We start from the raw sequence: 51842 nt of genomic DNA, 5'->3' as shown, positions 1-51842 counted from the left end.
GCAGCATCAGCAGACCGTTGGGGTCAGCCTTCATGACAAAGCTGTCAGTGTTCTGTTCCGCCAGAAGCTTGAACAGGTCGGCAATGTCGCGGGGCCGAAGTGCCAGCGTGACCATCGGCTGCTCTTCTGCCTCACAGGCTACTTTCCGCGGGTTTCGAGCTGCGCCTGATTTCGTCGGTCGCATTGGCCCGGACTCGCGAAGCGCTTCACAATGGCTGGGACAAGAACGATTCCAAGGATGCCCAGGTCATCCTGCACATGCTGCGGATCGGTGCGACCCAGCGCTACGTTGATCCGCTGGCCGCCGGTATCAACGATTTGCAGGAGATGTCGAAGACCCATGAAGCCATTTCGAAGGCCAAGACCCAGACCTGGCACCGGATCCTCACGCACTATCTGCCGCTGTATTTTCCGGAGATCGAGCGCTTCGCCGGCAACAGTCGGTCTGATTGGTTCCTGGCTTTGCTTGAGCGCTTCCCCACACCCGGCAGCATAATCGCTGTTGGCCGGGAAGGTTTTACCAGTGAAGCCTGGACGTTGGTCGGCCGGAAGGTATCCAAGGCTCGGTTGATCAACGATATTTACGAGACTGCCTGCACATCCATAGCGCTGCCAGTCGACGAGGATTCCGTCGCGATCACGATGTTCCGTATGGTGATCGCACAGGCCCGAAGCCTGATCCAGCAGCGCAATGAGATTGAGCAAACCGCCCATGCAATGCTCAGCGAGAACCGCGATTACCAGCTGCTGCGCATGATCCCGGGGATCGGGCCGATCAATGCTCTGACGATCTTGGCCGAAGCTGGCGATCTGCGGCGTTTCAACCATCATCGCCAGTTTCTCAAGTTTTGCGGGCTCGATCTCGCCACCTGCCAGTCCGGGACATTCCGTGGGCGGACGAAGCTGTCAAAGTATGGCAATGCTCGGCTGCGACGGACTTTCTGGATGGCAACCCAGGTCGCCATCCGACAACGCGACAACAGCTTTCGCGATAAGCTCGGGCGCTATGTCGCCGGGCATCCCAACGACCCCGATCGACGCCGCAAGGCAATGACCGCACTCACCGCCAAGATGGCGCGCGTCGCACACGCCGTCATCAAGACGGGAACCGAGTACCGCCCGTTTCTCGAACGGGCGGACACCAGATGGAAGGACCCCTCTCTGTGGAGCCGTGAGGGCGCAACTGCGACCCTGTAGATAATGTTCGGGCCTTCCATCTGGCATCCGCATCTCATCTTAAGGACGGTGAGGACCACGCCCAGACCGGTCGATGGATCCTGTGTTTGCTATGGCCGAGAGCGCATTCCTTGACGATGGAAGCCATCTGGATCACAAAGACATCAGCGCCGATCACACTCGGCGCAACGAGACCTGCTGGCCATCTCCCGCTGCTGCTTCACCACATAGGACGTTGTCCATCGGCACATAGCGTTCGTCGGCACCGATCATCAGCACTTTCCAGCGTTTGCCCGTGTAGGGATGCGGATAGTCCGCGCCAGCGAGATCGGATTTGGGCGCGGTGAACTGGCTCAGCGAATAGGGCGAAGGAAAGAATGCATTGTCCTCGGCCGGATCAGGGGTCGGGCACTTGTCGTCAACAAGAGCTGGCATGGGGCACTCCACAAGAGGTTACGCGCCCGCTTGTTCGCACTTGGACCGCGCATGACAAGGAGGGAAATCCCTCAATGTCATAATGTTCCTGCGTCAGAGGATGGTTTCCGGTTCAATGGCCGGGGAAGTCCATCAGGGCACTGACAGCCACATCCAGCGCACGAAGCCGGTTCGCGCCGCCGAGATCCGGCAGGTCGATCACGAACAGGGCATGGTCCACCAGTGCGCCGGCACTCCGCAGCAACTTCACCGCAGCCGTCGCCGTGCCGCCCGTGGCGATCAGGTCGTCGATGATAACCACCCGCTGTGCCGACCCGATCGCGGTCGGGTCGACTTCCAGCGTATCGGTTCCGTATTCCAGTGCATAGTCGATCGACAGCACTGGCACCGGCAACTTGCCCGGCTTGCGGATCGGCAGGAACGGCAAGGCGAGCCGCGCGGCGACGGCCGCGCCAAAGATGAAACCGCGCGCCTCCATTCCGGCAATGGCCTCGGCCCGAGCGGCGGTGGCCTGCGTTGCCAGCAGTTCGATCGTGGCGGCAAATCCCGCGCCATCCGCAATCAGGGTGGTGATGTCGCGAAACAGGATGCCCGGCTTGGGAAAGTCCGGAACGGTCCGGATCAGCGCTTTCAGGTCTTCAGCGGTCATGCGGTTGCCTTGCTGCCAAAGAGAAACGCCCCCTGCACCGGGGTGCAAGGGGCGTGCTCATGTCCACCATCCGGCGGGACCAGGACTTAGTGGCCCTTCTTGTCCGCCCAGACGTTGCGATATGCCATGTAGGCCAGCACGGTCGTGAAGAGCAGGAAGCCCATCCACCACAGGCCGGTCTGACGGCGCTTTTCCAGTTCCGGTTCAGCAGTCCAGACGAGGAACGCCGAAACGTCCTTCGACATCTGGTCCACGGTCGCCTTGGTGCCGTCGCTGTACGTCACCTGGCCTTCGCTGGTGATCGGCGCCGGCATCGACAGGTTCAGGTTCGGGAAGAACCGGTTGTAATACAGGCCATCGGGCGTCTTGGCATCGGGGAACGCCTTGATCAGCTCGGCCGGCTGCTCGGAATAACCGGTCAGCAGCGAGTGGATATAGGCTGCCCCGCCGTGACGGGCCTTGGTGATCAGCGAGAGATCAGGCGGAACGCCCTTGCCGGCATAGGTCACGTGCGGGAACTTGTCCGAGGGCATGCCCGGTCGGTCCTTGAACTCGCCGGTCAGCGGGTCCTGCGCGTTGATCGTGTAGCTGGCGGCAATCGCCTTCACTTCGGCTTCGCTGTAGCCCAGCGCCGACAGGTCGCGGAACGCCACGTGCTTCAGCGAGTGGCATGCGGCGCAGACTTCCTTGTAAACCTGGAAGCCGCGCTGCAGCTGCTGCTTGTCGTACTTGCCGAAAATGCCGTCGCTGGCGAGCGAGAGCTTTTCCGGGTGTTCATAGAACGTGGCTTCGACGGTCTTGGCCGGGGGTTCCGTCACGAAGCTGTAGGCCCCGGTCCCGAAGGCCAGCAGCAACGCAAGCGAGAAGAACGCGCCGACGAGGATGGAGAAGATGCGGATCATGGGTCTCTCTTGTCCCTCGCTGGAGTTCAGGCCTTGGCGCCGAGCGCCGCCTGCCCGTCATGGCCGAGCACGCTTTCCGTGATCGAGAAGGGCAGCGGATCGGGCCGTTCGATCGAGGAAACGATCGGCACAATCACGAAGAAGTGGAGGAAGTAGTACAGCGAGGCGATCTGGCTGATCATCACGAACGGCTCTTCCGCCGGCGCACCGCCGCAGTAGGCCAGGATCGCGACGTCGAGCACGAGCACCCAGAAGAACTTCCGGTAAAGCGGACGATACTTGGCCGAGCGCACCGGCGACTTGTCGAGCCAGGGGAGGAAGAACCACACCAGGATCGCGCTGAACATGGCGAGCACGCCCATCAGCTTGGCCGGAACGATCAGGAAGTCGACCGTGAAGGCGCGCAGGATCGCGTAGAACGGCCAGAAGTACCATTCCGGAACGATGTGCGCCGGGGTCTGCATCGGGTTCGCCGGAATGTAGTTGTCCGGGTGACCCAGGGCGTTCGGCATGAAGAACACGAACGCGCTGTAGATCAGCATGAACAGGCCGACCGTCCAGCCGTCCTTCGCCGTGTAATACGGGTGGAACGGCACGGTGTCGCTCTTGCTCTTCACTTCGACGCCCGTCGGGTTGGTCGAGCCGTTGATGTGCAGCGCCCAGATGTGGAGGATCACCACGCCCAGGATTACGAACGGCAGCAGGAAGTGCAGCGAGAAGAAGCGGTTGAGCGCGGCGTTGTCGGGCGCGAAACCGCCCAGCAGCCATTCGCGCAGCGGATCGCCGACCAACGGGATCGCGCTGAACAGACCGGTGATCACCTGCGCGCCCCAGAAGCTCATCTGGCCCCACGGCAGCACGTAGCCCATGAAGGCGGTCGCCATCATGAGCAGGAAGATCACGACGCCTAGCAGCCACACCATTTCGCGCGGCGCCTTGTAGGAACCGTAATAGAAGCCGCGGAAGATGTGGGCATAGACCACCACGAAGAACGCCGAAGCGCCGTTGGCATGGCCATAACGCAGCATCCAGCCCCAGTTGACGTCGCGCATGATGTGCTCGGTCGAGTCGAAGGCAACCAGCGTGTTGGGCGCATAATGCATGGCCAGCACGACACCGGTGATGATCTGGATCATCAGGCACAGCCCGGCAAGGAAGCCGAAGTTGTACATGTAGTTGAGGTTGCGCGGAACCTCGTACCCGCCGCCGACCGCGTTGTAGACGAGGCGCGGGAGGGGAAGCTTTTCATCCATCCACTGCATCAGCGGATGGCTCGGCTTGTATTCGTTTGCCCAGGGGAAGCTCATGATGGTCTACCTCAGCCGATCTTCACGACGGTGTCGGACAGGAATTCGTATTCCGGAACCTGCAGGTTCAGCGGCGCGGGGCCCTTGCGGATGCGGGCGGCAACGTCATAGTGCGAGCCGTGGCACGGGCAGAAATACCCGCCGAATTCGCCCTTCACCTCGCCCTCGGCAACGCCCGACGGCACGCAGCCCAGGTGGGTGCAGACGCCCATCGTGATCAGCCAGTTCTCATGGCCTTCCTGGGTGCGTTCGGCCAGCGTCTGGGGATCGCGCAGCGAAGCCACGTCAACCTTGTCCGCTTCGGCGATTTCAGCCGGGGTCAGGTTGCGGATGAAGACCGGCTGCTTGCGGAAGATCGCCTTGATCGCCTGGCCCGGCTCGATCGCGCTGAGATCGACTTCGGTCGAGCTGAGCGCCAGCACGTCTTCCGAGGCCGACATCTGGCTGATCAGCGGGTAAAGCGTGGCGAGACCGCCGACACCGGCCGCGCTAACCGCAGCGATATTGATGAAATCGCGCCGACGGACCCCTTCCTCTGCAGCGAGGGTCGGAGTGTCGATGCCAGCATCTTCTGCCATGGTCGAACGTATCCTGCTTCTGCTGGTTTTCCCGGCAGCGCCCCTTGCGCAACTGGAAAACCATCCCAAATCCAACGCCTGGGGAGGCTTCGCGTACTTTCGAAACCGGCCCCCTGCATCAACCGCTTGCCCACGGCGCAACACCGCTCGAACTAACGATTTGGCGCGCCTGATAGACGCAAGGGTGGCATATGCCAACAGCCATTTTTACAAGATTCGTTGCGCCGCGCTCACGCCGCTCAGGGCAGGCCGATCAGCGATATCTGGCGGCCGTAGTTCGGCTCGGCCCGATGGGTTGCCCGGCGGAAGGAATAGAAGCCCGCAGCGTCGGGATAGGTATCCAGCCCCAGCCGTTCGACCTTGGCACAACCGGCCGATTCCAGCCGCGCCGCAACATAGCCTTCCAGATCGAACTGCCAGTGCCCCGCCCGTCCCGGCGCAAAGAACCGCACGATTCCATCGGCTTTGGCCGCGAAGCGCTGATAAAAGCCGTCATCCACCTCGTAACTGGCCTGCGCGATGCAGGGACCGACCGCCGCCACGATCCGGTCGCGGCGCGCGCCCAGCACCTCCATCGCGGCGATCGTGGAATCGGTCACACCGCCAACGGCGCCCTTCCACCCGGCATGGGCCGCGCCCACGACTCCCGCAACGCGATCGGCCAGCAGCACCGGGGCGCAATCCGCCGTCACGATGCCCAGCACCAGTCCGGGCCGGTCGGTCACCAGGGCATCGGCGTGCGGACGATCCGCATTGGGCCACGGCGCGACCACCGGGACACATGCGGCTGAGTGCACCTGATACACCGTCGCCAGGCGCGCGCCGGGCAGCACCGCTTCGACGGCCAGAGCCCGGTTCTGCTGGACTGCTCCGTCCGCATCCCCAGCCCCCAGGCCCACGTTCAGCCCAGCCACCAATCCCGTCGAAACGCCGCCCCGGCGCCCCAGGAAGCCATGCGGGATGCCCGCAAGCGCATCCGCGCGATGGACTGCGACCGGTTCAGCCAAGGCTTTTGCTCACTTGTTCGAACGTATCGCGCGACAGGCTGGGCGCGGCGAGAATCCGCTCCAGCTCGGCCCGCATCAGCGAGGCGCGGCGCGGCTCAATCCGCTTCCACCGGCCCAGCGGTGCGACGAACCGGGCAGCCGTCTGCGCGTTAAGCGGGTCGAGCGCCAGGATCAGGTCTGCGATCATGCGGTAGCCCGCCCCGCTGGCGGCATGAAACGCCTGCGGGTTCACCGCCATCGCCATGTAGAGCGCGCGGACCCGGTTGGGGTTGTGCAGCGTGAAATCGGCGTGCTGCGCCAGTGCCGCGACGTGATCGAGCGCTTGCGGGTGAAGCGACCCGGCCTGGAGCGAAAACCACTTGTCGATCACCAGCGCATTGCCGGCAAAGCGCTGGTGGAACGCGGCCAGCTTGTCATCCCGCAGCGGGGTTTGCAGGCCGCACAGCACCATCAGCGCGCCCTGCCGGTCGGTCATGTTATCGGCGCTGTCGAACTGCGCGGCGGCGAGCGTGGCCGCCTCATCCGGCGCGCCTGCGGCCAGATAGACCAGCGCCTGCGTCTTCAGCTTGCGCGCGCCGCGTGCCTCGGCCGACAGGCTGTAGGGCACCGCGCTGGCGCGGGCGTGCAATTCGCGCAGCTGGGCCTTCAGGCTCGCACCAAGGTAGGCCTTGAGCGATTCGCGCTCGGCATGGATTGTGCCGGGGTCGGCCACCAGCAGTTGCTCGGCCAGATAGGCTTCGCCCGGCAGGATCATCAGTTCACCGCGCATCAGGTCGTCCAGCGCGGGATCGGCAATGATCGCGGACAGCGCGCCGCGAATCGCCGCGCGGCCAGATTCGCGCGCTGCTGCGTCCAGCTCCCCGCCGACCGCCGCGACGAGGTGCTGGACGACCAGCTGCTGCATCGCCTCGTACCGGGCGAAGGAATCGTCATCGTGCGCGGCCAGGAACACCAGATCCTCGGCACTGGTATCCGCATCGATCGCCACTGGGGCAGAAAAGCCGCGATTGATCGACAGCACCGGGCGGCTGGCGAAACCGGGAAAGCGCAAGGTGGCTTCCGATTCGGTCAGCGTGACCAGTTGTTCGCCATCGTGCTGCCCGGTCTGCCGGTTGAACAGCGCGAGGCGCAGCGGGATGACCATCGGCTGCTTCTCGCTCTGGCCCGGTGTGGCGGGCACCTGCTGCGACAGGGTCAGCGTCGCGACGTCGCCACTGTGGTCCAGCCGCGCGGTGACCTTGGGCGTGCCGGCCTGCGAATACCAGCGGCGGAACTGGGTCAGGTCCAGTCCGGCCCCGTCCTCGATCGCGGTGATGAAGTCCTCGCACGTCGCGGCCTGGCCATCGTGGCGGTCGAAATAGAGGTCGGTGCCCTGCCGGAACCGCTCCGGTCCAGCCATGGTCCGCATCATCCGGATCACTTCCGCACCCTTGTTATAGACCGTGGCGGTGTAGAAGTTGGAGATTTCCTGGAACGCATCGGGGCGGATCGGGTGCGCCAGCGGGCCGGAATCCTCAGGGAACTGGGCCGAGCGCAGCACCCGTACATCCTCGATCCGCTTGACCGCTGCAGAGCCCATGTCGGCGCTGAACAGCTGGTCGCGCAGCACGGTGAAGCCTTCCTTCAGGCTCAGCTGGAACCAGTCGCGGCAGGTCACGCGGTTGCCCGACCAGTTGTGGAAGTATTCGTGGGCGACCACGCCCTCGATCCCGTCATAGTCCATGTCGGTCGCGGTATCAGGATCGGCCAGGATATAGCGGGTGTTGAAGACGTTCAGGCCCTTGTTCTCCATCGCCCCCATGTTGAAGTCCGACACGGCGACGATGTTGAACAAGTCTAGGTCGTATTCGCGGCCGAACACGTACTCGTCCCACTTCATCGAATCCTTGAGCGCCTGCATCGCGTGGTGGGTGCGGTCCTGATCGCCGTCGCGGACCCAGATGTTGAGCGCCACCTGGCGGCCGCTGGAGGTGACAAACGTGTCCGAATTGGCGACCAACTGCCCCGCGACGAGCGCAAACAGGTAACTGGGCTTGGGCCAGGGATCGTGCCATTCGGCCCAGTGGGTACCATCCTCGCCATCGCCTTGCGCAATGCAGTTGCCGTTGGACAGGAGGATCGGGAACGCCTGCTTCGGCCCGCTCATCCGCACGCGGTAGACCGACAGGACATCGGGCCGGTCGGGGAAGAAGGTGATCCGGCGGAAGCCCTCGGCCTCGCACTGGGTGCAGAGCATCCCGTTCGAGGCATAGAGCCCCATCAGCTGGCTGTTCGCCGCCGGGTTGATCGTGGTCGTGATGGTCACACGGTGCGCGGTGCCGGGCAGGTCAACCAGCAGGTCCGCGCCCTCCATCCGCCAGCCGCTGACCGGCTGGCCATCGACCAGCACCGCCTGCGCGGTCAGCCCGTCGCCGTGCAGGCGCAGGGTGGCAGAGCCGCTGCCGGCGGGGTTGCGCCGGACATCGAGCATCGCCGTCACCTGGGTCGATTCGAGGCCCAGTTCGAACGCCAGCGCGACTTCCGGCACCAGCCATTCGGGCGGGCGATAGTCTTCGCGGCGGATGATCGGCGGCGGGGCGGCGGGGGAAACGGTGATGTCCATGGCGCTGTTACTAGGCCGGGGAGTTGGTGTTTGCCAGATGGGGCGCTATCGAAAGCACCATGAAACGCCTGTTTATCTTTGGTCTTGGCTACACCGCCAGCCGCATTGCCGCTGCCCTGACGCGGCAGGGCTGGGAAGTGATCTCGACCGGGCGCGACGGGACGCTGGCGTTTGACGATTCCGGCGCGGTGCGGCTGGCGCTGGCCGATACGGGGCACGTGCTGTCGTCCGTCCCGCCGGGGGCCGATGGCGATCCGGTGCTGGATACCTATGGCGATGCGCTGGGCGGCAAATGGCTGGGTTACCTGTCCTCGACCGGGGTCTACGGCGACACGCGGGGCGCCTGGGTGGACGAAACGGCACCGACCGGCACGGGCCGCCGCACCGCGCGGGCTGGCGCCGATGCCCGCTGGCTGGCGCTGGGCGCGCGGGTGCTGCGCCTGCCCGGAATCTATGGTCCGGGCCGCAGCGCGCTCGACCGGGTGCGCGAAGGGCGGGCCCACCGGATCGACCTGCCCGATCAGGTGTTCAGCCGGGTGCACGTGGATGACATCGTCTCTGGCACGCTGGCCGCGCTGGAGGGAGCGGCAGGGGCCTACAACCTGGCCGACGATGAACCATGCAGCCAGAACACGGTGATCGAACATGCCTGCCGCCTGCTGGGCATCGCCCCCCCGCCGCTGCAGACGATGGACGAGGCCGCGCTCAGCCCGATGGCGCGGGCCTTCTATGCCGAGAACCGCCGGGTCGCGAACGGCAAGGCCCGGCGCGAGCTGGGCTGGGCCCCGCGCTTTCCGACCTACCGCGAAGGGCTGGCCGACTGTCTGTTATCGGACCGGCTACTTGCGCCCCGATAGCGCGATGAGCAGGCCGATCATGGCCAGCACGGCACCCCCGCTCGCCAGCAGCGTCCACTGATAGCCTTCAAAAAAGGTCGACAGCGCCATCGCCACCACTGGCACCGCCACGCTGTTATAGGCCGCCTTGCCCGGCCCCCAATCGCGGATCAGCGCGAAGTAGAGCGGGAAGGTCACGACCGAACCGACAATCGCCAGATAGGCCAGCCCGGCCAGCTGGCGCGGGCTGGCGTCGAATACCGGCGGGCCGGCGACAACCCACGCGAATACCCCGTCGGCGATGGTTCCGAACACCATCGCCCAGCCGATCAGCACCACCACGCTCTGCCGCCGGGCGCGCTCGGTCGCCTGCATGACATTGGCAATGGAAGCGCTGAGGATTGCCCCGCAAGTGAGGACGATCCCGGTCAGCACCGCCGCCCCGCCCGCCGGGGCGGCGCGGTATTCGTGAAGCAGCAGCAACGCGATCCCGACCAACGCCACCGCCGACCCGGCAATGAACCGCCCGCTGACTTCGGCCTTCACGAACACCCGCGCGAGCAGGGCATTGGGCACCATCAGCAGCGCGAACAGCACCGCGACAAGGCCGGAGGTGATGAAATGCTCGGCCTGATAGACGAACTGGAAATTGGCGAAGAACTGGAACAGCCCCATCGGCGCCGCCAGCAGCATCCCCTCGCGCGAGAGCAGCAGCCGTTCGCGCCGCACCAGTGCCAGCGCGAACATCCCCAGCGCGGCCAGTGCAAAGCGCCAGGTCACCGCCCAGGCGGGCGGGACAGCGCTGATCTGGTCCTTGATCACCAGCCAGGTCGAACCCCAGATGAGCGTGATCAGGATGAACGCCGCAATCGCGCGGGCCTGCGATGTCTGAGGAGCAGCGCTCACAGGCTGGCAATCGCGCGGGCCAGCGCCGCGACGTGCGCGGGATCGCTGTTCCAGGCGGTGACCAGCCGCGCGGCGCCATCGCCCCAGTCATAGAAGGAAAAGCCCTGCGCCCGCAGCGCCGCGCGCTCCGCCTCGCTCACGGTCAGGAAAATCTCGTTCGCCTGCACCGGATGGAGCAGGCGGTCGCCCGCCACGCTGGCGATTTCCTGCGCGGCGGCATTGGCGGCGCGGGCATTTTCCAGCCACAGGTCCCCCTCCAGAATCGCCAGCAGCTGCGCGGCAAGGAACCGGCCCTTCGATTGCAGATGCCCGGCGCGCTTACGGCGATAGCGGGCGACATCGGCCAGCGATTCGTCAAAGAACACCAGCCCTTCCGCGCTCATCCCGCCGTTCTTGACGCAGCCAAAGCTGAGCGCGGCCGCGCCCGCGCAGGCTTCCCACGGCGTGCAGCCAAGGAACGCGACGGCATTGGCGAATCGTGCGCCATCCACATGCACCGGCAGACCGCGCCCGGCGGCAAAGGCGGCAATCCCGGCCATTTCCGCGGGCGTGTAGACCCGGCCATATTCGCTGGCCTGGGTGATCGAAACCGCGTGCGGCTGGACGCGGTGCACGTCGGGGCGAATCGGATCGAGCACGGCGGCAATGCTGGCCGGAGTCAGCTTCGCACCCTCGCCATCGGCCAGCAGCAGCTTTGCGCCGTGGGTATAGAACCCCGGCGCGCCGCCTTCGTCCATTTCGATATGCGCCTCGCGGTGGCAGACCACACCGCCGTGCGGGGGCACCAGCGTGGCCAACGCCAGACAGTTCGCCGCCGTCCCCGTCGCCACCCACAGCACTGCGCAGGGGCGGCCGAACAGCGCGCCGAACGCATCGTCCAGCTGCTGGCTGAGCGCATCGTTGTCATAAGGCGGGGCGGGCGCGTCGGCGGCTTGCAGCGCGGCCCAGATGCGCGGATGGACCGCAGCGGCATTGTCTGACAGGAATTGCATGGCATGGTGCATTGATCCGGGCCACCCGGCCCGTCAAGCCGCAGGACCGGGACATGGACGAAGTCACTATCACCCGCCACGACACCGCCACCGGCGGCGAATACCGCGCCCACGTGGCCGGCAGCAACGCGATCGGGCGGCTGACCTGGGTCGGTCAGGGCGATGTGCGCGTGGCCGACCACACCATCGTCCCGCCCGAGATCGGCGGACGCGGGATCGCGGCGCGGCTGGTGGAGGCGCTGGTGGCCGATGCGCGGGCACAGGGTTTCCGGATCGACCCCGAATGCAGCTACATCGCCGCCGCGTTCAAGCGGCATCCGGACTGGGCCGACCTCAGATCACGGTGAATTCCGGTTCACCGTTTCCGCTCAGCACACTTCGCGACGCGGCGTTCACCAGCCTTGCTTATCGGCGGTTCACCGCAACCAACGCGGCGAGAGGGACGCGCCATGCGCTATATCATCTATTCGCTGGTCATGGTGCTGCTGGCCAGCCTGTGGCTGAACCACACGGCCGACGGCCGCGACTTCAAGCAGCGCCTGTGGGAGCCCGCACCGGGCGCGCCGCGCGTCCACCGCTGAGCGGCGAATCCCGTCATTGACCGTGGGGGAAGTGGAATGGTGCTGCTGGGGAGGATTGAACTCCCGACCTCAGCCTTACCAAGGATGCGCTCTACCACTGAGCTACAGCAGCACACCATTCCAATCGCGCCGAACAGCAGGGCCGTCCGGGGCAGGGGCGCGCTATTGGCCCCGGCTCCCCGGTTTGTCAACCTCGCAGTTGCGGGCGCACTTGAGCCGGACGCGGTTTGACGGCAGGAACCCGGCATGACTGCCAATCCGCCCCCGCCTTCCCGCGAAGAACGCCTGGCCGCCAAGCTGCGCGAGAACCTGCGCCGCCGCAAGGCGCAGGCCAGACAACTGGAACAGGGCGAGCTGGGGCAGGTTGAACCGGGGACTGTTCCTGACCCTGCATTTCCCCCAATCCCCGGCCTTTCCAAAGGGAGCCCGAGCAGCTAGGGGCCGCTCTATCGGAAAATCAGCTTGGAGTTAGCCCTTGCCGCGCCTGATCCTGGTCCGTCACGGACAGAGCCAGTGGAACCTGGAAAACCGCTTCACCGGCTGGTGGGATGTCGACCTAACCGCCAAGGGTGAGGAAGAAGCCCGCGCCGCCGGTGCGCTGCTCAAGGCCAAGGGCATGCTGCCCACCGTGGCCTTCACCAGCTTCCAGACCCGCGCGATTCGCACCCTGCACTTCGCGCTGGAAGCGGCGGGCCGCCTGTGGATCCCGGAAACCAAGGACTGGCGCCTGAACGAGCGGCACTATGGCGGCCTGACCGGGCTCGACAAGGCCGAGACGGCGGCCAAGCATGGCGACGAACAGGTCAAGATCTGGCGCCGCAGCTTTGACACCCCGCCGCCAGTGCTGGAAGCCGGTTCCGAATTCGATCTCGGCCGGGACGAGCGCTATGCCGGGATCGCGATCCCGTCGACCGAAAGCCTGAAGGACACCATCGCGCGCGTCCTGCCCTATTACGAATCGGCCATCGTCCCCGCGCTGAAGGCGGGCGAGACGGTGCTGGTCGCCGCGCACGGCAATTCGCTGCGCGCGCTGGTGAAGCATCTGTCGGGGATTTCGGATGACGAGATCACCGGCCTCGAAATCCCCACCGGCCAGCCGATCGTCTATGAGCTGGACGACAACCTGTCCGCGCTGGAGCGCTATTACCTGTCGGAGCGGTAAGCATGGCCAATCCCCCCGTCGCGATCATCATGGGCAGCCAGTCTGACTGGCCGACGATGATTCGCGCCGCCGAAGCGCTCGACAAGCTGGGCGTCGCCTATGACGCGCGGATCGTGTCGGCCCACCGCACACCGGACCGGCTGGTCGAATTCGCCAAGGGCGCGGCGGCCGAAGGCTTCAAGGTGGTGATCGCGGGCGCGGGCGGTGCGGCGCACTTGCCGGGGATGGTCGCCAGCATGACCCACCTGCCGGTGCTGGGCGTGCCGGTGCAATCGCGCGCGCTGTCCGGGCAGGACAGCCTGCTGTCGATCGTGCAGATGCCGGCCGGCATTCCGGTCGGCACATTGGCGATTGGCGAGGCCGGGGCCACCAATGCGGGGCTGCTCGCTGCCGCGATCCTGGCCACCAACGATCCGGCATTGGCGCAGCGCCTGCAGGACCTGCGCGCCGCGCAGACCGCCAGCGTGGCCGAGCGCCCGGCCTGAGGGACGAACGGACAGCCATGATCCCTCCCGGCGAAACCATCGGCATCCTGGGCGGCGGCCAGCTGGGCCGGATGCTGGCCATGGCCGCCGCGCAGCTGGGCTATCGCTGCCACGTCTTCGCCCCGGAAAAGGACAGCATTGCCGCCGAAGTCTGCGCCGCGTTCACCCGCGCGGACTGGACCGATAGCGCGGCGATGGCCGCCTTCGCCGCCGATTGCGCGGTGGTGACCTATGAGTTCGAGAACGTCCCCGTCGCCCCGCTGAAGGCGCTGGGCGCGGCGGTGCTGCTGCCCAACGCCCGCGCGCTGGAAGTGGCGCAGGACCGGCTGAACGAAAAGCGCTTCGTCACCGATCTGGGCGGGGCGGTCGCCCCGTTCAAGGCGGTCGATACTCCAGAGGATCTGGCCGAGGCCCTGGTGGAAATCGGCTCGCCCGGCATCCTCAAGACCCGGCGCGATGGCTATGACGGCAAGGGCCAGTGGCGGATCATGACCGACCACGATGCCGACGGCATCGCGCTGCCCGGCCAGCCGCTGGTCTATGAAGGGTTCGTCCACTTCAGCGCCGAATTCAGCGTGATCCTGTGCCGCGGCCACGATGGCCGGGTGGTGTTCTGGGACAGCGCCGAAAACGTCCACGAACACGGCATCCTCGCCCGTTCCTCGCTGCCCGCCAGCGCCGCCGTGCTGGAACAGGTGCCCGCGGCGCGGGAACTCGCCGCCAAGGTCGCCCATGCACTGGGCTATGTCGGGGTGCTGACGCTGGAATTCTTTGCCACCGCCGACGGCCCGGTGGTCAACGAAATGGCCCCGCGCGTCCACAATTCGGGCCACTGGACCATCGAAGGCGCGCTGACCAGCCAGTTCGAGAACCACATCCGCGCCATCTGCGGGTTGCCGCTGGGCGACACGCGCCTGGCCGCGCGCACGGTGGAAATGCGCAACATCATCGGCGATGCGGCGGAAGACTGGGACAAGCTGCTGTCCGATCCGGCCAACCACCTGCACCTCTACGGCAAGGCCGCCGCCCGGCCGGGGCGCAAGATGGGCCACGTCACGCGGCTGGGGCTGGACCCGGCGTGAACCGGTCAGAGGTGTTCCTCGTCGTCGCGGTCGCCGACAATGGCGTGATCGGCAAGGACGGGGGCATGCCCTGGCACATCTCCGCCGATTTCCGCCGCGTCAAATCGCTGACGATGGGCAAGCCGCTGGTGATGGGGCGCAAGACGTTCGAATCGCTGCCGGGAATTCTGCCCGGCCGCCGCCACATCGTCATCACCCGCGATTCCGGCTGGCAGGCCGACGGGGCCGAACGCGCCGGATCGCTGGAACAGGCGCTGAAACTGGCCAACGCGCCGCACATCGTGATTTTCGGCGGGGCGGAAATCTATGCCGCCGCGCTGCCGCTGGCCGACCGGATAGAGTGGACCGAAGTCCACGCCGCGCCAGAGGGTGATACCCGCTTCCCCGCGTTCGACCGGTCGGAGTGGACCGAGACCTTCCGTGAGAGTCATCCGGCAGAAGGGCGCAACCCGGCCTTTGATTTCGTCACGCTGGTGCGTAAACCATCCCCAAAACAGGAGGGATGATGCGCAAACGGTTCTGGATGCCGCTGGCCGTGCTGGGCCTGGGGGCGATCGGCTTTTTCGGCTTTGGCCCCGGCTATCTCGAGCGGAGCATGAACAAGCTCGACGGGCTGCCGCTGCGCCCGGTCGGCGCTGAGGCGGCGGCGCTGCACAAGACGCTCCAGATCGTCGACCTGCATTCCGACACCCTGCTGTGGCAGCGCAGCCTGCTGGACCGCGCGGATCGCGGGCATGAGGACTTGCCCCGGTTGCAGGACGGCAACGTCGCGCTCCAGCTGTTCTCGTCCACCACCAAGAGCCCCAAGGGCCAGAACTACGACGCGAACGGCGCTGACACCGACAACATCACCGCCCTGACCATCGCCCAGCTGCAACCGCCGCGCACCTGGACGTCGCTGCTCGAACGGTCGCTGTGGCATGGGCAGAAGCTGGACCGCGCGGTGGGCGAAGCAGGCGGCAAGCTTGCCAAGATTGCCGCGCCCGGCGAGCTTGACGCGCTGATCGCGGCGCGTGGCAAGCCGGGGGGTCCGGTTGGCGCAATGCTGACGGTCGAGGGTCTGCACAACCTGGAAGGCAAGGCGGAGAACCTCGACAAGCTCTACGCCGCCGGCTTCCGCATGGCCGGGCTGACCCATTTCTTCGACAACGAACTCGCCGGATCGATGCACGGCCTGAAAAAGGGCGGGCTGACCCCGTTCGGGCGGCAGATCGTCACCGCGATGGAAGCCAAGGGCATGATCGTCGACATCGCCCATTGCAGCCCGGCCTGCGTCGCCGATGTGCTGGCGATGGCGCGCCGCCCGGTGGTGTCCAGCCACGGCGGGGTGCAGGCCACCTGCAAGGTCAACCGGAACCTCTCTGACGAGCAGATTCGCGGGGTCGCCCGCACCGGCGGGATCATCGGCGTGGGATACTGGGACGCGGCGGTCTGCGATACCGATCCGCGCTCCATCGCCCGCGCGATGAAGCATATCCGCGATCTGGTGGGCATCCAGCACGTCGCGCTGGGCAGCGACTATGACGGGGCGACGACCGTGCGGTTCGACACCAGCCAGCTGGCGCAGCTGACCCAGGCCCTGCTGGACGAAGGATTCACCCCCGACGAAATCCGCGCGGCGATGGGCGGCAACGCCCTGCGCGTGCTGCGGGCCGGGATCGTGCCACTTGGCACTGGAGCAACGCAGACCCCATGACCATTCCCTTGCTCGACGCCCGCCAGCCGGTGCCGGAAAGCCTGCGCGGCGCAGTGATCGCGCTGGGCAATTTCGACGGGTTCCATCGCGGCCATCAGGCCGTGGCGGGCGCCGCGATCGAATGGGCGCGCGCCGAAGGCCGCCCCGCGATCATCGCCACGTTCGATCCGCACCCGGTGCGCTTCTTCGCGCCCGATGCCGCCCCGTTCCGCCTGACCACGCTGGACCAACGGCAGGAACTGTTCGAGGCCGCCGGCGCCGACGCGATGCTGGTGTTCCACTTCGATTCCGAACTGGCCGGGACCACCGCACAGGAATTCGTGGTCGATCTGCTGGTCGGCCGGCTGGGTGCGGCAGGGGTCGTTACCGGCACCGACTTCACCTTTGGCAAGGCGCGCGGCGGCAACATCACGGTGCTGGCCGAGCTTGGCTCCACCTGCGGCCTTGCCACCCGCGCGGTCGGCCCGGTGGCGGATTCGGGCGAGGTCGTATCCTCCACCCGCATCCGCGAGGCGCTGCAAGCCGGGGACTGCGCCGCCGCCACCCACTTGCTGACGCGCCCCTTCGCGATCCGGGGCGTGGTCCAGCATGGCGACAAGGTGGGCCGCACCATCGGCTATCCCACCGCCAACCTGCCGCTCGGCAACTATCTGCGCCCGCGCTATGGAATCTATGCGGTCACCGCCGTGCTGCCCGGCGGCAAGGTGCTGCACGGCGCGGCCAACTTGGGCATCCGCCCCAGCTTCGACCCGCCCAAGGAACTGCTGGAGCCGCACTTCTTCGACTTTTCGGGCGACCTCTATGGCCAGGAAATCGAAGTCGCGTTCCATCACTTCCTGCGGCCAGAGGCCAAGTTCGATTCGCTGGACGCGCTGACCGCGCAGATGGAAGCGGACTGCAACCGGGCGCGGGATCTGCTGGCGGGGTGATTGCACCCCACCGGCGTACCGGCTAACCCCTTGCCGATGCGCCGGAACCTGAAACGCATCGCCCTGATCCTCGCCCTTGCGTTTCTGGCGCTGACCTTCGTCAACGCCAGCTGGATCGCGCCCACCCCGCGCGGCTATCCCAAGCTGATCGCGCACCGGGGGGCCTATCAGCTCTACAGCACGGCCGGGATGACCCGCGATAGCTGCACCGCGACGAAGATCTATCCGCCGACCCATCCCTATCTGGAAAACACCCTTGGCGGCATGGCCGAGGCCCGCCGCCTGGGCGCGCAGATGATCGAGGTGGACATTGCCCCCACCGCCGATGGCAAGCTGGCCGTGTTCCACGACTGGACGCTGGATTGCCGCACCAACGGCACCGGCGAAGTGCGCAAGGCGACGATGGCGCAGCTGAAAGCGCTCGACGCCGGGCATGGCTACACCGCCGACGGCGGCAAGACCTTCCCGTTTCGCGGCAAGGGCGTGGGCCTGATCCCCGAATTGTCCGAAGTGCTGGCTGCCTTCCCCGACAAGGCGCTGCTGTTCAACTTCAAGAGCAAGGACGCGGCCGAGGCCGACCTGCTGCTGGCCGCGCTGAAGGCGGCGGGGCGCGATTCGGTGAAGCTGGGCGACGGGTTCTATGGCAGCGTGGAGGACGGCCCGGTTGCACGGATGCGCGACCTGCTGCCGCAAGGCTGGGTGTTCAGCAAGGACAGCGTCAAGGCCTGCACCAAGGCCTATGCCCTGCAGGGCTGGCTGGGCCTGACTCCGGACGCGTGCCGGGGCGGCACGCTGATGATCCCGCTCAACTACCAGTTCGCCTATGCCGGGTGGCCGGGTCGCCTGATCCAGCGGATGGAAGCCGTCGGCGCGCGGGTGATCGTGATCGGCCCGCAGGACGATGCCGACCGCCCGATGGGGCTGGACCTGCCGGAACAGCTGGGCGAGGTGCCGGCCAGCTTCAACGGCTATGTCTGGGTGGACGATATCTACACCGTCGGCCCGGCGCTGCGCCCGGCTTACAACAAGCGCAATCCGGTGGCCGAGGCGGAACTGGCGGCAGAGCTGGAGCGGCGGCGGCAGATGCGGGATTGATCGGGTTCCAGCGAACCAGAAATTGCGCAATCGCCCGCCTGCCGCTAAGGCCCGCCGGTTATGACCGAACAGCGCGACTATCGAGCCACTGTCTTCCTCCCGAAGACCGATTTCCCGATGAAGGCCGGACTCCCCCAGAAGGAGCCGGGCATCCTCAAGGGCTGGCTGGATCAGGACCTCTATCGCAAGCTGCGCGAGGCCCGCGCGGGCCGTGAAAAGTTCATCCTTCACGATGGCCCGCCCTATGCCAACGGCGATATGCACATCGGCCACGCGCTGAACCATATCCTCAAGGACATGGTGGTGCGCACCCAGAACCTGCTGGGCAAGGACGCGCCCTATGTGCCCGGCTGGGACTGCCACGGTCTGCCGATCGAATGGAAGGTCGAGGAGCAATACCGCAAGAAGAAGCTCAACAAGGATGAGGTTCCGGCGGAGGAATTCCGCGCCGAATGCCGCGCCTATGCCCAGAACTGGGTCAACGTGCAGCGTGAACAGCTCAAGCGCCTGGGCATCAATGGCGATTGGGACAATCCCTATCTGACGATGGACCCGCAGGCCGAAGGCACCATCGTGGCCGAACTGCTGAAGTTCGCCGCCAGCGGCCAGCTCTATCGCGGGTCGAAGCCGGTGATGTGGTCCCCGGTCGAAAAGACCGCGCTGGCCGAGGCAGAAGTTGAGTACGAGGACATCACCTCCACGCAGATCGACGTGGCGTTTGAATTAGTCGATTGTCCAGTCGAAGAGCTTGACGGCGCTTCCCTAGTTATCTGGACAACAACGCCATGGACGATTCCGACCAACCAAGCCATCGCTTACAACACTCAGGAATTTTATCAGCTTTGGGAAATTGAGGATCAAGCCGGAAGGCTGAAGCGCGTAATAGTCGGAAAGGCTTTGGCTGAATCCACTCTCGAACGCCTGAAACCGGCATCAGCACAGTTGCTGCGCGACGTTGAGGGCTGGATGCTTGACGGTCTGCATGTTCGACACCCCATGCATCATTTAGGTGGCTTTTTTGCGCGCAAGCGGCCTGTGCTTGACGCCGGTTTTGTCACTATGGATTCAGGCACCGGCCTTGTCCACATGGCCCCCGACCACGGCGAGGACGACTTTGCGCTGTGCAAGGCGCATGGGCTGGAGCCGGTTTTCGCGGTCGAAGGCGATGGCAAGTACCGTGCCGACTGGGGCTGGCTGGGCGGCGAAGGCAGTGTCATCAATCCCAAGTTCAACGCCCCCGACGGCCCGATCTGCACCGCGCTGCGCGAAGCGGGCGGCTTGCTGGCGGCATCGGCGGACTACAAGCACAGCTATCCGCATTCCTGGCGCTCGAAAGCCAAGGTGATCTATCGCTGCACGCCGCAGTGGTTCGTGCCGATGGACCGCGCCGGCGAGGGCGGCACCCTGCGCGAAACGGCGATGCAGGCGATTGCCGACACCCGCTTCGTCCCGGAAAAGGGCCGCAACCGCATCGGCTCGATGGTTGAAGGGCGGCCGGACTGGGTGCTCTCGCGCCAGCGCGCGTGGGGCGTGCCGATCACGCTGTTCGTGGATCGCAAGACCGGCCAGTACCTCAATGACCCCGCCGTCAACGCGCGGATCGTCGCGGCGGTGATGGCCGGCGGCGTCGATGCCTGGTCCGATGCCCGCGCGCAGGAATACCTCGGCGCGGACTATGCGGCGGACGATTACGAGCGCGTCACCGACATTCTGGACGTGTGGTTCGATTCCGGCTCCACCCACGCCTTCGTGCTGGAAAGCGGGCGCTGGCCTGACCTGACCCGCCCGGAAGGCTACACCGGCCCGCTGGCCGACATGTACCTGGAAGGCAGCGACCAGCATCGCGGCTGGTTCCAGTCGAGCCTGCTGGAAAGCTGCGCCACGCGCGGCCATGCGCCCTACAAAACGGTGCTGACCCACGGCTTCACGATGGACGCCAAGGGCATGAAGATGTCCAAATCGCTCGGCAACACCATCGACCCGCTGAAGGTCATGGAAACCTATGGCGCGGACATCATCCGGCTCTGGGCGCTGTCGGTCGACTTTACCGAGGATCACCGCATCGGCGATGAAATCCTGAAGGGCGTGGCCGACCAGTACCGCAAGCTGCGCAATACCTTCCGCTACCTGCTGGGCGCGCTCGACGGCTTTACCGAGGCCGAGCGGGTGGACGTGGCCGCGATGCCGGAACTGGAGCGTTATGTGCTGGCGCTGCTGGGCCAGCTGGATGCCACGCTGAAGCAGGCGGTCGCGGACTATGACTTCAACACCTACGTCCGGGCGCTGACCGATTTCTGCAACGAGGACCTTTCGGCCTTCTTCTTCGATATCCGCAAGGACAGCCTCTATTGCGATGCCGCCACCGATCCCAAGCGGATGGCCTATCGCACAGTGCTGGACACCCTGTTCCACGCCCTGATCCGCTATGCCGCGCCGGTGATCGTGTTCACCGCGGAGGAAGTGTGGGGCAGCCGCTATCCGGGCGAAGGCAGCGTCCACCTGCTGGAATGGCCGGTGGTGCCTGCCAGCACCGTCGATCTGGACCGCTGGGCGGATCTGCGCAGCCTGCGCGTGTCGGTGAACGAGACGATCGAGCCGCTGCGCCGTGAAAAGGTGCTGGGATCAGGCCTTGAAGCCGAAGTCACCGTGCCTGCCGATGCGCCTGACGCCGATCTGGCCGAACTGTTCATCACCGCGTCAGTAACGCGCGGGCAAGGGGATAGCGTGACCGTGAATCGCACCACCCATCACAAATGCGGCCGCTGCTGGCGCCATCTGCCCGAAGTGGCGGAAGACGGCGCGCTGTGCGGCCGCTGCGACAGCGTGGTTGCGGCATGAGCCAGCCCGGCACCATGGCCGTTTGGCGCAACCGCCTGATCGGGCTGCTGCTGGCGGGCGTGATCTTTGTCGTCGATCAGTGGATCAAGGCGCAGGTGCTCTACACGATCAAGCTGCCGCAAGTCGGCTCGATCGAGATCGTGTCGTTCTTCAACCTGACTTATGCCGAAAACTACGGCATTTCGCTGGGGATGCTGACCGCGACGTCGATGGAAATGCGCTGGCTGCTGATCGCGCTGACATCCGGCATCGCGCTGGTCGTGTTTATCTGGATGCTGCGTGAAAAGCTGCTGGGCGAAACCGCGGCCCTGGGGCTGGTCCTTGGCGGAGCGCTGGGCAACATCCTCGACCGGATGAACAACGGCTTTGTGGTCGATTATGCCGACCTGCACTTTGGCGACTTCCGTCCCTTCCTGATCTTCAATCTGGCCGATGCGGCGATCTCCATCGGCGTCCTGATAATCCTTGCCCGTTCCTTCCTTTCGCGCGAAAAGCACGACGAACCGGCGAGCCTTGATGAACCGGCGCAGGCCGCCACGGAGAGCTGATACAAATGCGCAAGATTCCCGCCCTTTTCGCCCTGACCGGCATGGCCACCATGCTGGCCGGCTGCGGCAGCTCCGGCCTGTTCAATCGTGACCGTCCGGACGAATTCGCCGTGCAGCGCCAGGCGCCGCTGGTGATCCCGCCCGATTTCGCGCTGACCCCGCCCGCTCCCGGCGCGCCCCGTCCGTCGGACCGCACCACCGCCACCCAGGCGCAGGAGGCCCTGTTTGGCGGCCCTGCACCGCGCAGCGAAGTGGAACGGGCCGCAGGCAACCGCGCCGGCACCGCCGCCGCCAGCATCCGCTCCACCGTGGGCGATCCGGCGACCAACACCGTGGCCAAGGGCGACGTCACCCGCGACATCATCGCCGCGCCGCAGGGCGACGGACGTGAAGCGCAGGCGGTGATCGGCGGCTGATCCGCCGGTTCCGGTTCCAGATAAAAGGCGCCAGATAAAAAAGGCTCGCCGCAAGGCGCGGCCTTTTTTGTGGGCCACGCCCCGCGATCAGTCGGTAATTGCCTCGTCCGGCGCGGCCACGGGGCTGACCAGCAGCTTGTCGATCTTGCGCCCGTCCATATCGACCACTTCAAAGCGCCAGTCCTGCGCGGTGAAATGTTCGCCCTCCACCGGCAGGCGCTTCAACACCGACAGGACATAGCCCGCCGCCGTCGCGTAATCGCGGTCGTCGGGCAGGTCGATATCCAGCCGGTCGGCCAGCGCATCGGCTGGCAGCGCACCCGCCACCAGCAGCGAGCCGTCCTCGCGCTCCACGATCATCGGCGCGTCGCCATCGTCCTGATGGCTGACGAAGTTCCCGACGATGGCCGACAGCAGGTCCGCCGGGGTTACCACCCCTTCGAGGTTGCCGTATTCGTCGTGGACCAGCGCCATCGACACGTCCGACTGCTGCAGGATGCGCAAGGCATCCATCGCATCGAGCTGGTCCGGCAGGATTTCCGCCTTCTTCATCAGGCGCGCCACCTGCAGGCGCTTGCCCGCCAGCAGCACCGCCTGCACATCGCGAACCTTGACCACGCCGACGATGTTGTCGGGCGAGCCATCCGCCACCGGCAGCAGCGAATGCGGGCTTTCCTTGAGGATCGCGCGCACATCCGCCTCGGTTGCACGGCGATCGATCGTGTCGAGTTCGGTGCGCGGGGTCATCAGTTCACGCACCGGGCGGTCGGCCAGCCGCATGATCCCGGTCATGATCTGGCGCTCGTCCTCTTCGATCACGCCAGAGCGGGTCGCCTCGGCGATCACCATCTGCAGCTCATCCGCGGTCAGCGCGTGTTCGCCTTTGTGGCGCACCCCGATCACGCGCAGCAGCAGCGCGGACGAGCGATCCAGCAGCCACACCACCGGAGCGGTTGCGCGGGCAACCAGCACCATCGGCGGAGCGGCGACAACCGCGATCTTTTCCGCCGCGCGCAGCGCCACCTGCTTGGGCACCAGCTCCCCGATCACCAGGCTGAAATAAGTCGTCAGCGCAATGACGATGGCAAACCCGGTTTCCTCGGCAAAGCGTTCCGGCAAGCCCAGCGCCACCAGCCGTTCTGCCGTGGGGCCGCCCAGGCTGGCGCCGGAATAGGCACCCGCGATGATCCCGACCAGCGTGATGCCGATCTGCACCGTCGACAGGAACTTGCCTGGATCGCTGGCCAGCCCCATTGCGGCGCGAGCCCCCAGGCTGCCGCGATCGACCAGCAGCTTCAGCCGCGCCGGACGCGCGGACACGATCGCCAGTTCGGACATGGCGAACAGGCCGTTGAGCAGGATCAGCCCTGCAATGATGATTACGTCGGTCCAGGGGAAAGGTGTCACCCATCCCCCCTAGCAGCAATGTGCGGCGAAGCGAAGGGGCCGCGCGGCCACTCGGATTGACGGGCCATGCACCTTGGGTTCAGGTTCCCCTTGGCAGGACACGCCGTAATATTCGGAAAAGCAAAAGGGGTTTGCATCATGAAGAAGTCCCGTCTGCTCGTATCGAGCATCGCCGCCGCATCGCTGCTGACCGTTTCGGCCTGCGTCACCGATCCCAACACCGGCGAACGGAAAGTATCGCGCACTGCCATTGGCGGGGCTGGCGGGTTGCTGGCCGGGGCGCTGCTGGGTGGCCTGATCGGTGGCAAGACCGGGCGCATCGTGGGCGCGGGCATTGGCGGTGTGGCCGGGGCCGCGGTTGGCTACACCATGGACAAGCAGATCAAGGAGCTGAAGGAAAAGACCGAAGGCACCGGGGTGGACGTGACCACCACCGACGATGGCAAGGCGATCCTCGTCAACCTGCCGGACGGCGTGACCTTCGATGTTGCCAGCTATACCCTGAAGCCCGAATTCCGCGCGACTCTGGCCCAGGTTGCGCAGAGCATGAACGAATATCCCAACAGCCTGATCGACGTTTACGGCCACACCGACTCAACCGGATCGGACGCCTATAACCAGACCCTGTCGGAAAACCGCGCTCGCACGGTTGCCAATTACCTGATCTCGCAAGGGGTGTCGGCCGCGCGCATCCGCAGCCAGGGCTTTGGCGAAACGCTGCCGGTGGCCAGCAATGACACCGAAGCGGGCCGGATGAAGAACCGCCGTGTCGAGATCAAGATCGTGCCGGTAACCCAGGAAGACGTCGCCGCCGCCCGCGCGGGCTGAACGGATGGAGCACGAGCGCCGCGATTTCAGGATCGCGGCGCTCCCAGCCAACGGGCCATGAAGGTCAGGTCGGATTCCACCGGATCGCCTGCCGCATTGGTCGCAGGGAAAAACCGCGCACCCTTGCGCAGCCGCTCGCAGGCTTCGGGACGCAGCGCGACATTCCCCGTCACCTTGCCGACGTTGCACTGGCGCACCCGCCCGCCCCGGCTGATGGTGATACGAAACTCCGCGCTGCCCGGCTGGACGTTCTCGCTGCTCAGCGGATTGCCCGGATAGGTGCCGTCGAACGGCGATGGCGTGACCAGTTCGGGCCGGGCGCGCCGACCGACGGGCTGGAACACCGGGGGCCGGGCAATCCCGGTTGTCAGCTCCACCGGGGCAAACAGGCTGGCGCACTGTTGCCGGAATGTGGCCAAGTCCGCGCCATCGCTGGGCACCAGCCCCACTGCCAGCCGCCGGTTGCCGCGATGCCAGATTTCAAACGTGCCGGATTGCAGGAACCCATCCAGGAATGCGCGGCTGGCGTGAATTTCGCCCTGCCCGGCGCTATTGAACGTGGCCTGCCCGCCCACGAACCAGGCTCCGCCGGTCCGCAGGACGATTCCATCGGGCATGTAGGCGGGGGAACGGTCACCCTTGGCTTCCGGGCCGATATCCGCCGCCAGCCGCACTTCGGTTTCGATCGCCTTATTGCCCAGCATGATCGAACTGCGCCCGCCGGTCAGCGCGATCAGGCCATCGTCCAGCGAATCGAATTCGATCCGCACGTCGTCCCCGTTGACCAGCATCAGGCTGAGCGGGGCGGCCTGCGGCTCAGCGCCGGGCTGGGCAGCGGTAACCGTGAAGCCATAGCCGCAATTCTCGTTGGCGCGGGCCACGCCGGCACACTGCGTGGCCAGAGCCAGCACCAACCCGGCCCGAACCACTCCCGCGTTCATCTTGCCGCGCATCATTGCCCTTGCTCCGCCAGGTGCCGCGCCCGCTCCGCCAGCCGCGCCACGGCGGCGGCATGGATCGCGGGGGAGGATGCCAATACCCCGAAATCGCGCGGATCGCGCTTGTTGTAGTTGAGCGGCTGACCGAACGCGTTCGTCACGGCCGCTCCGGCTTCGCGCGCGATCAGCGCGGCGGCGCCGATGTCCCATTCATAGCCCCAGCGCAGGGTCGCCACCAGGTCGGCCTCGTCCGCCGCGACCATCGCGATCCTGAGCGCGATGGAATTGGGCCGGTCGACCGCAACCAGGTCTCCGTCGACTTGCGGCATGGCATCGGCCGGAACGCGCGCACCGGCAATGTCACGGCGCTGGCTGGCAACCAGCCGCACGCCGTTGCGCCAGCTGCCGTGGCCAGCCTCACCATGCCAGAATTCGTCGCGGGCCGGGGCGCACAGCATGCCCAACAACGGGCGAGCCGCGCTGACCAGTGCAACCGACACCGCCCAGCCGGGTCGCCCCCGGATGAAATCGCGGGTGCCGTCAATCGGATCGACCAGCCAGATCAGTCCGCCCTCCAGCCGGTCGGGCGCGTCGATGGTCTCCTCGGACAGCCAGCCTGCCGAGGGGAGCAACGCCGCCAGCTCGCGCTTGAGAAAGGCGTCCACCGCCAGGTCGGCCTCGCTGACCGGGTTGCCGGGATGCTTGTCCCACGAATCGAGGGCATGGCCGTGCCCCGGCCAGCGCGAGAGCGCGATCTGGCCCGCCGCGCGGACGATCGATTCGAGACGTTCGCGGTCGATCACGTGCGTTTGGTCTCGCTTGCTGATAATGACTCGCAACTGGCGTTCATATTTCTACCCTTGAGCCGCGTTCCGGGACTTTTCAAGCCCGCGCGGGTGTGCTTATGCGGCGCCATGAAACGGCCCCCCGGCCGCCACTCCCCTGGAGGAAACGCCCATGAACATCCATGAATATCAGGCCAAGGAACTGCTCGCAAAGTTTGGCGTCAGCATTCCCAAGGGTATTGCGGCCATGACCGTTGCCGAAGCGGTCGAAGCCGCGAAGCAGCTGCCGGGGCCGCTCTATGTCGTGAAGTCGCAGATCCACGCCGGTGGCCGCGGCAAGGGCAAGTTCAAGGAACTCGGCCCCGATGCCAAGGGCGGTGTCCGCCTGGCCAAGAGCCTGGAAGAAGTCGAATCGCACGCCAAGGAAATGCTCGGCAACACGCTGGTCACCATCCAGACCGGTGAAGCGGGCAAGCAGGTGAACCGCCTTTACGTGACCGACGGCGTCGACATCGGCAGCGAATACTACCTCTCGATGGTCGTCGATCGCGCCACCGGCCGCATCGCCCTGATCGTGTCGACCGAAGGCGGCATGGACATCGAGGAAGTCGCCCACTCGACCCCAGAAAAGATCACCACCATCGTGATCGACCCGGCGCAGGGCTTCATGCCGCACCACGGCCGCGCGGTGGCTTTCGCGCTCAAGCTGAAGGGCGACCTGAACAAGCAGGCGCAGGTCATGGCCAAGCAGCTCTATGACGCGTTCGTCGCGCTGGATTGCGCCATGCTCGAAATCAACCCGCTGGCCGAAACCGGCGACGGGCAGCTGCAGGTGCTCGACACCAAGATGAGCTTCGATTCGAACGCGCTCTATCGTCACCCCGAAGTGATGGCGCTGCGCGACGAGACCGAAGAAGACCCGGCCGAAATCGAAGCCAGCAAGTACGACCTCGCCTACATCAAGCTCGACGGCAACATCGGCTGCATGGTCAACGGCGCGGGCCTGGCCATGGCGACGATGGACATCATCAAGCTGAACGGCGAATTCCCGGCCAACTTCCTCGACGTTGGCGGCGGCGCGACCAAGGAAAAGGTCACCGCGGCGTTCAAGATCATCCTCAAGGACCCGGCCGTGAAGGGCATTCTTGTCAACATCTTCGGCGGGATCATGAAGTGCGACATCATCGCCGACGGCATCGTTGCCGCCGCGAAGGAAGTGAACCTGTCGGTTCCGCTGGTCGTCCGCCTCGAAGGGACGAACGTCGAGAAGGGCAAGGAAATCCTCGAAGGTTCGGGCCTGCCGATCGTGTCGGCCGCCGACCTGGGCGACGCCGCGCAGAAGATCGTCGCGGAAGTCCGCAAGATCGCCTGATCCGGGCTGCAGCCTGACGGCATCAAGGGCCGGACCGCGCAGCACGCGCGGTCCGGCCTTTTGCTTTGGCGACACGCGGGGCGATGCTGGCGGGCACGGTCCGTTTGCACCGCTTACAATCCCCGCACATTTCCGGCGCGGATCGTTCCACCTGCCCCGATTCCGGGCTTGACCGCATACGCATGCGCGGCAATGGCGAATGCTGTTTCGCAAATTAAGTGCGTGGCTAAAGTCGGGTTGACGTTTACGTAAACGCAAACTAAGCCGCGCCGCAGCGTTCAATGGGAAAGGCCTTATCCGATGAAAGCCCTGGTCTGCGTAAAGCGGGTAATCGATTATAACGTCAAGCCGCGGGTCAAGTCCGACGGCACCGGCGTCGACCTCGCCAACGTCAAAATGAGCATGAACCCGTTCGACGAAATTGCCGTCGAAGAAGCCATTCGCCTGAAGGAAAAGGGCGTCGTGACCGAAATCGTCGCGGTTTCGGTCGGACCGGCCAAGGCCCAGGAAACGCTGCGCACCGCGCTGGCGATGGGCGCTGATCGCGCCGTGCTGGTGCAGGTCGACGATGGCGTGGACGTGGAACCGCTGGCCGTGGCCAAGATCATCAAGGGCGTGGTGGGCGAAGAAGCCCCCGGCCTGATCATCACCGGCAAGCAGGCGATCGACGACGATTCGAACCAGGTCGGCCAGATGCTGGCCGCGCTGCTCGGCCGTCCGCAGGGCACCTTTGCCAACGAAGTCACCGTGGAAGGCGACTCGGTCGTCGTGAAGCGTGAAATCGACGGCGGTCTGGAAACCGTGAAGCTGGCACTGCCGGCCGTGGTCACCACCGACCTGCGCCTGAACGAGCCGCGCTACGCCTCGCTGCCGAACATCATGAAGGCGAAGTCCAAGCCGCTGGCAACCAAGTCCCCCGCCGACTACGGCGTGGACATCGCCCCGCGCCTCAAGACGCTGAAGGTGGCCGAACCGGCCGTCCGCAGCGCTGGCATCAAGGTGGCCGACGTTGACGCGCTGGTCGCCAAGGTCAAGGAACTCGGGATCGCCTGATCCCGCACCCGAACAAAGGAACAAAGCGATGAAAACTCTCGTTTGGGTCGAACACGACAACGCCTCGGTCAAGGATGCCACCCTGTCCGTCGTCACCGCCGCCGCGCAGCTGGGTGAAGTGCACCTGCTGGTCGCCGGTTCGGGCTGCGCCGCCGTTGCGGAAGCCGCCAAGGGCATCGCCGGCGTGGGCAAGGTCCACCTGGCCGATGACGCCGCCTATGCCAACGCGCTGGCCGAAAACGTCGCGCCGCTGATCGCGGGCCTGATGGCCGATCACGACGCGTTCCTGGCTCCCGCCACCACCACCGGCAAGAACATCGCGCCGCGCGTCGCCGCGCTGCTCGACGTCGCGCAGATCTCGGACATTCTCTCGGTCGAAGGCCCCAAGACCTTCACCCGTCCGATCTATGCCGGCAACGCCATCGCCACGGTCGAATCGACCGATGCGAAGCTGGTGATCACCGTGCGCGGCACCGCCTTTGCCAAGGCTGACGCCACTGGCGGCGCGGGCAGCGTCGAAGCGGTTGCCGCTGGCGCCGATTCGGGCCTGTCGAGCTTCGTCGGTTCGGAAATCGCCAAGAGCGAACGTCCGGAACTGACCAGCGCCAAGGTGATCGTCTCGGGCGGTCGTGCGCTGAAGGATGCGGACACATTCCAGGCCACCATCTTCCCGCTGGCCGACAAGCTGGGCGCCGCCGTCGGCGCCAGCCGCGCGGCGGTCGACGCGGGCTATGTCCCCAACGACTACCAGGTCGGCCAGACCGGCAAGATCGTCGCCCCGGAAGTCTATGTCGCAGTCGGCATCTCCGGCGCGATCCAGCACCTGGCGGGGATGAAGGACTCCAAGACCATCATCGCCATCAACAAGGACGAGGACGCCCCGATCTTCCAGGTCGCCGATCTCGGCCTCGTCGCGGACCTGTTCAACGCCGTGCCGGAACTGACCGGCAAGCTCTGAGCAGCGCGATCAGCGAAACCGGAAAGGCCCCGCTTCGGCGGGGCCTTTTTGTATCTGCGTCAGCGGCTCACCACTTGTTGCGGACCTTTTCGGCAAAGCCGACCAGATCGCGCACAGCCAGCGTCGTGCCATCATCCAGCCCGACGGTGCCGCTGAACCGCCCGAACACCTGGTCCTGAAAGGTCTTGAACAGCCCAAGGTTGATCCGCTCGGTCCGGTTCACAATGGGCACGAACGTCATTTCAAAGCGCTTGTCGTTGCTGGTGAACCGCCAGGGCGCACCATCCAGCGGGCCTTCGGGCAGGACAAACTCCACCCGGTCCAGCTTGTGCGCGCGCCCGTCCACGAACACCATGTTCTCGCTCGCGGCAGAGGTATCGCCAAAGCCGTAACCGATATTGAAGCCGAAGGGCCGTCCGTCCACCAGCCCGGACGCGGAGCCCCAGTACCAGGTGTTGTCATAGGTCCAGACCCCGCGCCCCCAATCGAGCACGGCAAAGGCGGCATCGGGGGTCAACCGGATCGTTTCGCCGCCAAGCACGATTGCACCCGAAACCGGCATGCAGTTGATCTTCTGGTTGTAATAGAACGCCCTGGGATTCTCCCGGAACGGGGTGGCAATCACCATCCGGTCCATCGGCGGTTGATCCAGCCGCAATTCGCCGGACAGTCCCCTGCCACCGTCAAAGCCCGGCGCGGAAAACGTCAGCCTGCGCCCGCCGTCCTCATGGCGAAACGCCAGCGCGACCCCGTCCTGCTGCTGAACCACGTCCCCCCGGTCCGCGCTGGCCGGCAAGTTCATGCGCCCCAGCGGCAAGGCCCGTACCGCACCGTGGTTGACCGCCGTCCCCGCAACCAGATCCATCCATGATGTCCCCAGAAAACCGAGATAGCCATTGTCCGCCACGGTCAGCGCCAGCGCGAACCGGTCGGTCAGGATGCAGTAGTAATCCCATTCCTTGATCCGCCAGGCCCCCGCGCGAATGCGCGACCGGTCATAGCGGCGAACCTCGCGCGGCGCCCAGCCAGCCTCGATCAGCCGCCCTGCGCTGTCCAGCAATTCACCCGCGCCCAGTTCATGCTGCATACCCTCTCCCCCGGGTCAGACGCGCTCGTACAGCACCAGCGCCGCGCCGCTGTCCGGCTGGTGCAACCCATAGCGCAGGAACCCCAGCTTGCCCGCCAAAGCATCGGACGCCACATGGCCGTCCTCGATCATGCAGGCGATCCGCTGGCGGCCATGGGCGCTGTCAAACCACGCCAGCGCGGCCTCCATAACCTCGCGGGCGACGCCTTGCCCCCAATGGTCGCGGTGGACGATCCAGCCGGCTTCCGGGACATCGTCCAGCCCCTGCCCGAAGCCGCGATGGCTGCGAAACACGCCGCAGTTGGCGATGATCCGGTCCTGCCCGCGCTCCCGCACCATGAATGTGCCATAGCCATGCAGCGCCCAGCTGCCCGCGTTGCGGTGCAGGCGATTGAAGGCATCCATTTCGGACGGCATGAAACTGCCCAGGAACCGGCGGGTTTCCTCGTCGCGGGTCAGGTCCAGCAAGTCCGCCAGATCGCGCAATGCGGGTTGCCACAGATCGAACCGAGCGGTGGTGAGCAGCGGCGCGGTCACAGCAACTGGTCAACCGCGTGGATGATCACCCCCACCAGCCCGCCGACCATCGTGCCGTTGATGCGGATAAACTGCAGGTCGCGGCCAACCGCACCCTCGATCCGGTCGGTCACGGTCTGCGCATCCCAGCGCTTGACCGTTTCGGACACCAGCCGAACGATCTGATCGCCATAGCGGCTGGCCGCGCCGACCAGCGTGCGGCGGGCAAAGCGGTTGATCTGGGCCTGCAGCGCGGGATCGTCGCGCAAGTGGCGGCCGAGTTCGGCCATCGCTTCTGCCATCTGGCCGCCGATCTCCCCCTCCGGCCGGCGCAGGCGCTCCAGCATGCCGGTGCGTAGCCGTTCCCACACCCCCTGCCACCAGGTCGATACGGCGGGGTTGGCGATCAGTTCACCTTTCATCCGTTCCACCCGCTCGCGCAGCTCTGCATCGGTCTGAAGGTCCTGCGCCAGCTTGGCGAGGCCTTCCTCGACCTTACCGCGCAGGGGATGGTCGGGATTGACGATCACTTCGGCCAGCAGCTTGTAAAGCCCGTCGAGCACGGAATTGGCCAGCCGTTCGTCCAGCCCGGTCCAGCGCAGGATGGCGTTGGCGCGGGCATGGATCAGCTCGCGCACCAGTTCCTCGTTGTCTTCCAGCGTCAGCCCGGCCCAGCGCACCAGTGATTCGATCACCGGCATGTGCCGCCCGTCGGCAATCGTGGTGCCCAGCATCTGCCCCAGCAGCGGCGAGACTTCGAGCCGGTCGAGCTGGCGGAACAACCCGCCGCGCACCTGGTTGCCCAGCCGGTCCGGGTCGAGCGATTCAAGCGCCTGGGCCAGCAGTTCGGCCGCGCCTGCGCGCACCCGGCCGCCCCCGCCGCTTTGCGGATCGGCCAGCCAGCCGCCCACGGCCGCTGCGATGTTGGTGGTGCGCAGCCGCCGCGCGACGACCTGAGGGGTCAGGAAATTGGTCCGCAGGAAAGTCGCCATCGTATCGGCGATGCGGTCCTTGTTTTCCGGCACGATCGCGGTGTGCGGGATCGGCAGGCCCAGCGGGCGGCGGAACAGCGCGGTGACCGCGAACCAGTCTGCCAGCCCGCCGACCATCGCGGCTTCGGCAAAGGCAAGGACATAGCCCATCGCCGGATGGAGCCCGACAAACTGCCGCGCGACCAGATAGAGCGCGGCCATGGCCACCAGCAGCCCGGTGGCGAACAGCCGCATCCGCCGCGCCCGGTCCACGGGAACCGCGCGGGTCAGGCGCGGCGCTGGGGCCTGTGCGCTCACTCCGCCGGCAAGGCCCCGGCCGCCTGATCGGCCGCGCGTCCGTGCTTGGGCTCATAGGTCAGGAAGGTGCGGCGCATCCACGGACCAAGCCGCTTTTCCAGACCGTCAGCCAGACTGAACCCGGCGGGCACGATCAGCAGCGTCAGCAGGGTCGAAACGGTCAGGCCGCCGATCACCACCGTGCCCATCGGCGCACGCCACGCCCCGTCGCCGGACAGCGACAGCGCGGTCGGCACCATGCCCGCGACCATGGCCACCGTGGTCATCACGATCGGCTGCGCACGCTTGTGCCCGGCCTCGATGATGGCGGCGTCCTTGTCGGCGCCGGTGGCCATTTCCTCGATGGCGAAGTCGATCAGCAGGATCGAGTTCTTTGCCACGATCCCGAACAGCATCAGGATGCCGATGAACACCGGCATCGAGATCGGCTGGCCGACCAGCGCCAGCGCCAGCAACCCGCCGAACGGAGCCAGGAACAGCGACCCCATGTTGACCAGCGGCGAGACGAACCGGTGATAGAGCAGCACCAGCACCGAGAACACCAGCAGGATGCCGGCCACCAGCGCGGTGCCGAAGTTGGTGATCATTTCGGCCTGCCATTCATCCTGCCCGAACGGGGCATTGGAGATGCCTTGCGGCAGGTTCTTCATGATCGGCAGGTTGGCAATCGCCTTGTCCGCCTCACCCTTGACCACGCCGGGGGCCAGGTCGGCGCCGACAAAGACGCGGCGGCTCTGGTTGTAGCGCTGGATCGAGGTCGGGCCGGAACCGAAGCCGATGTCCGCGACGCGTGACAGCGGGACCGAACCGCCACTGGCGGTCGGGACCGGCAGGTTGCGGATCGTATCCAGGCTGCGGCGGGATTCGATCGGCAGCTTCACCCGGATCGGCACCTGGCGGTCTGACAGGCTGAACTTCGCCGCGTTCTGGTCAATCTCGCCCAGGGTGGCGACGCGGATCGCCTGGCTCAGCGCCGAGGTGGTAACGCCCAGGCTGGCCGCGAGGTCGAGACGCGGGGTGATGATGATTTCCGGACGGCGCAAGTCGGCCGAAACGCGCGGGGCGACCACCTGCTTGAGGCCGGCCATCTGCTCCACCAGCGCGGCCGACGCCTTGGCCAGCGCTTCCGGATCGGAACCGGACAGCATGACGTTGATCGCACGGCCAGAACCACCACCCGGTCCGGGGCCACCCGCCTGGAAGTTGACCCGCGCGTCGGCGATCGTCTGCAGCTTGGGCGTCAGCTGGCGTTCGAATTCGACGCTGGTCAGCTCACGGTCTTCCTTGAGCGTGATCAGCAGGAACCCGCTGCCTTCGCGGATGCGCTGGAACACCGACTGGACGTTGGGATCGGTGCGGATCAGTTCGGCCACTTCGCCGGTCTTGTCCGCGGTCTGGTCCAGCGTGGTGCCGGGCACCATTTCCACCGATACGCGACTGAAGCGGCTGTTGCCCGACGGGAAGAACTCCTGCGGGATGACCGCAAACATCACCCCGGTCAGGATCAGCGCGCTCATCCCGATCCCCATCATCCAGATGCGGTGATCGCGCATTCGCGCCAGGAAACTGCGCCCGATCCGGTCCGCCACGCGGGCCATGAAGCCGGCGCCCGGCAGCGGAATCCGCTCGAACAGGCGGGCCACAAAGCCGCGATAGCCGCGTTCCCGCCGCCAGGCGCGATAGGCATCGGCCTTGCGCTTATCCAGCGACCAGCTGAGCACACGCATGTAATCGTCCATCGCCTTGCCCTCGCCATGCGTGGCGTGGCCCTTGGCGTGGAGGAAATAGGCGGCAACCATGGGTGTTATCATGCGCGCCACGACCAGTGACATCAGCACGGCCGCGACCACGGTCAGCCCGAAGTTCTTGAAGAACTGGCCCGAAACGCCGGGCATCAGCCCGACCGGCAGGAACACGGCCACGATCGAGAACGTGGTGGCCACCACCGCCAGCCCGATTTCGTCGGCCGCGTCGATCGACGCCTGATAGGCGCTCTTGCCCATGCGCATGTGGCGCACGATGTTTTCGATTTCCACGATGGCGTCATCGACCAGCACACCCGCCACCAGGCCCAGCGCCAGCAGGCTGAGCATGTTGAGCGTGAAGCCCATCATGTCCATGAACCAGAAGGTCGGGATCGAGGACAGCGGAATGGCCAGCGCCGACACGAAAGTGGCGCGCCAGTCGCGCAGGAAGAAGAACACCACGATCACGGCCAGGATCGCGCCTTCGATCATTGCCGCGATCGAGCTTTGGTACTGGGCCTTGATCTCGTCCACTTCGGTGAACAGGCGGTCGAACCGGATGGCGCCGTTGCTCTCTTCGGTGATCTTGGCCAGCTCTTCCATCGTCGCGTCATAGACCGCGACGTCGCTCTCGCCGCGCGCGCGGGAGATCGAGAACGTGACCACGTCCTTGCCGTTCATCTTCGCGCGCGAAGTGAGTTCGCCATAGGCATCGCGCACGGTCGCGATATCGGCGAGCTTGACCCGCCGGCCACCGCTCAGCGCGATTTCGGTCTGCGACAGTTCATAGGCGTTCTTGGCATTGCCCAGCACGCGCACCGACTGGCGCGATCCGGCCACTTCGGTGCGGCCGCCTGCCGCGTTGACGTTGATCTGGCGCAGCGCCGCGTTGACCTGGCTGGCGGTCACACCCATCGACTGCATCCGCGCGGGATCGAGTTCGACCAGGATTTCCCGGTCCACGCCGCCGTTGCGCTCGACCGAGGCCATGCCCGGAATGGCCAGCAGCCGCTTTGCAATGGTGTCGTCGATCAGCCAGGACAGCTGCTCGATCGTCATGTCATCGGCCGTGACCGCGAAGAACCCGATGGCGTTCGACGACGTCTGCGCCTTGAACACCTGCGGTTCCAGGATGCCGTCTGGCAGTTCGCCGCGCGTCTGGTCGACCGCGTTCTTCACTTCGTTGACCGCTTCGACAATGTCGACGCCGATCTGGAATTCGATCACGGTCTGGCTGTTGCCCTCCCGCGCGGTGGACGAAATCGACTGGACGCCGTTGATCGCCCGAATGCCGGATTCGACCCGCTGCGTGATCTGGTTCTCGATTTCCGAGGGAGCAGCGCCCGGCTGCGAGATGTTGACGATGACGATCGGGAATTCGATGTCCGGATCCGCCTGGATCGACATGGCCCGGAACGACATGATCCCGGCCAGGGTCAGGCCGATGAACAGGATGATCGGCACCACCGGGTTGCGGATCGACCAGGCCGAGATATTGCGAAAGTTCATGGCGGTGGTCCCGTTCCCGTCCGGCTCTAGTTGGTGGCCGAGCGCGGCTGAACCGTCTCGTCCGGCTGCAGGAAGCCGCCGGCGCGCAGCACCACGCGCTCGTTACCGGTCAGGCCCTCGACCACGGCAACGCCATCGCTGGTCACTATCCCGGTCTTGACCGCACGTCGCCGCGCCTTGTTTTCCTTGTCGACGATATAGACGAAGCTGCCCTTCTCATCCGACAGGATAGCCGATTCCGGCAGCAGCGGGGCCACGATCGTGCCGGAGGTAATGGTCGCGGTGGCAAAGCCGCCAGGGCGCAGTTCCGGCGAATAGGCCAGCGCGATCCGGGCAATGCCCTGGCGGCTGGTCGGATCGATCACCGGCGCCAGCTGCCAGATCTGGCCGGAAAACGCCTTGTCCATGCCAGCGGGCACCACTTCGGCCGAAATGCCGGCCCGCAGGCCTGCCAGATCGAGTTCGCCCAGCTGCGCACGCAGTTCCATCTCGCCATCCTTGGCCAGCCGGAACAGCACGCCCGACCCGCCGCTGACGACCTGGCCGGGCTCCACCCGCCGTTCCAGCACCAGACCGGCTGCCGGAGCGACGATATTGAGCCGCCGGGTCTGTGCCTGCAGCACGCCCAGCGTGGCGCTGGCGACCCGCACCTGCGCGGCGGCGGCATCGCGCTGCGCGGTCAGGCGATCGATGTCCGCGGTCGAGACGAAGCCGCGCTCGACCAGCTTGAGCGCACGATCGAGGTTGGCCTGGGCCAGCTGCGCATTGGCGCGCGCGACCTGGATCTGGGCGGACTGGCTGGCTTGCTGCTGAACCTGGACCGACCGGTCGATCACCGCCAGCACCTGGCCGGCACCGACCCACTGGCCCGGCTCGACCAGCACCGAGACGATCTGACCACCTTCACCCGGCACCCCGACCGGCAGTTCCCGCCGCGCGAACAGCGTGCCGGTGGCATTGATCGTTCCGGCAATGGTCGTCCGGCCCGGCGTGACCACGCTGACCACCGGCCCCTTGTCGACCTTCTGCTCGGCATCGCCAGCCGCACCACGGTGGGTGAAGAACCACACGGCGACCAGCAGCGCCACCACGACCGCACCGATGATCCACAGCCGCCGCCGCGACGCGCGATCTTCATCGCCTCCCGCCAGCAGCGGGTTCTCGTCGGAATCGGAGTCTGCAGCGATCGGGGCATCGATCCGCGAATCGTAGTTCATTGTCGGCTTCGCCTTCGTCCTTGTCGCCGCCCTCTGCCGCGCACGGCGGCAGACAGTCCGGGACCGTCGCGCACTGTATTACTATGATAAGTCACCCAGCACAAGCCCCGGTCAGGGCAGCGGGCAGGTAACCGCTCTTTCATGCAGCGCATAGGCGCGCCTGAGTATTGGCGCAATCAAAGGCTCTGCGAACGACGTATCGTTGTCGGTAAACGGCACGTTGCCGCGTGAATTCAGCGAACCTTGCCGCGCTTGATCAAGTTGACCACGGCCAGCAATACCACCGCGCCAATGAAGGCGGTCAGCAAGGTTCTGGGATCGAAGGCATCGCCCCGCAAATTGCCGCCGCCGATAAGGCTGCCCAGCAGGAGCCGGCTCAGGATCGAGCCAGCGCATCCGACCACGACGTTGGCCAGAATGCCCATCGAGGCATCCCGGTTCATCACCTTGCTGGCCAGCCAGCCGATAATGCCCCCCATGACGATTGCAATGATGAAGCCGATCATTGGCCTGCCTTTCGCAAACGCCGACCGCATGAGTCGACCCGCCGAAAGCTAGCGCAATCGGCGGGCAGGTCAATTTTTCATTTTCAATCAGTGCCCTGACAGGGCCGGATCAGTACTTCAGCTGGCGCTCGTAGAGATCGCGGTAATGCTGGATGCGAGTCACGCGCAGGCCCTGCATGCCAGACCGGTCCACGGCGCGCTGCCACGAAGCGAATTCCTCCAGCGTCAGGTTGTAGCGCTCGCACACTTCATCGATCGTCAGCAGGCCGCCATTGACCGCGGCCACGACTTCAGCCTTGCGGCGCACCACCCAGCGGGTCGTGGTCGGCGCAGGCAGCGATTCCAGGGTCAAGGGCTCCCCAAGGGGGCCGATAACCATCGCGGGTCGGATTTTCTGGTTCTCGATCATTGTTATCCTCGTCCGCCGACAACGGCTTCACTGGCGACAGCGCCACCATTGCGCGCGGGGAATTTTCCATCAGCTAAATCGGTACGGTTAACGACCCGTGAGGCATGATTGCGTGAAGTGGACGCGACCCTCGTCCAATCCCCGAAACCACCGGAGGGAAACGCCCCGCCGGCAAACCTGTCCTGCAACGCCTGCCGTGCGGCATGTCCTGCCACGCAGCGGGCGCGCAGCGCTGCCCAGTCGAGCGCCGCCGCGTCGGCCGTGCCGCGCGCCGGGTCGAGCTGATTTCGCAGGCTCGCCAATAGGTCGTTTCCGATCTCCATGGGCAGGGCTCTACCGCCCCAAGGTCAAGATCAGGTAAAGTTGGCGTTTACCATGTGTTCAGCTTGCCTAACGATTTGCCGCACGCCCCATCCGCGGTGTAAGGCGCGGCGATGAGTGCCGAAACGCTGCCACCTGTAGATTATACCAGCCTGTTCCAATTGCCCCAGCCGCTGGCGGGCAAGCGGATCGTCGTGGCGATGTCGGGCGGGGTCGACAGCTCGGTCGTGGCCGCGCTGGCGGCACGCAGCGGGGCGGAAGTCATTGGCGTTACACTGCAATTGTACGATCACGGGGCAGCTTCGGGGCGCAAGGGCGCGTGCTGTGCCGGCGATGACATTCGCGATGCACGGGCCGTGGCGGACCGGCTGGGGATCGCCCACTACGTGTTCGATCACGCCAGCAGCTTCCGCGAGGAAGTGGTCGAACGCTTTGCCGACGATTACCTGTCGGGCCGCACGCCGATCCCCTGCATCCGCTGCAATATGGGGCCGAAATTTACCGACCTGTTCGGCATGGCGCGCGAACTGGGGGCCGATTGCCTGGCCACCGGACACTACGTCCGCCGCGTGATCGGCCCCGCCGGGCCGGAACTGCACCGTGCGCTCGATCCGGCCCGCGACCAGAGCTATTTCCTTTACGCAACGACCGAGGCGCAGCTGGATTACCTGCGCTTTCCGCTGGGCGGCATGCCCAAGGCTGACGTGCGCAAGATCGCCGAAGCCGAAGGGCTGGTCGTGGCCGCCAAGCCGGACAGCCAGGACATCTGCTTCGTGCCCGATGGCGACTACGCGAAAGTGGTTAAGTCGGTCCGCCCCGAAGGGGTCGTGCCGGGAGAGATTGTCCATGCCGAAACCGGCGCGGTGCTGGGGGCGCACCAGGGCATCATCCACTTTACGGTCGGGCAGCGGCGAGGCCTGGAAATCGGCGGGCAGCCGGAGCCGCTCTATGTTACCGGGATCGACGCGGCGACGCGCCGGGTGCTGGTTGGCCCGCGCCGCCTGCTGGCGGTGGGGGCAGCGCATCTGGTGGAGACCAACCGGATCGGGCCGCTGCCCGACGCGCCCTTGCTGGCCAAGGTCCGTTCGCTGGCAAAGCCCGTGCCGGTCACGCTGGACGGCCCGCTGGGCAACGGAGCGGCAGCGACCATCCGCTTCCTGGCACCGGAATACGGCGTTGCGCCGGGACAGGCAGCGGTAATCTATGCCGGGGACCGCGTGGTTGGCGGCGGCTGGATCGAAGCAACCGAACCCGCCTAAACCGGCTGGGCGATCAGGCAGAGACCGGACGACGGGAAGGCAACGTCGGCCAGAGCGGGCGCCAGGCCGCACGAACCGGCCGCCACGGGTTCACCGGCGATGGTCGGCATGCAGTCCAGTGGGATCACCAGCACCGGGCCGACATAGCGCTTGGCAGTGGCCGCATCGGGCGGACCATCCAGCCGGTCAAGCCGGAACAGCGGCCCTTCGACCAGCGTCTCGGCGCCGCCGGCCGGCACCTTGCGGCGCCACCGGGGGGCATAAGGCTCTCCAAGGGCAACAGCCATGCCCTCATCCAGATGCAATTCGCGAGGACGGCCGTAGTCATAGAGCCGGTAGGTGATGTCGCTGTTCTGCTGCACCTCGACCAGGCTGATCCCGGCGCCGATCGCGTGGACCGTGTTCGCGGGGATGTAGAAGAAGTCCCCCGGGCCGACATCATGCCATTCCAGCAGTTCCTCGATGCTGCCGTCCAGCGCGGCGGCGCGCATCGTGGCGGCATCGACAGGCTCGCGGAAACCGATGGCCAGGCGCGCGCCCGGTTCGGCGGCGATCACCAGCCAGCATTCCTCCTTGCCCTGCCGCCCCTGCCCGGCGGCCAGGGTCTGCGCATCAGACGGGTGGACCTGCACGGACAGCGCCTCGCTGGTGAAGATGTACTTGACCAGCAGTGCGGACAATTCAGCCGGTGGCTCGAACCAGACCTCGCCGATCGCTTCGCCCGCGGGGGCGACGAACGGTGCAGGCAGCTGAGCCTTGCCCCACGGCTTGGGGACCATCCGGGTCGGCAATAGCGCGCTCATTGATTGGCAGCACCGTGCAGCTTGCCCACCTTCTGCGCGCCCGCCCGGCTCGTGACCAGCACTTCGCCGCCATCGACCACCACGATCACGTCTTCCAGCCCGATCACCGAAACGCGCGGACCATCGCTGTCCACCAGCACGCCCCGGCAATCGACCAGTTCGGCGGGGCCGCGCACCGCATTGCCGGCATCGTTCTGCGGCAGGGCGGCATGGAGCGCGTCCCAGCTGCCGATGTCGGACCAGCCCATGTCGGCCGGCACCAGCGCGGCGCGGCGCGTGTTTTCCATTACCGCGTAGTCAACCGACTCGCTGTCGATCGCGGCAAATTCCGCCGCGCCGGGGTGGAAGCAGTGGCCATCGGCACGGCCCGCCGCCACGGCTGCTTCAGCCGCCGCGGCAATCGCCGGGCGATGGGCGCGCAGCTCTTCCAAGAAGGTGCCGACCCGGAACGCGAAGATCCCGCCGTTCCAGGCATATTCGCCCGATGCGACGAATTCCTGCGCGCGGGCCAGTTCCGGTTTTTCCACGAAGCGCGCGGTGCGAAAGCCTAGGTCGCCAATCGCTTCACCGCGCTGGAGATAGCCGAATCCGGTTTCCGGGGTTTTCGCCTCGATCCCGAACGAGACCAGCCAGCCCTCGGCAGCCAGCGCCGAGGCCTTGGCCGCCGCCGCGCGATAGGCGTCGGTGTCGGCGATGTGGTGATCGCTGGGGCAAACCAGCATGATCGCATCGTCCGGCAGCCGCAGCGCCGCCAGCGCAATGGCCGCCGCCGTATTGCGGGCGCAGGGTTCGACGATGATCTGCGCGCCGGGCGCGTCACCCAGTTGCGCCTCGACATGATCGAGGTGGGCAGTGCCGGTCACCACCACCGGCGCGGCAAACCCGCCTTCGTGGCCGCTGCGGCGCAAGGTCGCCTCGAACAGGGTCGAATCCCCGACCAGCGGCAGGAACGGCTTGGGCTTTACCGCCCGGCTGCGGGGCCAGAGCCGCGTCCCGCTGCCACCGCACAGAACCACCGGGTGAATTGCCAGATTTTCCGTCACGCCTTCATATCCCCCCGATCGTCGAGCAGCGATTGCTGGCCCATAGCGATTTCGGCTTTCGTTTCAATGAACTGGATTCCGCCCCTGCTCATTCCGTCCATGGCTGCAACACGCACCCCGCACCTTCCCGATAAGTGGCCGTCTGGGTAGCCAGTAGCGGGAAGCGTGCCGTAACGCTTCTGGCTTCAACATCCTGGCTAAGGGAAATTAGTTCCATTCCGGGTTCAAAATCCTTCCGGCAGTCGGACAGGTCGCGCCCCCCGACGAACCGGCAGGAACAGCCAACCCGCGCGGCATAGGACGCACCGGTCACCGCGAAACTGTTCAGCGGTTGCCAGAACCACCCCAGCCCGATTCCCGCCAGCGCGGCGGCCAGCAGGAACAGGCGCAGCGGCAGCCGCGTTTTCCGGCCAGGCGGCGTCGCATCGGAGAGATTACCCGGAACGGGGTTAGTGGTTGCCATTACGGAGCCTTTGGGCGAGGGATGCGCGGCATGTTGCCGCACCGTCTTTCCCTTATCCTGCCATGGCTTGCCCTGCCAGTCCTGATCGGATGCAGTGCGGCAAGCGGTGATTCCGCCCCTCCGCCGCTGGATCAGCAGGCGCTGGCCGCCGTCGTCAAGCAACCCGGCACCCCGCGCGAAGCGCTGGCACGCGCGGTGGACCGGCTGTTCACCGCCGAGGAGATGGCCGAAACCCGCGCCGTGCTAGTGCTGAAGGACGGGCGGGTCGTGGCCGAACGCTATGCCCCCGGCTATCACGAGAACACGCGCTTCATCAGCTGGTCGATGGCCAAGACGATCACGGCCGTGATGATCGGGCAACTGGTGGCCGATGGGCGGCTGCGGCTGGATGAAAGCGTTCCAATTCCCGCATGGCAGCGCGCGGGCGATCCGCGCGGGGAAATCACCCTGCGCCAGCTGCTGCAGATGCGGTCGGGCCTGAAGCATACCGAGGCCGGGCAGCCGGTCTATGAATCCGATGAAGTGCGAATGCTGTTCCTCGACGGGCGCGACAACATGGCCGCCTATGCCGAGGCCCAGCCGCTGGAAGCGGAACCGGGCCGCAAGTGGGAATATTCCAGCGCGACCACGGTGATTCTGGCCGATCTGGCGGCCCGCGCGCTGATCACCAACCCTGATCCGGCCGCCAACACGCCCGAAGAACGCCGCCGGATCGTCAGCGATTACCTGCATACCCGGCTGTTCGATCCGATCGGAATGCGCAGCATGATCCCGGAATACGATGCGTCCGGCACGCTGATCGGCGGCAGCCTGATCCACGGCACCGCCAGCGACTGGGCAAAGTTCGGCGAGTTCCTGCGCAACAAGGGCGCGGTCAAAGGCGCGCAACTGGTCCCGTCAGGGTGGATCGAGTTCATGCTGAAGCCCAGCCCGCGCAATCCCGGCTATGGGGCGCAAACCTGGCTGAATCGTCCGCAGGTGGATGACGGAACCGTGCAATGGCCCGGCGTGCCGACCAGCACGTTCTCCATGAACGGACATCTGGGGCAGTATGTGGTCGTTGCCCCCACGCTGGGAGTCACAGTGGTGCGGCTGGGCAAAACCCAGGATGGCGAACACGAACCGGTCCGCGCGGGAATTGCGCGGATCATCCAGCTGTTCGATTAGGAAGCCCGGTTCGCCAGCAAGTCCTCGGAGGACAGGTCGGTCGGGTCCACGTGGCCTTCCGGATCGGGGTGGATCAGGATTTCGACGCCGGGAAACTCGGCCAGCAGCTTGGCCTCGATCTCGTCCATCACATCATGCGCGGCGCGGATCGTCATGCCCGGATCGACCGCGACATGGAACTGCACGAAATCGCGGTTGCCCGAAGTGCGGGTCCGCAAGTCATGCAGGCCGCGCAGCTCCGGATGGCGCGCGACCACGGCCAGAAAACGCTCCTTCTTTTCCGGCGGCCATTCCTTGTCCATCAACTGGTCGACCGCTTCCTGCGATGCGCCCCATGCGCCCCAGCCCAGCCACAGCGCGATGGCCAGGCCAAAGAACGGGTCGGCCCCGGCCATGCCGGCATACTGATCCAGCGCCAGCGCGGCGATCACCGCCAGGTTCAGGAACAGGTCCGACTGGTAATGCATGTGGTCGGTCGCAATCGCCAGACTGCCGGTCTGGCGGATCACGCGCTGCTGCCATGCCAGCAGCGCGACGGTAGCCAGCATGGCGATGACCGACACGGCAATCCCGCCTTCGGCGGCTTCGGGACGCGCGCCCGCCGCCCACTGGCCAATCGCCCGTGCCGCGAGGCTGAGCGCGGAGATCGAGATCAGCACGACCTGGAACATCGCCGCCAGCGCTTCGGCCTTGCCGTGGCCGAAGCGATGGTTGTGATCGTCCGGCTGGGCGGCCACCCACACCCCGGCCAGCGTCGCCAGACTGGCAACGAGGTCCAGCGCGGTATCGGCCAGACTGCCCAGCATCGCGGTGGACCCGGTGGTCCACGCCGCCCAGACCTTCAGGCCAACCAGCAGCAGCGCAACCGCCGTGCTGGCCAGCGCCGCGCTGCGATTGAGGGAGGCCGCGCTGCTCATGGATAGAGCAACGTGCTGGTCCACCCGCCATCGGGCAGGCGGGTGAAGCGGCGGCGTTCGTGCAGACGGAACGGGCGGTCCATCCAGAATTCGATCGCCTGCGGTTCCAGGCAAAATCCGGTCCAGTGCGGCGGGCGCGGCACGCTGCGGCCCAGATACCGCGCGCCCTCCTTCGCGATCCGGCCCAGGAACGTCAGGCGCGAATCGAGCGGTTCGGACTGGAGCGAAGCGTGCGCCCCCACCTGCGAATCGCGCGGGCGGCTGGCAAAGTATTCATCGGCCACCGCATCGGCCACGGGCGTGGCCAACCCTTCGATCCGCACCTGCCGGCGCAGCGATTTCCAGTGGAACAGCAGCGCCGCGCGCGGATTGGCCAGCAGCTCGCCGCCCTTGCGGCTGTGGGTGTTGGTGTAGAACACGAAGCCTTCCGGGCTGTAATCCTTCATCAGCACCATCCGCACCGACGGGAATGCATCGGGCGTGGCCGTGGCCAGCGCGACCGCATTGGGATCGTTCAGCTCGTGCTTTTGCGCATCGGCAAACCACTGCGCGAACAGATCGAACGGGGCTTCGGCCGGGATCTCGGTATGGCTCTGGTCATCGGTCATGGTGCGCTGCGGCATAGCCCGCGCCGGACCGGGAAGAAAGCGCAACCGTCTCGCAATAAGTTAGGAAAGCTTGCCGCCGGGGCGCAAGCTACCTAGCTAGGGGCATTATGGCAGACCCCTACCAGATCCTTGGCGTGGCCCGCGGCGCGAGCGAGAAGGACATCAAGTCCGCGTATCGCAAGCTGGCGAAGGAATTCCACCCGGACCGCAACGCCGACAATCCCAAGGCGGCGGAACGCTTTTCCGAGATTACCCGTGCTTATGACCTCTTGTCCGACAAGGACAAGCGCGCCCGGTTCGACCGGGGCGAGATCGATATCGACGGCAACCCGGTCATGGGCTTTGGCGGCGGCGGGTTCGGCGGCGGCTTTGGCGGCGGAGGCCAGCGCGGCCATGGCGGCGGCTTCGAAGGGTTTGGCGGCGAAGGCATCGACCTGGGCGACATCTTCGACGGCCTGTTCGGCGGGCGCGGCGGCATGGGCGGCGGTATGGGCGGCGGGCGCAGCCGGGCCGCCCCCAGGGGCGCGAACGTGCAGTACAAGCTGGGCGTTTCGCTGACCGATGCGGCAACCCGCGCGACCCAGCGCATCACCTTGTCCGATGGCAAGACGATCGACCTCAAACTGCCCGCCGGGGTGGAAGATGGCACCCAGATGCGGCTGGCGGGCAAAGGCGAGCCCGGCCCCGGCGGCGCGGGCGATGCCATCGTGGTGATCCACATCCAGCCGCACCCCTGGTTCCGCCGCGATGGCGACAACCTGCGGCTCGACCTGCCGATCACCCTCGACGAAGCGGTGCGCGGCGCGAAAGTGAAAGTGCCGACGGCCGAAGGCGCGGTGATGCTGACTGTCGCCCCCGGCACCAGTTCTGGCAAGACCCTGCGCCTCAAGGAAAAGGGCATGACCCGCAAGGACGGCTCGCGCGGGGACCAGTTGATCACGATCGAAGTGCAGTTGCCCGATGCGGGCAGCGAAGACGCCGCCGAACTCGCCCGCCGCCTCGATGGCTGGCAGGACACGCGCAATCCGCGCAGCCGCATGGGCGTGTAACCGCGTGGAGGAGCGTCCGCTCGACGACGCGCATCTGCCGCTGCTGGCTGCCCCGGACCTCTCGCCAGAAGCACGCCGCGAACGCGCGCTGCGCTGGCGCGCGGGGCTGGAAGAAGCCGCCCGCCCATCGCAGGCGCTATGGGACCGGCTGGGTGCCAGCCGCCTGTTCCGCGTTGCCAGCCGGGTCTGGTCGGGCGCGTGGAACGACGGGTTCATCCATGCCGGGAACCTCGCCTACATGGCGATCCTCTCGCTGTTTCCGTTCTTCATCACCGTCGCCGCGATCTTTGCGCTGGTGGGCGAGGAGGCACAGCGCGCCGCCTCGGTAAAGACCTTCCTGCTGGCCGTCCCGCCAGTGGTGCGCAGCGCGCTGGAGCCGGTGGCGATGGACGTTGTCCAGGCCCGCAGCGGCTGGCTGCTGTGGGTCGGCGGGCTGGTCGGACTGTGGACGGTCAGCAGCCTGATCGAGACGATCCGCGACATCCTGCGCCGCGCCTATGGCACGCCGGTCACTTCCGCGTTCTGGCGTTATCGCCTGATTTCCAGCGGCGTGATCGTGCTGGCGGTGGTGGCCTTGCTGTTCTCGCTGTTCGCGCAAGTGGCCATCGGCGCCGCGCAGCAGGTGATCGCCGCATGGTTCCCGCTGGCGGGGGACTGGGCCGCGACGCTGGCAACCAGTCGCGTCGTTCCGGCGCTGGTGCTCTATGTCTCGCTCTACCTGCTGTTCTACACCCTGACGCCGACAGCCTATCGCGTCCGCCGCTATCCCAAGTGGCCCGGCGCGCTGCTGGTGACCGGCTGGTGGGTGGGGGTGATGGTGGCCCTGCCTTATGTGCTGGCCAGCTTCTTCACCTATGACCTGACTTACGGCAGCCTGGCCGGCGTAATGATCGCGCTGTTCTTTTTCTGGCTTGTCGGGCTGGGCATGGTAGTAGGCGCCGAGTTGAACGCGGCATTGGCCGTCACGCCGGAGGAATGTGACATGATCGGCCATGCCGTAACGGAAACGGACCGCTAGGAAGGGATGGTGGGACCAGAATGACCGGATTGATGCAGGGAAAACGCGGCCTGATCATGGGCCTTGCGAACGACAAGTCGCTGGCCTGGGGGATTGCGCAGAAGCTGGCCGAACAGGGGGCCGAACTGGCCTTTTCCTATCAGGGTGAAGCGCTGGAAAAGCGGGTGCGCCCGCTGGCCGCCAGCCTGGGCAGCGATTTCCTGATCGATTGCGACGTATCCAGCATGGACGCGCTGGACACCGCGTTCGCGACGCTGGCGGCCCGCTGGCCGACGATTGATTTCGTGGTCCACGCCATCGGCTTTTCCGACAAGAACGAGCTGCGCGGCAAGTATTGCGACACCAGCCTCGACAACTTCCTGATGACGATGAACATTTCGGCCTACAGCCTGGTCGCCGTCACCAAGCGCGCCGCCGCGATGATGCCGAATGGCGGCAGCATTCTGACGCTGAGCTACTACGGCGCGGAAAAGGTCGTGCCGCATTACAACGTGATGGGCGTGGCCAAGGCGGCGCTGGAAACCAGCGTGAAGTACCTCGCCAACGATCTGGGTCCGCAGGCAATCCGCGTCAACGCGATTTCCGCCGGGCCGATCCGCACGCTCGCCGCCAGCGGGATCGGCGATTTCCGCTATATCCTGAAGTGGAACGAGCTGAATTCGCCGCTGCGCCGCAACGTCTCGATCGAGGACGTGGGTGGTTCCGCGCTGTACCTACTGTCCGATCTGGCATCGGGCGTGACGGGCGAGACGCACCACGTTGACGCGGGCTACCACGTCGTCGGCATGAAGCAGGAAGACGCGCCGGATATCGCGCTGAGCTGATCCGCAATCGGGCTGGCGGCGGTTTAGGCCGCTGCCAGCACCCGGTCCAGCACCGTGCGCAGCGCCGCCGCGTTCGCCGCAGCCGCCTCCGCCGCATCGCCCGCTTCGGTATAGCAGCGCAGTTCCGGCGCATTGCCCGACCCGCGCAAGTGCACCACCACGCCGTCCGCCATCGTCATGCGAATGCCGTCGGTCAGGTCGACACTGGCCAGCCCGCCATGCTCTCCGGCAAAATAGCCCGCCAGCCGCGCATCGCGCACCGCCGCGTCACCATCCTGCAGGTGCGCGAACAGCCGCTTTGAATCTGCGGGCGGAAATGCCTGAATCCGGTCGCTGTAGGTCACCCGCGCGGGCAGCGCGGCTTCCAGCGCGATCAGCCCGCCCGCCCCGCGCGAGGCGACCAGCGCCGCCAGGATCGGCAGCACCGCATCGCGGGTCGGCAGTGCGGTCAGGACTTTGCCGTCTTGCACAATGTCGCTGCCCAGCAGGAACCCGCCGTTCGCCTCATACCCGCAAACCCGCGTGCCGCCCGCCGCCAACGCCGCATTCATCACCGCGATCACGTATGGCGAACCAATTCGCGTCCGCGCCACGTGGGCAAACTGCCCGGTCAGTTCCAGCGCGGTGTTGCTGCTGACCGGCGTCACCACGTGATCGGCCCCGATCGCCTGCGCACACAGGATGCCCAGCCGGTCCCCGCGCAGCCATTCGCCCGCCTCGTTCGCCAGCAAGGGCCGGTCCGAATCGCCATCGGTCGAAATGATCGCATCGGTGTGCAGCTCCGCCGCCCAGTCGCGCGCGGCGGCGATGTCTTCGGGGCGGACGGCTTCGGTATCGACCGGGATGAACTTTTCGGAACGGCCCAGCACCAGCGCCGCGCCGCCCAGCCCTTCGACGATCTGGACCAGCACGTCGCGGCCCACGGCGGAATGCTGGTACACCCCGATGGTTAGACCGCTCAGCGCGTCCGCCCCGAAGAAATCGACATAGCGCGCCAGATAGGCAGCCGTGACGTCGGTGATCGGGGGCAGCGGCGCGGGGGCCAGCAACTGGTCATCCGCACCGAACAGCGCCGGATCTAGCGACACCACCTGCCCGGTAATCCCGGCCTCGTCATCTTTCAGCACTTCGCCCGCACAGCGATAGAACTTGATCCCGTTGCGGTCGTCCGGGATGTGGCTGCCGGTGACCATCAGCGACGGGATGCCTTGCGCAAAGGCATAGGCCGCCAGCGCGGGGGTCGGGACATAGCCGCAGAACACCGGCTCCCCGCCCAGACTGCGCACCGCTTCGGCGCAGGCGGCCAGAATGCGCGGGGTGCTGGGGCGCAAATCCCCCGCCAGCGCCACCCGCTTGCCCGACGCAAATTCACCCTGATCGCGCAAGTGCTGCAAGAACCCGGCAGTATAGGCAAAGCAGATCCGGTCCGTCATCGCGACTACTTCACCGCGCGCGCCGCTGGTGCCGAATGCCACACCGGATTGCGCCATAAGGTCCCGGACAGTTGACGTCTGAACTTTGCCCATTATCGTTGCTTTTCTTGCCGAATTGGGTTTCCCATGCCGCCATTTGTTTTGCGGTGCAAGGCGTTCCGGCTTAACCTCTATTATTTGAGAGGCTGACCGAAAAAGAAGTTGTGTTATATCAGCGAGATGTGATTCGGTCAGAGTTGCGAAACGACGACGGAGTGACACATGTGGACTGGCACCACCCGGCGGCAGTATGCCAGAGCCGAACTGCTTTTGCCAAGCGATCTGACTGACGCGGAATGGGCGATTTTGGAACCGCTGCTCCCGCCGCGTTCGAAGCTCGGCCGTCCGCCAGTTTGGGATTACCGGCAGATTGTCGAGGCGATGCTATATTTGCTGCGTGGCGGGTTGCCGTGGCGAATGCTATCGCCCGGTTTGTTCCGTCCAATGACCACGGTGCAGCACTAGAGCGCTCTGGACTTGTAACGGTTTTGTGCCGGTCACCTATCTCCCTATGCCACCTTGGCTTCGAAGGCGAGCGGGCTAATGCCGCCCAGATATGAATGGCGCCTTCGGGTATTGTAGAACCCGTTGATGTACTGGAAGATCGCAGCTTCCGCCTGCCTGCGGGTCGGCCATTTCTGGCGCCAGATCAGCTCTGCCTTCAGTGATTTGAAGAATGTCTCGACGGAGGCGTTGTCGTAACAATTTCCTTTGCCACTCATCGATGGACGCAGGCCATGGGCCTGCAGCTTCTTCTGATAGTCATAGGAGCAATATTGGCTGCCGCGATCCGAATGGAAAAGGCAGCCTGGTGGCGGATTGCGGAGGCGCACCGCCATATCGAGTACCCTGATTGCCAGGTCCTTCTTCATCCGGTCACTGACCGCCCAGCCCACAACGCGTCGGCTATGCAGATCGAGGATGACAGCGAGGTAGAGCCATCCTTCGGACGTCCAGACATAGGTGATGTCACCTGCCCACTTCTGGTTGGGCGCAGCAGCAACAAAATCACCATCCAACCAGTTGGCTGCGACACCCAAACGGTGGTGGCTGTCAGTGGTAACCTTGTGTCTGCGGGTGCGGACCGGTTTGATCCCATTGATCTTCATCAGTCGCCCGACACGGCGCTCGCCGATAGCGAGGCCTGCCTCTTTGAGCTCCATCGTCATGCGAGGACGACCATAGCTGCCCAGGCTCAGGCTGTACTGCTCCCGAATGTGGGCCAACACCTTCATGTCTGTGCGGCAGCGCTGGCTGATCGGCCGTGACCGCCACGAACGATAGCCACGGGGGCTGATCCGCATCACCCGGCAGATCGTCTCGACCGGCCAGACATGACGCCAGCTCTCCACGAACGCGAACCTCACGGTCGCTGGCTCGCGAAGAACTGCGTGGCCTTTTTTAGGATATCCCTCTCCTCCTTGAGTACTCGGTTCTCAAGGCGAAGGCAAGTGCTGTCGAACTGGAGATCGACGGTGTGGCCGTGAAGATCAGCCGAGGCGCCGATGCCGGGGTGATTGCTGCAGTGATCGAAGCTCTCAAGGCCACCCGATGATCGGGCCGGGTGTCGGCGCGCGCGTGATGGTCGCGACGCGCCCGGTGGATTTCCGCAAGGGACCAGACGCGCTGGCCGCACTGGTTGGCGCCGATTATGGCGGCGATCCCTATTCGGGCGTGATCTACGTGTTCCGGGCGAAGCGATCCGACCGGATCAAGCTGGTCTGGTGGGACGGCACGGGCCTATACTTGATGGCCAAGAGGCTGGAGTCCGGCGGCTTCAAGTGGCCGGCGATCCAGGACGGTGTGATGCGCCTGACAGCGGCTCAACTGGGTGCGTTGCTTGAAGGCCTGGACTGGCGGCGGGTGCATGGTGGACGCCGACCGCTCGCGCCGCAGATTGCCGGTTGATGGGGCTTTCATGTACTGATTCACTGCCTTCATGCTTATGGAAGCGGACCTTCCCGACGACGTTCAAGCGCTGCGTGCGCTTGTCCTCGAACAGGCCCGCGAGCTCGATGTACTCAAGGTTTTCCGGGCCGAGGTCGAACGGCTGAAGGCGATCATCGACGCATTACAACGTCACCGTTTTGGACGCCGGTCAGAGCAGCTCGATCCTGATCAGTTCGAACTTGCCCTGGAAGAAGTCGAGACGGCGTTGGCCGAGGCAGAACATGCCAGGGATAAGGCAAGCCGGACTCCCGCCGATCGCCCACGTAAGGCCAACCGCGGCTCGCTACCGGCCCATCTCGAACGGATCGAGCAGATCGTCGATGTAGAGGAGGTCGATGGCATTCGGGCCTGTCCCTGCTGCGGCGGCGCGCTCCACCAGATCGGCGAGGACGTGGCCGAACGCCTCGACATCATTCCGACCACCTTCCGCGTCCTCGTCACCCGCCGCCCGCGCTACGGTTGCCGTTCCTGCGAGAGCGCGGTCGTGCAGGCTCCGGCACCAGCACGGATCGTCGAAGGCGGCATTCCGACCGAAGCGCTGATCGCGCAGGTGCTAGTCGCCAAGTATGCCGATCACCTGCCGCTCTACCGCCAGGCGCAGATCTACGCCCGGCAGGGTGTCCAGCTTGATCGATCCACCCTGGCCGACTGGGTCGGGCGGGCAGCCTGGTATCTGCGGCCACTGCGCGATCATATTCTCGAGCGATTGCGACGATCGCAGCGCCTGTTCGCCGATGAGACGACGGCGCCGGTGCTCGATCCGGGGCGCGGGCGAACCAAGACCGGGCAGTTATGGGCCTATGCGCGCGACGATCGTCCATGGGGCGGCGATGATCCGCCCATGGTCGCCTATGTCTACGCCGCCGACCGCAAGGGCGAACGAGCAGAAGCGCATCTCGGCGATTTTGCCGGCATCCTGCAAGTCGATGGCTATGGCGGATATGCCGCGCTTGCCAGACGGCGCCAGCAGATCAGCCTCGCCTTCTGCTGGGCGCACATGCGCCGCAAGTTGGACGCCTCGAAAAACTCTGGCGTTTGAAGGTCGGATTTGATTCACTTCGCCGACGAGGCGTCGGAGGCGGTGATGGCAGGGCAGCCGGGTTTCTT

The 51842-nt window shown here is 65.9% G+C and carries 50 protein-coding genes, 1 tRNA gene and 4 pseudogenes; 27 read left to right on the top strand and 28 right to left on the bottom strand.

The genetic code is table 11. From position 1 onward, the window contains the following. Nucleotides 1-135: 135 nt before the first annotated feature. Nucleotides 136-1201 (top strand): annotated as a pseudogene (locus IE113_RS15160) (IS110 family RNA-guided transposase); the annotation flags it as partial. A gap of 149 nt (nucleotides 1202-1350) precedes the next feature. Here the strand turns inward: IE113_RS15160 and IE113_RS15155 are convergent. From IE113_RS15155 to pepN, 7 genes are all read right to left on the bottom strand, one after another. Then, nucleotides 1351-1611, bottom strand: a complete 261-nt coding sequence (locus tag IE113_RS15155) for a type 1 glutamine amidotransferase family protein (protein WP_189542988.1) — start codon at nucleotides 1609-1611, stop codon at nucleotides 1351-1353. 112 nt (nucleotides 1612-1723) lie between these two features. Next, the gene (locus IE113_RS15150; protein WP_189542986.1) at nucleotides 1724-2260 is read right to left on the bottom strand and encodes an adenine phosphoribosyltransferase; all 537 of its coding nucleotides are present in this window, start codon (nucleotides 2258-2260) and stop codon (nucleotides 1724-1726) included. Between the two features lie 86 nt (nucleotides 2261-2346). Then, nucleotides 2347-3162 carry a cytochrome c1 gene (locus tag IE113_RS15145; protein WP_189542984.1) on the bottom strand — a complete coding sequence of 272 codons (816 nt, stop codon included), beginning with the start codon at nucleotides 3160-3162 and terminating at the stop codon, nucleotides 2347-2349. 26 nt (nucleotides 3163-3188) lie between these two features. Further along, complete coding sequence (locus IE113_RS15140) at nucleotides 3189-4469, bottom strand: cytochrome b (RefSeq protein WP_189542982.1); 1281 nt, start codon at nucleotides 4467-4469, stop codon at nucleotides 3189-3191. An 11-nt stretch (nucleotides 4470-4480) separates the two neighbouring features. After that, a complete protein-coding gene (gene petA, locus IE113_RS15135) occupies nucleotides 4481-5047 on the bottom strand; it encodes a ubiquinol-cytochrome c reductase iron-sulfur subunit (protein ID WP_189542979.1) in 567 nt (188 codons plus the stop codon). Nucleotides 5048-5286: 239 nt separating this feature from the next. Further along, nucleotides 5287-6054: a peptidoglycan editing factor PgeF gene (pgeF, locus tag IE113_RS15130; protein ID WP_189542977.1), complete on the bottom strand. Its 768-nt coding sequence runs from the start codon at nucleotides 6052-6054 to the stop codon at nucleotides 5287-5289. Further along, nucleotides 6047-8656 (bottom strand): aminopeptidase N, encoded by a 2610-nt coding sequence (pepN, locus tag IE113_RS15125; RefSeq protein ID WP_189542975.1) that lies wholly within the window; start codon nucleotides 8654-8656, stop codon nucleotides 6047-6049. Before pepN ends, pgeF begins: the two co-directional genes overlap by 8 nt. Before the next feature lie 59 nt (nucleotides 8657-8715). Between pepN and IE113_RS15120 the strand changes: the two genes are divergently transcribed. Next, the gene (locus IE113_RS15120; protein WP_189542973.1) at nucleotides 8716-9513 is read left to right on the top strand and encodes a Rossmann-fold NAD(P)-binding domain-containing protein; all 798 of its coding nucleotides are present in this window, start codon (nucleotides 8716-8718) and stop codon (nucleotides 9511-9513) included. Here the strand turns inward: IE113_RS15120 and IE113_RS15115 are convergent. After that, a complete protein-coding gene (locus tag IE113_RS15115) occupies nucleotides 9496-10398 on the bottom strand; it encodes a DMT family transporter (RefSeq protein ID WP_189542971.1) in 903 nt (300 codons plus the stop codon). The genes IE113_RS15120 and IE113_RS15115 overlap by 18 nt on opposite strands. Continuing rightward, on the bottom strand, nucleotides 10395-11390 hold the full coding sequence (locus IE113_RS15110) for a threonine aldolase family protein (RefSeq protein ID WP_189542969.1): 996 nt from the start codon (nucleotides 11388-11390) through the stop codon (nucleotides 10395-10397). The genes IE113_RS15115 and IE113_RS15110 overlap by 4 nt, the downstream gene beginning before the upstream one ends. 53 nt (nucleotides 11391-11443) lie before the next feature. Here IE113_RS15110 and IE113_RS15105 point away from each other — a divergent pair, with 53 nt between their 5' ends. Both IE113_RS15105 and IE113_RS16365 read left to right on the top strand, forming a co-directional pair. Then, nucleotides 11444-11737, top strand: coding sequence for a GNAT family N-acetyltransferase (locus tag IE113_RS15105; protein ID WP_189542967.1), 294 nt, complete (start codon nucleotides 11444-11446; stop codon nucleotides 11735-11737). Nucleotides 11738-11839: 102 nt separating this feature from the next. Continuing rightward, nucleotides 11840-11971 carry a hypothetical protein gene (locus IE113_RS16365; protein WP_268248121.1) on the top strand — a complete coding sequence of 44 codons (132 nt, stop codon included), beginning with the start codon at nucleotides 11840-11842 and terminating at the stop codon, nucleotides 11969-11971. A gap of 37 nt (nucleotides 11972-12008) precedes the next feature. On the opposite strand, the gene IE113_RS15100 is transcribed toward IE113_RS16365, so the two are convergent. Next, nucleotides 12009-12083: transfer RNA gene (locus tag IE113_RS15100), tRNA-Thr, on the bottom strand. Nucleotides 12084-12217: 134 nt separating this feature from the next. Here IE113_RS15100 and IE113_RS15095 point away from each other — a divergent pair. From IE113_RS15095 to IE113_RS15045, 11 genes are read left to right on the top strand one after another with little or no spacing between them, the layout of a single operon-like run. Continuing rightward, nucleotides 12218-12409 (top strand): hypothetical protein, encoded by a 192-nt coding sequence (locus IE113_RS15095; protein ID WP_189542965.1) that lies wholly within the window; start codon nucleotides 12218-12220, stop codon nucleotides 12407-12409. A 37-nt stretch (nucleotides 12410-12446) separates the two neighbouring features. Beyond that, complete coding sequence (gpmA, locus tag IE113_RS15090; RefSeq protein ID WP_189542964.1) at nucleotides 12447-13133, top strand: 2,3-diphosphoglycerate-dependent phosphoglycerate mutase; 687 nt, start codon at nucleotides 12447-12449, stop codon at nucleotides 13131-13133. Nucleotides 13134-13135: 2 nt separating this feature from the next. Beyond that, on the top strand, nucleotides 13136-13618 hold the full coding sequence (gene purE / locus IE113_RS15085; protein WP_189542962.1) for a 5-(carboxyamino)imidazole ribonucleotide mutase: 483 nt from the start codon (nucleotides 13136-13138) through the stop codon (nucleotides 13616-13618). 17 nt (nucleotides 13619-13635) lie between these two features. Further along, nucleotides 13636-14700: a 5-(carboxyamino)imidazole ribonucleotide synthase gene (locus IE113_RS15080; RefSeq protein ID WP_189542960.1), complete on the top strand. Its 1065-nt coding sequence runs from the start codon at nucleotides 13636-13638 to the stop codon at nucleotides 14698-14700. Then, nucleotides 14697-15206 (top strand): dihydrofolate reductase, encoded by a 510-nt coding sequence (locus IE113_RS15075; RefSeq protein WP_189542958.1) that lies wholly within the window; start codon nucleotides 14697-14699, stop codon nucleotides 15204-15206. The genes IE113_RS15080 and IE113_RS15075 overlap by 4 nt, the downstream gene beginning before the upstream one ends. Continuing rightward, entirely contained in the window at nucleotides 15206-16396 is a 1191-nt protein-coding gene (locus IE113_RS15070) for a dipeptidase (protein ID WP_189542956.1), read from the top strand. Before IE113_RS15075 ends, IE113_RS15070 begins: the two co-directional genes overlap by 1 nt. Next, nucleotides 16393-17325, top strand: a complete 933-nt coding sequence (locus tag IE113_RS15065; RefSeq protein ID WP_373297883.1) for a bifunctional riboflavin kinase/FAD synthetase — start codon at nucleotides 16393-16395, stop codon at nucleotides 17323-17325. The genes IE113_RS15070 and IE113_RS15065 overlap by 4 nt, the downstream gene beginning before the upstream one ends. A 36-nt stretch (nucleotides 17326-17361) precedes the next feature. Next, entirely contained in the window at nucleotides 17362-18420 is a 1059-nt protein-coding gene (locus IE113_RS15060; RefSeq protein ID WP_189542954.1) for a glycerophosphodiester phosphodiesterase family protein, read from the top strand. A 60-nt stretch (nucleotides 18421-18480) separates the two neighbouring features. Then, nucleotides 18481-21258 carry an isoleucine--tRNA ligase gene (gene ileS, locus IE113_RS15055; protein WP_189542952.1) on the top strand — a complete coding sequence of 926 codons (2778 nt, stop codon included), beginning with the start codon at nucleotides 18481-18483 and terminating at the stop codon, nucleotides 21256-21258. Beyond that, complete coding sequence (lspA, locus tag IE113_RS15050; protein WP_229822605.1) at nucleotides 21255-21806, top strand: signal peptidase II; 552 nt, start codon at nucleotides 21255-21257, stop codon at nucleotides 21804-21806. The genes ileS and lspA overlap by 4 nt, the downstream gene beginning before the upstream one ends. 5 nt (nucleotides 21807-21811) lie before the next feature. Further along, nucleotides 21812-22222 (top strand): DUF3035 domain-containing protein, encoded by a 411-nt coding sequence (locus IE113_RS15045; RefSeq protein ID WP_189542951.1) that lies wholly within the window; start codon nucleotides 21812-21814, stop codon nucleotides 22220-22222. 87 nt (nucleotides 22223-22309) lie between these two features. Here the strand turns inward: IE113_RS15045 and IE113_RS15040 are convergent, their stop codons facing one another. Next, nucleotides 22310-23629, bottom strand: coding sequence for a hemolysin family protein (locus IE113_RS15040; RefSeq protein ID WP_189542949.1), 1320 nt, complete (start codon nucleotides 23627-23629; stop codon nucleotides 22310-22312). Nucleotides 23630-23767: 138 nt separating this feature from the next. Here IE113_RS15040 and IE113_RS15035 point away from each other — a divergent pair, with 138 nt between their 5' ends. Beyond that, nucleotides 23768-24457, top strand: a complete 690-nt coding sequence (locus tag IE113_RS15035) for a YiaD family glycine zipper/OmpA-like lipoprotein (protein ID WP_189542947.1) — start codon at nucleotides 23768-23770, stop codon at nucleotides 24455-24457. 26 nt (nucleotides 24458-24483) lie between these two features. Here the strand turns inward: IE113_RS15035 and IE113_RS15030 are convergent, their stop codons facing one another. Together IE113_RS15030 and IE113_RS15025 are read right to left on the bottom strand one after the other, a co-directional pair. Next, entirely contained in the window at nucleotides 24484-25413 is a 930-nt protein-coding gene (locus IE113_RS15030) for an energy transducer TonB (RefSeq protein WP_189542945.1), read from the bottom strand. After that, nucleotides 25410-26198 carry a 3'(2'),5'-bisphosphate nucleotidase CysQ gene (locus IE113_RS15025; protein WP_189542943.1) on the bottom strand — a complete coding sequence of 263 codons (789 nt, stop codon included), beginning with the start codon at nucleotides 26196-26198 and terminating at the stop codon, nucleotides 25410-25412. Before IE113_RS15025 ends, IE113_RS15030 begins: the two co-directional genes overlap by 4 nt. Nucleotides 26199-26352: 154 nt before the next feature. Here IE113_RS15025 and sucC point away from each other — a divergent pair, with 154 nt between their 5' ends. From sucC to IE113_RS15010, 3 genes are all read left to right on the top strand, one after another. After that, a complete protein-coding gene (gene sucC, locus IE113_RS15020) occupies nucleotides 26353-27552 on the top strand; it encodes an ADP-forming succinate--CoA ligase subunit beta (RefSeq protein ID WP_189542942.1) in 1200 nt (399 codons plus the stop codon). A 300-nt stretch (nucleotides 27553-27852) separates the two neighbouring features. Next, nucleotides 27853-28605, top strand: coding sequence for an electron transfer flavoprotein subunit beta/FixA family protein (locus tag IE113_RS15015; protein ID WP_189542941.1), 753 nt, complete (start codon nucleotides 27853-27855; stop codon nucleotides 28603-28605). Nucleotides 28606-28633: 28 nt separating this feature from the next. Beyond that, nucleotides 28634-29563: an electron transfer flavoprotein subunit alpha/FixB family protein gene (locus tag IE113_RS15010; RefSeq protein WP_189542940.1), complete on the top strand. Its 930-nt coding sequence runs from the start codon at nucleotides 28634-28636 to the stop codon at nucleotides 29561-29563. A gap of 67 nt (nucleotides 29564-29630) precedes the next feature. Here the strand turns inward: IE113_RS15010 and IE113_RS15005 are convergent, their stop codons facing one another. From IE113_RS15005 to IE113_RS14970, 8 genes are all read right to left on the bottom strand, one after another. Further along, entirely contained in the window at nucleotides 29631-30650 is a 1020-nt protein-coding gene (locus IE113_RS15005) for a DUF2804 domain-containing protein (RefSeq protein WP_189542938.1), read from the bottom strand. Between the two features lie 15 nt (nucleotides 30651-30665). Then, nucleotides 30666-31187 carry a GNAT family N-acetyltransferase gene (locus IE113_RS15000; RefSeq protein WP_189542936.1) on the bottom strand — a complete coding sequence of 174 codons (522 nt, stop codon included), beginning with the start codon at nucleotides 31185-31187 and terminating at the stop codon, nucleotides 30666-30668. Then, on the bottom strand, nucleotides 31184-32392 hold the full coding sequence (locus tag IE113_RS14995; protein WP_189542992.1) for a DUF445 domain-containing protein: 1209 nt from the start codon (nucleotides 32390-32392) through the stop codon (nucleotides 31184-31186). The genes IE113_RS15000 and IE113_RS14995 overlap by 4 nt, the downstream gene beginning before the upstream one ends. Before the next feature lie 59 nt (nucleotides 32393-32451). Further along, complete coding sequence (locus IE113_RS14990) at nucleotides 32452-35709, bottom strand: efflux RND transporter permease subunit (RefSeq protein WP_189542934.1); 3258 nt, start codon at nucleotides 35707-35709, stop codon at nucleotides 32452-32454. Between the two features lie 26 nt (nucleotides 35710-35735). Next, on the bottom strand, nucleotides 35736-36926 hold the full coding sequence (locus IE113_RS14985) for an efflux RND transporter periplasmic adaptor subunit (protein ID WP_189542932.1): 1191 nt from the start codon (nucleotides 36924-36926) through the stop codon (nucleotides 35736-35738). Between the two features lie 233 nt (nucleotides 36927-37159). Continuing rightward, a complete protein-coding gene (locus tag IE113_RS14980) occupies nucleotides 37160-37429 on the bottom strand; it encodes a GlsB/YeaQ/YmgE family stress response membrane protein (RefSeq protein WP_189542990.1) in 270 nt (89 codons plus the stop codon). Nucleotides 37430-37541: 112 nt separating this feature from the next. Beyond that, complete coding sequence (gene sciP, locus IE113_RS14975) at nucleotides 37542-37841, bottom strand: CtrA inhibitor SciP (RefSeq protein ID WP_189542930.1); 300 nt, start codon at nucleotides 37839-37841, stop codon at nucleotides 37542-37544. Between the two features lie 2 nt (nucleotides 37842-37843). Then, nucleotides 37844-38164, bottom strand: a complete 321-nt coding sequence (locus IE113_RS14970; protein ID WP_189542928.1) for a hypothetical protein — start codon at nucleotides 38162-38164, stop codon at nucleotides 37844-37846. 111 nt (nucleotides 38165-38275) lie between these two features. Between IE113_RS14970 and mnmA the strand changes: the two genes are divergently transcribed. Next, entirely contained in the window at nucleotides 38276-39421 is a 1146-nt protein-coding gene (gene mnmA / locus IE113_RS14965; RefSeq protein ID WP_189542926.1) for a tRNA 2-thiouridine(34) synthase MnmA, read from the top strand. Here mnmA and IE113_RS14960 read toward each other — a convergent pair. The 3 genes from IE113_RS14960 to IE113_RS14950 all read right to left on the bottom strand — a co-directional run bounded on the left by IE113_RS14960 (nucleotide 39418) and on the right by IE113_RS14950 (nucleotide 41730). After that, complete coding sequence (locus IE113_RS14960; RefSeq protein ID WP_189542924.1) at nucleotides 39418-40224, bottom strand: class I mannose-6-phosphate isomerase; 807 nt, start codon at nucleotides 40222-40224, stop codon at nucleotides 39418-39420. The two genes, mnmA and IE113_RS14960, sit on opposite strands and share 4 nt — an antisense overlap. Further along, nucleotides 40221-41267, bottom strand: a complete 1047-nt coding sequence (locus IE113_RS14955; RefSeq protein ID WP_189542922.1) for a mannose-1-phosphate guanylyltransferase — start codon at nucleotides 41265-41267, stop codon at nucleotides 40221-40223. Before IE113_RS14955 ends, IE113_RS14960 begins: the two co-directional genes overlap by 4 nt. Nucleotides 41268-41355: 88 nt before the next feature. Next, a complete protein-coding gene (locus tag IE113_RS14950) occupies nucleotides 41356-41730 on the bottom strand; it encodes a hypothetical protein (RefSeq protein WP_189542919.1) in 375 nt (124 codons plus the stop codon). Nucleotides 41731-41760: 30 nt separating this feature from the next. Here IE113_RS14950 and IE113_RS14945 point away from each other — a divergent pair, with 30 nt between their 5' ends. Continuing rightward, nucleotides 41761-42897 (top strand): serine hydrolase domain-containing protein, encoded by a 1137-nt coding sequence (locus IE113_RS14945; protein WP_189542917.1) that lies wholly within the window; start codon nucleotides 41761-41763, stop codon nucleotides 42895-42897. Here the strand turns inward: IE113_RS14945 and IE113_RS14940 are convergent. Both IE113_RS14940 and pdxH read right to left on the bottom strand, forming a co-directional pair. Then, nucleotides 42894-43814: a cation diffusion facilitator family transporter gene (locus tag IE113_RS14940; RefSeq protein WP_189542915.1), complete on the bottom strand. Its 921-nt coding sequence runs from the start codon at nucleotides 43812-43814 to the stop codon at nucleotides 42894-42896. The genes IE113_RS14945 and IE113_RS14940 overlap by 4 nt on opposite strands. Next, on the bottom strand, nucleotides 43811-44422 hold the full coding sequence (pdxH, locus tag IE113_RS14935; protein WP_189542913.1) for a pyridoxamine 5'-phosphate oxidase: 612 nt from the start codon (nucleotides 44420-44422) through the stop codon (nucleotides 43811-43813). Before pdxH ends, IE113_RS14940 begins: the two co-directional genes overlap by 4 nt. A gap of 107 nt (nucleotides 44423-44529) precedes the next feature. On the opposite strand from pdxH, the gene IE113_RS14930 reads away from it, so the two are divergent. From IE113_RS14930 to fabI, 3 genes are read left to right on the top strand one after another with little or no spacing between them, the layout of a single operon-like run. Continuing rightward, entirely contained in the window at nucleotides 44530-45471 is a 942-nt protein-coding gene (locus IE113_RS14930; RefSeq protein ID WP_189542911.1) for a DnaJ C-terminal domain-containing protein, read from the top strand. A gap of 4 nt (nucleotides 45472-45475) precedes the next feature. Further along, nucleotides 45476-46489, top strand: a complete 1014-nt coding sequence (locus tag IE113_RS14925; RefSeq protein ID WP_229822580.1) for a YihY/virulence factor BrkB family protein — start codon at nucleotides 45476-45478, stop codon at nucleotides 46487-46489. A gap of 20 nt (nucleotides 46490-46509) precedes the next feature. Then, entirely contained in the window at nucleotides 46510-47313 is an 804-nt protein-coding gene (fabI, locus tag IE113_RS14920) for an enoyl-ACP reductase FabI (RefSeq protein ID WP_189542907.1), read from the top strand. Between the two features lie 23 nt (nucleotides 47314-47336). Here the strand turns inward: fabI and IE113_RS14915 are convergent, their stop codons facing one another. Next, on the bottom strand, nucleotides 47337-48803 hold the full coding sequence (locus IE113_RS14915; protein ID WP_189542905.1) for a phosphomannomutase: 1467 nt from the start codon (nucleotides 48801-48803) through the stop codon (nucleotides 47337-47339). A gap of 204 nt (nucleotides 48804-49007) precedes the next feature. Between IE113_RS14915 and IE113_RS14910 the strand changes: the two are divergent. Then, nucleotides 49008-49244: pseudogene (locus IE113_RS14910) on the top strand (transposase); the annotation flags it as partial. Between the two features lie 50 nt (nucleotides 49245-49294). Here the strand turns inward: IE113_RS14910 and IE113_RS14905 are convergent. Next, nucleotides 49295-50232: pseudogene (locus IE113_RS14905) on the bottom strand (IS3 family transposase); the annotation flags it as partial. A gap of 104 nt (nucleotides 50233-50336) precedes the next feature. On the opposite strand from IE113_RS14905, the gene tnpB reads away from it, so the two are divergent. Further along, the gene (gene tnpB / locus IE113_RS14900; protein WP_189542903.1) at nucleotides 50337-50693 is read left to right on the top strand and encodes an IS66 family insertion sequence element accessory protein TnpB; all 357 of its coding nucleotides are present in this window, start codon (nucleotides 50337-50339) and stop codon (nucleotides 50691-50693) included. 31 nt (nucleotides 50694-50724) lie between these two features. Beyond that, nucleotides 50725-51747 (top strand): annotated as a pseudogene (gene tnpC, locus IE113_RS14895) (IS66 family transposase); the annotation flags it as partial. Nucleotides 51748-51842: the final 95 nt, after the last annotated feature.

This window comes from Novosphingobium arvoryzae, assembly GCF_014652615.1.
Lineage (GTDB): Bacteria > Pseudomonadota > Alphaproteobacteria > Sphingomonadales > Sphingomonadaceae > Novosphingobium > Novosphingobium arvoryzae.
This window is presented reverse-complemented; position numbering and strand designations above follow the sequence as displayed.

Excerpts from the sequence above, each read along its gene's own strand:
- IE113_RS15155 (WP_189542988.1), bottom strand. The coding sequence starts at position 1,611 with ATGCCAGCTCTTGTTGACGACAAGTGCCCGACCCCTGATCCGGCCGAG.
- IE113_RS15150 (WP_189542986.1), bottom strand. The coding sequence starts at position 2,260 with ATGACCGCTGAAGACCTGAAAGCGCTGATCCGGACCGTTCCGGACTTT.
- IE113_RS15145 (WP_189542984.1), bottom strand. The coding sequence starts at position 3,162 with ATGATCCGCATCTTCTCCATCCTCGTCGGCGCGTTCTTCTCGCTTGCG.
- IE113_RS15140 (WP_189542982.1), bottom strand. The coding sequence starts at position 4,469 with ATGAGCTTCCCCTGGGCAAACGAATACAAGCCGAGCCATCCGCTGATG.
- petA (WP_189542979.1), bottom strand. The coding sequence starts at position 5,047 with ATGGCAGAAGATGCTGGCATCGACACTCCGACCCTCGCTGCAGAGGAA.
- pepN (WP_189542975.1), bottom strand. The coding sequence starts at position 8,656 with ATGGACATCACCGTTTCCCCCGCCGCCCCGCCGCCGATCATCCGCCGC.
- IE113_RS15120 (WP_189542973.1), top strand. The coding sequence starts at position 8,716 with ATGAAACGCCTGTTTATCTTTGGTCTTGGCTACACCGCCAGCCGCATT.
- IE113_RS15110 (WP_189542969.1), bottom strand. The coding sequence starts at position 11,390 with ATGCAATTCCTGTCAGACAATGCCGCTGCGGTCCATCCGCGCATCTGG.
- IE113_RS15105 (WP_189542967.1), top strand. The coding sequence starts at position 11,444 with ATGGACGAAGTCACTATCACCCGCCACGACACCGCCACCGGCGGCGAA.
- IE113_RS16365 (WP_268248121.1), top strand. The coding sequence starts at position 11,840 with ATGCGCTATATCATCTATTCGCTGGTCATGGTGCTGCTGGCCAGCCTG.
- IE113_RS15095 (WP_189542965.1), top strand. The coding sequence starts at position 12,218 with ATGACTGCCAATCCGCCCCCGCCTTCCCGCGAAGAACGCCTGGCCGCC.
- purE (WP_189542962.1), top strand. The coding sequence starts at position 13,136 with ATGGCCAATCCCCCCGTCGCGATCATCATGGGCAGCCAGTCTGACTGG.
- IE113_RS15080 (WP_189542960.1), top strand. The coding sequence starts at position 13,636 with ATGATCCCTCCCGGCGAAACCATCGGCATCCTGGGCGGCGGCCAGCTG.
- IE113_RS15070 (WP_189542956.1), top strand. The coding sequence starts at position 15,206 with ATGCGCAAACGGTTCTGGATGCCGCTGGCCGTGCTGGGCCTGGGGGCG.
- IE113_RS15065 (WP_373297883.1), top strand. The coding sequence starts at position 16,393 with ATGACCATTCCCTTGCTCGACGCCCGCCAGCCGGTGCCGGAAAGCCTG.
- IE113_RS15060 (WP_189542954.1), top strand. The coding sequence starts at position 17,362 with ATGCGCCGGAACCTGAAACGCATCGCCCTGATCCTCGCCCTTGCGTTT.
- ileS (WP_189542952.1), top strand. The coding sequence starts at position 18,481 with ATGACCGAACAGCGCGACTATCGAGCCACTGTCTTCCTCCCGAAGACC.
- lspA (WP_229822605.1), top strand. The coding sequence starts at position 21,255 with ATGAGCCAGCCCGGCACCATGGCCGTTTGGCGCAACCGCCTGATCGGG.
- IE113_RS15045 (WP_189542951.1), top strand. The coding sequence starts at position 21,812 with ATGCGCAAGATTCCCGCCCTTTTCGCCCTGACCGGCATGGCCACCATG.
- IE113_RS15035 (WP_189542947.1), top strand. The coding sequence starts at position 23,768 with ATGAAGAAGTCCCGTCTGCTCGTATCGAGCATCGCCGCCGCATCGCTG.
- IE113_RS15030 (WP_189542945.1), bottom strand. The coding sequence starts at position 25,413 with ATGATGCGCGGCAAGATGAACGCGGGAGTGGTTCGGGCCGGGTTGGTG.
- sucC (WP_189542942.1), top strand. The coding sequence starts at position 26,353 with ATGAACATCCATGAATATCAGGCCAAGGAACTGCTCGCAAAGTTTGGC.
- IE113_RS15015 (WP_189542941.1), top strand. The coding sequence starts at position 27,853 with ATGAAAGCCCTGGTCTGCGTAAAGCGGGTAATCGATTATAACGTCAAG.
- IE113_RS15010 (WP_189542940.1), top strand. The coding sequence starts at position 28,634 with ATGAAAACTCTCGTTTGGGTCGAACACGACAACGCCTCGGTCAAGGAT.
- IE113_RS15005 (WP_189542938.1), bottom strand. The coding sequence starts at position 30,650 with ATGCAGCATGAACTGGGCGCGGGTGAATTGCTGGACAGCGCAGGGCGG.
- IE113_RS14995 (WP_189542992.1), bottom strand. The coding sequence starts at position 32,392 with ATGCGGCTGTTCGCCACCGGGCTGCTGGTGGCCATGGCCGCGCTCTAT.
- IE113_RS14990 (WP_189542934.1), bottom strand. The coding sequence starts at position 35,709 with ATGAACTTTCGCAATATCTCGGCCTGGTCGATCCGCAACCCGGTGGTG.
- IE113_RS14985 (WP_189542932.1), bottom strand. The coding sequence starts at position 36,926 with ATGAACTACGATTCGCGGATCGATGCCCCGATCGCTGCAGACTCCGAT.
- sciP (WP_189542930.1), bottom strand. The coding sequence starts at position 37,841 with ATGATCGAGAACCAGAAAATCCGACCCGCGATGGTTATCGGCCCCCTT.
- IE113_RS14970 (WP_189542928.1), bottom strand. The coding sequence starts at position 38,164 with ATGGAGATCGGAAACGACCTATTGGCGAGCCTGCGAAATCAGCTCGAC.
- mnmA (WP_189542926.1), top strand. The coding sequence starts at position 38,276 with ATGAGTGCCGAAACGCTGCCACCTGTAGATTATACCAGCCTGTTCCAA.
- IE113_RS14960 (WP_189542924.1), bottom strand. The coding sequence starts at position 40,224 with ATGAGCGCGCTATTGCCGACCCGGATGGTCCCCAAGCCGTGGGGCAAG.
- IE113_RS14950 (WP_189542919.1), bottom strand. The coding sequence starts at position 41,730 with ATGGCAACCACTAACCCCGTTCCGGGTAATCTCTCCGATGCGACGCCG.
- IE113_RS14945 (WP_189542917.1), top strand. The coding sequence starts at position 41,761 with ATGTTGCCGCACCGTCTTTCCCTTATCCTGCCATGGCTTGCCCTGCCA.
- IE113_RS14940 (WP_189542915.1), bottom strand. The coding sequence starts at position 43,814 with ATGAGCAGCGCGGCCTCCCTCAATCGCAGCGCGGCGCTGGCCAGCACG.
- pdxH (WP_189542913.1), bottom strand. The coding sequence starts at position 44,422 with ATGACCGATGACCAGAGCCATACCGAGATCCCGGCCGAAGCCCCGTTC.
- IE113_RS14930 (WP_189542911.1), top strand. The coding sequence starts at position 44,530 with ATGGCAGACCCCTACCAGATCCTTGGCGTGGCCCGCGGCGCGAGCGAG.
- fabI (WP_189542907.1), top strand. The coding sequence starts at position 46,510 with ATGACCGGATTGATGCAGGGAAAACGCGGCCTGATCATGGGCCTTGCG.
- IE113_RS14915 (WP_189542905.1), bottom strand. The coding sequence starts at position 48,803 with ATGGCGCAATCCGGTGTGGCATTCGGCACCAGCGGCGCGCGCGGTGAA.
- tnpB (WP_189542903.1), top strand. The coding sequence starts at position 50,337 with ATGATCGGGCCGGGTGTCGGCGCGCGCGTGATGGTCGCGACGCGCCCG.